Below are 57,671 nucleotides of genomic sequence, written 5' to 3' on the forward strand. Positions count from 1 at the left end.
GAGGATGGCCTGGGCTTCGATGGGGTCGCCGAGGGTGGTGCCGGTGCCGTGGGCCTCGACGGCGTCGACGTCGGCGGGGGTGAGGCCGGCGGCGGCCAGGGCCGCGCGGATGACCCGCTGCTGGGACGGCCCGTTCGGCGCGGTCAGCCCGTTGGAGGCGCCGTCGGAGTTCACCGCGCTGCCGCGGACCACCGCGAGCACGCGGTGACCCAGCCGGCGGGCGTCGGACAACCGCTCGAGCACCACCACGCCGACGCCTTCGGCCCAGGCGGTGCCGTCGGCGGCGGCGGCGAACGGCTTGCACCGCCCGTCCGGGGCCAGCCCGCGCTGGCGGGAGAACTCGGTGAACATGCCCGGCGTCGGCATGACGGTGACGCCGCCCGCCAGGGCCAGGGTGCACTCCCCGCCGCGCAGCGCCTGGGCGGCGAGGTGGATCGAGACCAGCGAGGACGAGCAGGCGGTGTCCACCGTCACCGCCGGGCCCTCCAGCCCCAGGGTGTAGGCGATCCGGCCGGAGACGACCGAGGTCAGGCTGCCGGTGAGCACGTAGCCCCCGTAGCCGTCCGGCGCCTCGACGAGCCGCGGGCCGTAGTCGTGCGGGGTGACGCCCGCGAACACGCCGGTGGCGGTCCCCCGCAGCGTGACCGGGTCGATCCCGGCCCGCTCCAGGGCCTCCCAGGACGTCTCCAGCAGCAGCCGCTGCTGGGGGTCCATCGCGGTCGCCTCCCGCGGGGAGATCCCGAAGAAGTCCGCGTCGAACTCGGCGGCGTCGGGCAGGAACCCGCCGTGGCGGGTGTAGGAGGTGCCCGGCCGGGTGAGGTCCGGATCGTGCAGGGCGGTGAGGTCCCAGCCGCGGTCGGTCGGGAACGGCCCGATCGCGTCCACCCGGGCTTCCAGCAGATCCCAGAGCTGCTCCGGTGAGCGCGCGCCGCCCGGCCAGCGGCCCGCGGCCGCCACGATCGCGATCGGCTCGTCGCCCGATCGGCCCGGACCGTCCGGCCCGGTCGCTCCGACGACCGTGGCCGGCTGGTCGGTGCCGGTCAGCGCCGCGCGCAGGTATCCGGCGAGGCGTCGCGGGGTCGGGTAGTCGAAGGTCAGCGTGGTCGGCAGCGCGACCCCGGTCGCCGCCGCCAGCCGGTCGCGGAACTCCACGGCGCTCACCGAGTCGAACCCGAGGTCGGCGAAGGTCCGGTCCGCCTGCACGCTGCCGGCGGTGTGACCCAGCACGATCGCCAGGCTCGCGCCGATCACGTCGAGCAGCACCCGGTCGGCCTCCGGCGCGGGCAGCCCGGCCAGCCGGCGGGCGAGCGCGGAGCTCGGGGCCGCGCCGCCGGCCGCCGGCGGTGTGCCGGGTCCGGCGTTCGCGTCCGTCGGCCGCGTGCCGGGTCCGGCGTTCGCGTCCGTCGGCCGCTCGGGCACGTCCACCTCGAAGGTCCGACGCTGGAACGGGTAGGTGGGCAACGGGACGCGCCGCGCCCGCGCCGGGTACGCCGCGGCCAGGTCCACCGCGCCCCCGGCGACGTGGACCTCGGCCAGCGAGCGGAGGAACCGGTGCAGCCCACCGTCGTCTCGGCGCAGCGTCCCGACCACCGCGGCCGGTGCCGCGCCGCCGCCCGAGGCCGAACGCGCCGCGTCCTCGACGATCGCCCGGATGCCGCCGGTCAGCACCGGATGCGGGCTGACCTCGACGAACGTCCGGTGGCCGGCGGCCAGCGCGGCGCGCACCGCCGCGTCGAAGCGCACCGTCCCGCGCAGGTTCGCGTACCAGTAGCCNGCGTCGAGCCGAGACGTGTCCACCGCCTCGCCCGTGACCGTCGAGTAGAACGTGACGTCGCCCGATCGCGGCGTGATGCCCGCCAGCAGGTCCAGCAGCGGCGCCTCGACGGCCGCCACCTGCGGCGAGTGCGAGGCATAGTCCACCGGGATGCGCCGCACGTCCACGCCGTCCGCGGCGTAGCCGGCGATGAGTTCGTCCAGCGCGGCCGGGTCGCCGGAGACGACGGTCGACGACGGGCCGTTCACCGCCGCCACCGCCAGCACGGCGTCCGGGCCGCCGAGGCGCTCGAGCACGGCCGCCGCCGGCAGCGGGATCGACGCCATCGCCCCGGTCCCCGCGAGCTCCCCCAGCACCTGGCTGCGCCGGGCCACCACGGCCGCCGCGTCGGCCAGCGTGAGCGCGCCGGCCAGGTGGGCGGCGGCAATCTCGCCCTGGGAGTGCCCGATCACCGCGTCCGGCCGCACCCCGTACGAGCGCCACACCGCCGCCAGCGCCGTCATGACGGCGAACAGCGCCGGCTGCACCACGTCCACCCGGTCCAGCGGCGGCGCGCCCGTGGCCCCGGCGAGCACGTCGGGCAGCGACCAGTCGACGTGGGGGGCGAGCGCCTCGGCGCAGGCGGCGATCCGCTCCGCGAACACCGGCGAGGTGGCGAGCAGCTCGCGGGCCATGCCGGCCCACTGCGACCCCTGCCCGGGCAGGACGAGCACGACCCCGCCGCGGTCGGCGGCGCCGTCGGGCGGGCCCGTGACGAGCGCGGCGTCCTGCTCGCCGTCGCGCAGCCGGCGCAGGGCGGTGAGGAACTCCGCCGGGCTGGTGGCGACCACGACCGCCCGCCGTTCGAAGGCCGTGCGGGTGGTGACCAGGGAGTGGCCGACGTCGACCGGGTCGAACGCCGGCCGCGGCGCGGCGGGGGCGGCACCGTCCGTGCCGTCCACCGGCTCGGACCGGTCGGCCGGCGGCTTGTGGGCGGCTGGCAGTTCGTGGGCGGTCAGCAGGTCGTACAAACGCCCGGCCTGCGCGCGCAGCGCGGCCTCGTCGCGGCCCGACACCGGCCACGGCAGCGCCTGCGCTGCCTCGCCCGGACCCGCCCCGTCCGCGATCTCGGCCGGCGGGGTCTCGGCCGGCGGGGGCTCGGCGACGATGAGGTGGCAGTTCGTCCCGCCCATCCCGAACGAGCTCACGCCGGCGACCAGCGGCCGGTCCCCGGCCGGCCAGGAGCCGTGGTCGGTGTGCACCCGCAGCCGCAGCTCGTCGAACGCGATGTCGGGGTTGGGGGTGGCGAAGTTGAGGCTCGGCGGCAGCTCCCGGTGCGAGATCGCCAGCACCGTCTTGAGCAGGCCGACGATGCCGCTGGCACCTTCGAGATGACCGATGTTCGTCTTTGCCGAGCCGACGTGCAGCGGCGCGTCGGCGGGCCGTCCGGCGCCGAACGCGCGACCCAGCGCGGTGGCCTCGATCGGGTCCCCGACCGGCGTGCCCGTCCCGTGCAGTTCCACGTACTGGATGTCGCGGGGCTCGACGCCCGCCGCCCGCGCGGCCTGGCGCAGGACCCGAGCCTGGCCATCCTCGCTGGGCAGGGTCAGGCCGTCGGTGGCGCCGTCGCTGTTGACCGCGCCGCCGCGGATCACCGCGTGGATCGTGTCACCGTCCGCGAGGGCGGAGGAGAGCCGCTTGAGCAGCACGATGCCGCCGCCCTCGCCGCGCACGTACCCGCTCGCCCGCGCGTCGAAGGTGTAGCAGCGGCCGTCCGGGGACAGCGCACCGAACCGGTCGGCGGCGTCGGTGCTGTCCGGCACGAGGTTGAGCTGTACGCCGCCGGCGAGCGCGAGGTCGCACTCGCCCAGGCGCAGGCTGTCCGCCGCGAGATGCACGGCCACCAGCGACGACGCCTGGGCGGCGTCCACCGTCAGACTCGGGCCGCGCAGGTCCAGGGTGTAGGAGACCCGGTTGGCGATGATCCCCCGGCTCTGCCCGGTGAGGGTGTGCCGGGTGACGGCGCCCGGGCCGGCGCGCAGCACCCGGGTGGCGTAGTCGCTCGTGATCGCGCCGACGAAGACCCCGGTGCGGCTGCCGGCCAGCGTCGCCGGGCGCAGGCCGGCCTCCTCGACCGCCTCCCAGGCGAGCTCCAGCACCAGCCGCTGCTGCGGATCGAGCTGCGCGGCCTCCCGCGGCGCGATGCCGAAGAACTCCGGCTCGAATCCGTAGACGTCGTCGAGGTGAGCGCCGAAGGCGGCGCCGAGCCGGCGGGGAACAGCTGGGCCGCGGTCGACCGCGTCGCCGCCGGCGCGCAGCAGGCGCCAGAACGCCGCCGGGTCGGGCGCCGCGGGCAGTCGGCACGCCAGGCCCACCACCGCAATCGGGTCTCCCGCTCCCCGGGGGGTGTCGTCAGCGTTCGCGGACACGGCTGATCCACTGCTCATCGCTGGGGCGCTCCTCGTCGTGAACGTTCAGNCCCCCGACGCGCCGCCCTCGGACGGCACATTTCTCGGGAACGTCTGCCAGCGTAGGAGCACGGACTAACAACTGACTTTAGATCCGCTAAAGGTAATTTCCGTCGTACGGTTACGGGAATTTTCGGGCTACTGAGGGAACGGCTTCCGCGGTGTCGTGACAATCATTCACGGAAGGACCTGTCGGCCGGTTTTCCGGCGGCTTCACGAATNCCCGCCCGGCCGCCGCGGAATGCGTCCGTTCCCGCCGCGTCCGTCCCCGTCGTGGAATGCGTCCGTTCCCGCTGCGGCCGACCGGTCGCGCGGCTCGTGGTTGCCGCCGGGTGGGGCGGCCGGCGCCGTGCCGACCGCCCCACCCAGGTGGGTCGGGGACCTACTCGCTCAGGGCCCCCACCGTGTCCAGGACGTCACCGCCGGCCGTGCCGCCCAGCACGTACACCCGGCCGTCACCGCCGGTGGTCGCGGCGGCGTCCGCCCGCTTGGCGGCCGCACCCGTGGGGCCGGCGGTCCACTGGTCGTCGTCCGGGGAGTAGACCTGCACCGCGTCGGTGACGTCGCCACCCGCGTCCCGGCCGCCGACGACGTACACCCGTCCGTCCGGCCCGGTGGCGCCGGCGGCCTGGGTCACCCCGGTCGGCAGGTCGGACACCTGGGTCCAGGATCCGCTGCCACCCGTGCCGGGCGTGTAGGCGTACACGCCGGATGAGGCGCGGCCGGTCGGGCCGCCACCCGCCGCGCTGCCACCGGCGGCGAGGATGCGGCCGTCGGGCAGAGCGGTGAGGACCGGTGCCGTGACGGGGGTCGGCGGCGCATCCGCCGTGGTCCAGCTCGCGGCGTCGGGGTCGTAGATCGCCAGCGTGTCGCCGTCGAGGACGTAGATCTTCCCGTCGGTCGCGCGGGTCGCCCGCGGCTCACCCATCGGCTTGGGCAGCGCCGTCCCGCTCGTCCAGGTGCCGCTGGACGGCGTGTAGACCTCGACGGTGTCCGTCGGGTCGTTCCCGGCACCGGATCGGCCACCGATCGCGTAGATCCGGCCGTCGGTGCCGGTCGCCGCGGCGAGATGCGTCCGCGGGGTCGGCAGGCCGGCCGCGTCCGTCCAGGCCTTCTTGCCCGGATCGAAGACCTGGACGGTGCCCACCGGCGCGGCGGCCGCGCCGGGCGCCGCACTCGGCGAGCCGGTGCCGGTCGGCGACCCGCTCGGCGTGGCCGACGACGGGGTGCTCGGCGTCACCGACGACCCGCCGGTGGGCGAGGAGGTGTCGGTGGGCGAGGAGGTGTCGGTGGACGAGGAGGTGGCGGTGGGCGAGTCGGTGGAGGGCGGTGCGCCGTTGCCGCCGGGCGCGTTCGGCGCGTTGGACAACGGGCCGAACGTCGGTTCTCCGGTCAACGCGCCCGGGATGATCGTCGAGGTGGTGGTCGGACCGCCCGCGGGCGCCGTCGGCGACCCCGTCCGGGTCGAGGTCGGCGTTGAGGTCGGCGTCGAGGTCGACCCAGACGAGGTCGAGGTCGAGGTCGGGGAGGGAGTCGAGGTCGGGGAAGCAGAGGCGCTCGACGGGGAGGCGCTCTGGGTGGGCGAGCCGGTGGCCGAACCCGACGCGCCGCCGGCGCCGCCCGCGACCCCGGCGGTCTCCTGGCCGCCGATCGCATAGATCCGCCCGTCGCAGCCGGTGGTGGCGGCGAGGTGGGCGCGGGGAGCGGGCAGGGCGGTGACGGTCTGCCAGCTACCCAGCGGACCGGCCGTCGACGGGTAGGACGGGCAGCCGCCGCCCGCGGGGCTCGAAGCGGCGGAGCTTGAAGCGGCGGAGCTTGAAGCACCGGGGCTCGTGGTGGCGGCGCTCGCGGTGGCGGGGCTGCCCGTCGGCCCCGGGCCGCCCGGGGCGCCGGTCGGTGTCGCGGCGGCGCCCGTGCCGAGCAGGCCGGGCGAGGCGAGCGCCGCCGTCAGGGTGGCGGCCAGGACGAAGGTGCGTGACGGGCACCGACGTGACGTGCGGGACCAACTCATGGGTTCCCCCTCTTCAAGCCCGCGTCCGCGGACCCGACCGGCGGGTGGATCGCGTGGATGGATGGCGTCGCGGGGCCGGACGGCCCGAGCGACCGGCTGACCGGGCTTGTCGTGGCCGTGGGAACCAGCCGGGTGGGCAGGGGCGTCCGTGCACAGAACAGGCTACGGATTGTGTTCCCTCTGTTTCAGAATGTAAGCTGCCCGTCGCGGGTGGTTGTGGTGAGGCCGCCTCGGGCCGCCCGAGGCCCGCCGCCCGCGGCCGCATAGCCTCTCCCCGTGCCCAGCCAGCCGCCGCCCGTCCCGTCGAGAGTGACTGTCCTGCACGCCCGCGTGCTCGCCCGGCTGACCGGCGCGGCCGAGGCCCGGCGCAGCGAGCGCTTCTTCGCCGACCAGGGGCGGGTCGTGGCCGCTCTCGTCGGCCTGTCCGTGCTCGGGTCGGCGGCGGTCGCCGCGGGGCCGTTCATCCTGCGCCACCTCATCGACACCTCGCTGCCGACCGGCCGGGTGCGCGACCTCGCCGTCCCCGTCCTGCTGCTGTGCGCCGTGCTGGTGTTCGAGTCGACCGTGCTGTCCCTGCGGATGGCGCTCATCGCCCGGCTCGGCGGGGTCGTCTCCGTGCGCATCCGCCAGACCGTCAACGCCCACCTGCAGCGGCTGCCGTTCGCCTTCTTCCCCCGCAGCCAGCAGGGCGAGGTGATGACGGTGATGTCCTCGGATGTCCTGGCCGCCCAGAACGCGATCTCCGCGACCGTGCAGGCGGTCATCTGCCGGCTCGCGGACATCGTCGTCGGCACCGCCGTCGTCTTCGCGCTGGACTGGCGGCTCAGCCTCGCGGTAATGGTGTTCGCCCCGGCCACCCTGGTGATCATCCGGTCCGGGCGGCGCCGCCTGGCCGCGCTGTCGCAGCGCCAGCGGGAACTCGACGGCCAGCTCATGGCGCAGGTGTCCGACACCGCGTCGGTATCCGGGGCGCTGCACGTGCGGCTGTTCGACCGGGTCGACTACGAGTTGCAGCGGTTCGACGCGGCCGGCGCCGAGTTGCTCGCCGCCGCCCGGGAACAGGCCCGGCTCACCTCCCGGGTCCGGTTCCTGGTCAATCTCGGCATCGTCGCGACGATGACCGCCGTGGTCACTCTCGGCGCCTGGCTGGTCTCCTCCGAGCGGACGACGCTCGGCACGGTCGCCGCCCTCGGCGGCGCGTTGCTGGTGTCGTTCGGCCCGCTGTCCTCCGCCGTCGACCTGCGCTCCGAGCTGGCCGGCGCCGGGGCCTCCTTCCGTCGGATCTTCGCCCTGCTCGACGTGCCCGAGGACGAGGCCGCAACGATGCTCGCCGGGCCGCCGACCGCCATCGCCGTGCCCCGGCCGCTGGCCCCGGCCCCGAGCTCGGGCGTGGGTGCGGCCGCGGTACCGGTGGGCCTCGACCTGGCGCTCGACGAGGTGTGGTTCGCCTACGACCAGGCCGTGCCGGAGCCCGCGCGGGCGGCGGACGCCGCGGCGCGCGAGCGCCCCGGCCCCGACGACCCGTCCTGGAACCTGCGGGGGGTGACACTGCGGGTCGCGGCTGGGACGACCACGGCCGTCGTCGGCGCCAGCGGCGCGGGCAAGACGACGATCGCCTACCTCGCCAGCGGGGTGCACCGCCCGCAGCGAGGCCGGGTCCTGCTCGGCGGCGTGCCGCTCGACGCGATCCCGCCGGCCCGGCTGCACGCGGCGATCGGCGTGGTCCCGCAGGATCCGCACCTGTTCCACGACACGATCGCGGCGAACNTCCGCTACGGCCGGCTGNACGCGACCGACGACGAGCTGCGGGCCGCCCTCGACGCGGCCAGCCTGTCCGCCCTGCTCGACCGGCTGCCCGAGGGGCTGGCGACCCGGGTCGGCGCGCGGGGCTACCGGCTGTCCGGCGGCGAGCGCCAGCGGCTCGCCATCGCCCGCGTCCTGCTGCAGTCGCCGCAGGTGCTGGTTCTCGACGAGGCGACGTCCGCGCTGGACACCGTCTCCGAGGCCGCGGTCCGCACGGCGCTGGACCGGCTCGCCGTCGGCCGGACCTGCCTGGTGATCGCCCACCGGCTGTCGACGGTGATCGACGCCGACCGCATCTACGTCATGGACCACGGCCGCGTCGTCGAGGACGGCACCCACCGCGACCTGCTTGCCGACGGCGGTGCCTACGCCCGCCTCTACCGGCCGAGCGCCGTGTGACCGGCCGGGCCGGGATCGACGGTGCGGTCNACGCTGCTGTCCCGTGCCGGGTCGTGGGACGGCGGGCCCCGCGCGGGGCAGGATGGCTTGAAGCGTCGTGGGCGGAACGTGGTTCAACGCCCGCGGGAGGAGCATTCCGGTAGTGGATCCGGTGTGGTCGGCGCCGTCGTGGCACCCGTCGACCCGGACCGCGACCGGCAGGTCGAGAGGAGACACCCGCATGACCTCCACTGCCGGGAAAGCCACTGCCGCCGGTGGCATGGATGCCGCCGGTGGCACGGACGCCGCCGGTGGCATCGACGCCGGTGAAACCAACGCCGCCGGGCCCACCGCGCACGGCGGCTACTCGCACCGCCAGATCATGGTCATCCTCTCCGGCCTGCTGCTGGGGATGTTCCTCGCGGCGCTGGACCAGACGGTCGTCTCCACGGCGATCTACCGGATCGGCGAGAGCCTGCACGGGCTGACCGCGCAGGCGTGGGTCACCACCGCCTTCCTGATCACCTCGACGATCGCCACCCCGCTGTACGGCAAGCTGTCCGACCTGTACGGGCNCAAACCGTTCTTCCTGTTCGCGATCGCCGTGTTCATCACCGGCTCGGCGCTGTGTACCTTCGCGACGTCGATGTACATGCTCGCCGCGTTCCGGGCGGTGCAGGGCATCGGGGCCGGCGGCCTGTTCTCGCTCGCCCTGGCGATCGTCGGCGACATCATCCCGCCGCGGGAGCGGGCGAAGTACCAGGGCTACTTCATGGCGGTGTTCGGCACGTCCAGCGTCCTCGGACCCGTCGTCGGCGGCGCGCTGGCCGGCCAGGACACGCTGCTCGGCGTCGCCGGCTGGCGGTGGATCTTCCTGATCAACGTGCCGATCGGCATCGGCGCGCTCGTCGTCGTCGCGCGGGTCCTGCACATCTCCCACGAGCGCCGCGAGCACCGCATCGACTACCCCGGCGCCCTGACGCTCATCGTCGCCCTGGTGCCGCTGCTCATCGTCGCCGAGCAGGGCCGCGAGTGGGGCTGGGGCGCGGGCTCCTCGCTGGCCTGCTACGCGATCGGGCTGGTCGGCATCGCCGCGTTCGTGGTCGCGGAGCGGCGCGCGAAGGACGATGCCCTGCTGCCGCCCCGGCTGTTCCGCAACGGGGTCTTCGCCGTCGGATCAGCCCAGTCGGCGATCATCGGGATCGGCATGTTCGGCGGGATCACCCTGATCCCCCTCTACCTGCAGCTCGTCAAGGGGAACTCGCCGACCAAGGCCGGCCTGCTCACCCTCCCGCTGGTCCTGGGCATCATGCTGCTCTCGCTCGTGGCGGGACAGATCACCGCGCGGACCGGCCGTTACAAGATCCTGCCCGTGATCGGCTCGGCGCTGCTCGTCGTCGGGATGCTGTTGCTGTGGCGGCTGTCGGCCGACAGCAGCCTCGTCTACGTCGATCTGGCGATGTTCGTCGTCGGCGCCGGGCTGGGCCTGAACATGCAGACGATCGTCCTGGCGATGCAGAACGCCGTGCCGCCGCGGGACATCGGGGTGGCGACCTCCTCGACGACGTTCTTCCGGCAGCTCGGCGGCACCCTCGGCGTGGCGGTGTTCCTGTCGATCGTGTACTCGATCGTCGGCTCCCGGATCACCTCCGCGTACGCGGACGCGCGCGGCACGGCGGCGTTCGACGCGGCCGCGCGCAGCCATCCCGACCAGCTCAAGGTGCTCGGGTCGGCGTCCTCGGGTGGCTCGGGCAGCCTCAACGACACCTCGTTCCTCCACGGACTCGACCCGGTGCTGACCCACCCGTTCAAGGCCGGCTTCACCGAGGCGATCACAGTCGCCTTCCTGGTCGGTGCCGCCGTGCTGGTCCTCGCCTTCGTGCTGTCCCTGCTGCTCAAGGAGGTGCCGCTGCGAGAGACCGGCGCGGCCTTCGCCGACCAGCCGGCCGCGCCGGACGGGACCGCCTCCCCGGCCCCGAGCGGCACCGGTCCCGAGGCCGCGGCGGCCGGTCCCGAAGCTGCGGCGGCCGGTCCTGAGGCCGCGGCGGCTGGTCCCGCGCGGTCCGACGGTCCGCGCGTCGGCGGCTAGCCCGCTTACAAGTGGCCGCGGCGGACCATCAGCGCCAGCACGCAGGCCGAGGGTGCCATCGGTAGCCACACGGTGACCAGCCGGTAGCCCAGGACCGCGGCGAGCGCGACGGCGGGGGACTGCCCGGCGGCGATGATCGCCGCGGTGAGGGCCGCGTCCAGCGAGCCGAAGCCGCCCGGCGAGGGGACCAGGGCCGAGGCGGCGCTGGCGGCGAAGTACAGCGCGAAGACCGCCCCGACGCCGAGCGGGAGGTGCAGCGCGCGCATGATCGCCCACAGGGTCGCGGCGTGTAGCAGGGGGATGGCCGCCGAGCCGCCCCACAGCAGGGCCGCCCGGCTCGGCGAGCGGATCGTGGAGCGCATCGACCGTAGCTGGTCGACGACTCGTGCCCACACCCCGTGCGCCACCCGGCGGGCCGCCGGTACCAGCCAGCCCAGCAGCGCGGCGACGGCGACGGCCGCCGCGGCCACCGCGACGCCCAGGGCCACCGGGCCGCCGTCCGGCAGCCGGGTGGAGTCCACCGGCAGGAATCCGCCGGCCAGCAGGACGGCCAGCACGGCGAGATGGGTGGTGACCCCGGCGGTGGCGTCGAGGCCGACCGCCGTCAGGGACTCCCGCAGGGAGAAGCCGTGCCGGTGCAGGAAACGCAGCTTCACCGCGCCGACCCCGAACCCGGCGGGCAGCACGTGATTGGCCACGCTGCCCGCCACTTGGGCGGCGAGCAGCCGGCGGACCGGCAGCGACCGCGGCACCGTCCCCTGCTGGCAGGCCGCGCCCGCGACCCAGGTGAGCTGGGCGACGGCGACCGCGCCCACCAGCCAGAACGGATGGGCGCTGGCCAGCGCGTCGATGCCGGTCCGCACGGTCGACCACGACCGCACCAGCCACACCGCCGCCACCAGCGGCGCCGCGCAGGCCAGCAGCGGGCGAACCAGCCAGAACCGGCCGCGGCGGGGCGCGACGGCCACCGCCACGGCGCCGCTCGGGCCGGCGAGGACGAGGTCCCCGCCCGGCACCACGGGCGCGGCTGCCCCGGTCCGGGCGATGACCGCCGCTGGGGCGGCGTCGAGGGTCGCCAGGGGCAGCGCCCCGCCGCCCACTGCCGCCGCCTCCGGTGCCTGGCGCATCACGGTCCTCCCGTCCTGGCGTCGGCGTGGCTCTGGCCCATGTCGACCCGGTCTGCCCCGGTGCCGTCCGGGATGACGCCATCCGGAGCGATGCTCCCCGACATGTTCTCGTCGAGGGCTCCGCGACGCGCCCGTGACAGTTCACCCGAGTGTCGCGTGACCGCGTCGAGATCGGAACCCGAGCCGCCCGCGAGCAGCCCGGCGAGGCGTCCGGCGAGCCCGCCCCAGCTCCAGGCCTCGCGCATCCATTCCCGCCCGGCCAGGCCCATCCGAGCGGCCCGGTCGGGGTCGTCGAGCAGCTCCACGACGGCCCGGGCCACGGCGGCGGTGTTCCGGCCGTCGACGACCTCGCCCGTGCGGCCGGGCAGGACGACGTCGGGCGCGCCGCCCTGGGCGCCGGTGATGACGGGCAGCCCGCTGGCCGCCCCCTCCAGGGAGGACAGGCCGAGTCCCTCCAGGTCCAGGCCGAGCCAGCGGGTGCGAGACGGCATGGCGAACACGTCGGCGGCGTCGAGGTAGGCGGGCAGCTCCTCCTCACCGACCGCGCCGGCGAAATGCACCTCGTCGGCCACCCCCACCTGTCCGGCGAGGCGGCGCAGCCGGCCCTCGGCGGGTCCCTGCCCGACGAGCAGCAGCCGGGCCCCCGGATGGCGGCGCCGCACGGTGGTCCAGCCGCGGATGAGGGTGTCCTGCCCCTTGCGCGGCACCATTCGGGCCACGCAGATCACGACCGGGCGGTCCGACCAGCCCAGGGCCCGGCGGATGTCGGCCCCGCCGGCGCCCGGCCGGAAGCGGCGGGTGTCGACGCCGCCGGTCAGCCGCGCGAGGGTGGTGCCCGGCGGGGAGACGGCGACCAGCCGGCGCCGGGTGAACGCGGTGAGGTACGTCAACACGTCGGCGCGGGCGGCGACGGTGCGCACGAGCGACCAGCCCACCGGCAGCCGGGACCAGGCGACCTCGTGCCCGTGGCTGGACGCCACCACCCTGGTGACGCCCGCCTCGCGCAGCGTCGGGCCGAGNACCCCGTACGGCGCGGCGGTGGGGAACCAGACGGCGTCACAGCCCTCGCTGCGCACCAGCGAGCGCAGCAGGCGCCGGGACCGCGGCGAGGTGAGGATCCGCTCACCGGCCCGGACCACGGGGAAGGGCAGTGTGCGGTCGAACTCCTCGGCGCCGGGCGCCGCCGGCGCGACGACGACGACCCGGTCGGCGGGCAGGCCGGCGGTCAGGTGACAGGCGAACGTCTGGATGCCGCCGAGGACCGGGGGGAACTTGTCCGCCACCACCAGCGTCCGCGGCAGGTCGACGGCACCCGCGGGGCCGGTCGACCGGGAGCCGGGCGGCGCCGCGGGTGCGGGCACGATGCCCGCCGGCGGCGCGGACTCGTCCGGCCCCGCCGGGCGGGGAGTCCGCCTCACGCGGCGTCCGGCCAGCGCAGTTGTGCGGCATGCGGCGGGGGGTGGCAGGCGTCGTCCCGTTCGACGGGCAACGACGGCAGTCGGCGACCATCCATGAGGGGAGATGATTGCAGGCGGCCGGTGTGAGCTGGATGAGTGCCGCGAATGGGATGCGCCCCGCGGCGGTGGGCTGGCGGGCTGTGGCGTGGCGTGGCAGGTCGGGCGGTGGTGGACGGGCTCGCGTGGACGGGCTCGCTCAGCGCACCGCGAAGCCGGCGTCGATCGGCAGCGCGACGCCGGTGACGTACTTCGCGGCGTCCGAGACCAGCCAGGCCACCGTGTCGGAGATGTCCTCGGGCTGGAGGATCTCGATGGGCAGCGCGTTCTGCATCGCGGCGGTGGCGTTGTCCGACTCGGNGAGCAGCTTCGCCATCGACTCGTTCATCGTCATTCCGGTGGCGACGCCGGTCGGGTGGATGGTGTTCACCCGGATCCAGTGCTTGGCCAGGTCGTTCGCGAGTACCTGCATGAGCCCGACCAGGCCGCGCTTGGCCGCCGTGTACGCCTGCGGGCCCGCGTCCGGACTGCCCGTCCCCTTCAGGCCCGCGCTGGAACTGGTCAGGACGATCGCCCCACCGCGGCCGCCCTCGATCAACGCCGGTAAGGCGGCCCGCACCGTCTTGAAGACGCCGGTGAGATTCGTGTCGATGACGTCCTGCCACTCGGTGAACGGGTCCTTTTCCGGCGACAGCCGGATGATGCCGGCGTTCGCGATGACGATGTCCACCCGGCCGAACTCGGTGAACCCCTCCTGGAAAGCGGCGGAGAGCCCGGCGAAGTCCCGCACGTCCGCCTGGCGGGCGACGATCCGCCCGCCCAGCTTCTCGACGAGCTCCACGGTTTCGGCGAGATCGGCCGCCGAGGCGTTCGGATAGTCCATCGACGCGATGTCGGCGCAGATGTCCACGCCGATGATGTCGGCCCCTTCGCGGGCCAGCCGCACCGCGTGCGCCCGCCCCTGCCCGCGGGCGACTCCGGTGATGAAGGCGGTCCTGCCGTCGAGTGTGCCCATCCGGCACTCCTTCCGGAAACTGAATTCCTGGCATCGGTGTAGCGCAGGTCACAAACGTTATTGCGGACACTGATCGTCCGCAAGGGCTGCCGCCGGCCGCCGCGCGATGATGGACCCCGGACGGCGGGTGACACCGCTGGCGGACGGCGACACCGCTGGCGGACGGCGACACCGCCGGCGGACGGGGACACCGCCGGCGGACGGGGACGAGGAGACCGATGGTGCAGACGACGACGGGGCAGGCCGTGCGCGGGCGGCCCCGGGATCCGGACCTGCAGGCGCGGGTCCTCGACGCGGCGTTGGCCGAGTACGCTCGGTCCGGCTGGGCGGGCTTCACCATGCACGCCGTCGCCGGGCGCGCCGGGGTCGGCAAGTCGTCGATGTACCTGCGGTGGCCGACCAAGGAACAGCTCCTGGTCGACGCGATCGACGCCTACACTCGCCCGCTCGTCGTTGACCACGACACCGGCTCGCTGCGCGGGGACGTGCTCGCCCTGGCGTCGAGCCTGCTGGCCCACTTCCTCGACCCGATGGGTTGGGTGACGGTGCGCATCGCCGTGGACGCCGCCGTCGAGTCCTTCGATCTGGGCGGCTTCCACGAACGGATCGTCACGAAGCACAACGACGCGGCCCAGCGCATCGTCGACCGGGCGATCGGCCGCGGCGAGCTGCCGGCGGGGGTCGACGGCCGGCCGCTGCTCGAGGGCCTGTTCGGTGGCGTGCTCATGCACGCCCTGGCGATGCCGCCCCACGAGCACGCCGCCGCCCGGGGCGCCCTCGCCGCGCACGTCACGCCGCTGGTCGACCTGCTGCTGCGCGGAGTCGGCCCGGCCGCGACCCCCACGGGCGGCTGACCCGGAACGAGGCCGCGGCGCCGCAACGCGGGCACCAGGCCGTCGGCGATCTCGGCGACCACACGGCGGTGCACCGGCGTGGCGAGCAGGAGCCCGTCCCCGCCGACGCTCCGACCTCACCCCCGGCGGGACCACCTGACCCGGACCGGGCGGTGCCGGTTGTACGGCCGCACCGTCCGGGTAGGCACAGAGACAGGGCAGGACAGGGCGGCGCCAGCCGCGGCCCGGGCGCATCGGCTCGTGGGCTGTCGGCCATGCGGCGCGGAAGGAGCACGACGATGGTGGGCACGCTTACCGTCACGGAACGTCGCAGGTGGCTCGACTGGGCGCTGGACATCTTCGACACGCAGGTGCGGGCCGTGNCACCCGGGTCCTGGGCGGCGCCGACACCGTGCGGACAGTGGGACGTGCGGGCGCTGGTCAACCACCTCACCGTCGAACATCTGTGGGTTCCGCCGCTGCTGGCCGGTCTCACCCGGGAGGACATCGGCACCCGGTTCGACGGGGACCAGCTCGGGGACGATCCGGGCGCGCGCTGGACGGTGACGGCCCGCCGCAGCCGGGACGCCTGGGACCGGCCGGAGGCCTGGGCGTCTATCCCGATGTTGTCGTTCGGACCCACCCCGGCGGACGAATACGCCTTCCAGCTCACCGCCGACCTGCTCATTCATGCCTGGGACCTGGCCCGGGCGATCGACGCCTCGGGCCGGCTGCCCGGCGACACCACGTCGGCGCGGACCGTCGGTAACAACCGCGAGCTCGTGCGCTGGGTCCACGACAGCCTGCGCCGCCAGATCGACGCCTGGCGAGTCGTCGGCATCTTCGCCACACCGGTCTCGGTGCCGGACGACGCCGACGAGTGGACCCGGCTGATCGCCCTCACCGGCCGCTCACCGCACTGGCAGCCCGGCCTCGACGCCGGCCAGCCTCTCGACGCCGGGCAGCCTCTCGACGCCGGGCAGCCTCTCGACGCCGGTCAGCACCTCGACGGTGGTCAGCACAGGGGGTAGATGAGGATCGGTGCTCCCGCCCCGCCGGCCGCAGCGGTGGGCGGAGCCGAACAGCTACGCAGCGGGGCCGGGGTCGTCGGCGTGGGGGAGACGCCGCCGCCGGGCACCGGGTGTTTGACGGCCCCGGACGGTGCCGTCGGCGCCGGTTGCGGCGACGCCGCGAGGTCCGACGCCGCGAGGTCCGACGCCGCGAGGTCCGAGGACGGCCGCGTCGCCACCCCCGCGCCGTCGTCCGCGCCGAGGCGACCGATGGCCGCGGACAACGCCCTCGCCGACCCGGCCGAGCCGCCGCCGTCGCGCCCCCAGCTCACCTGCACACCGGACACCGCGATCAGGCCGCCGACCGCGAACGCGGCCACCGCGCTCATCACGACGACCAGCACGACGAGCAGCCGCAGGGTGCCGCGGTCCGGTGAGCCCGCCGCAGCGCTCATCCGCGCCCCCGGCGACCCGAAGCGCGGGCGGCCCGCGCCGCCGGTCCCGCGCCGGCGGGAAGGCGCCGGCATCGGGTGGCGATCTCGGCGTCCCTGCGCATGGGCCGACCGTAGCGGATCGAGCCGGTTGCGGTGGGACGGTGCGGCGCACGCTGCGGATGTCGGGCGAAAGACGATCCGTCGGATCGGTGCCGATTGATGGTTAGTCCGCGAAATTCGGGGAGACAAAGCCGATATCAGCGCCGCTCGTTCCTCGTCCGCTCCCTGCGACTGCCCCTTTCCGGAGGTATCTGATGGGCCTGCGATACACCCGCCGACCGCGGTACGGACCGTTTCACCTCAACGTCAGCGAGCGGGGGGTGTCCTCGGTCACGCTGAAGCTCGGGCGCGTCTCCTGGCGGGTCTGGTCGCGCAACCGCCGCGGCGGCCTGTCCAGCGTCGACCTGCCGGGGCCGTTCTCCTACCGGCGGGAGGGCCGCAGCCGCCGGCGGGCCGAGGGCTGATCCCGGCGGGCGCACCCTCAGTCGGCGGCGACCCGCGCGGTCGGGGCGGTCTTCGCGGTCGGGGCCACGATCGGGACGGGTTGCCGTTCGGCCAGCAGGATCGCGAGGTCGTCGTGCAGGGCCCCGCCGGCATGGGTTCCCACGGCGGCGATGAGCCGATCCAGAGCCTCGTCCTGGCCGCCGCCCCGTAGCAGGTCCAGGCGATCGTCCAGCGGGAAGAAGCGCCTCTGGGCGTCCCTGGCCTCGATCAGCCCGTCGGTGAACAGCAGTAGCCGGTCACCGATCTCCCAGTGCGCCGTCGTGACGGTGAACCGCTCGGCCAGCCCGAGCGGGGGGCTGGGCGAGCGCAGTTCCAGCGTCGCCGATCCGTCCGCCGAGACGAGCCGCGGCGGGTGATGGCCCGCCGAGCACATACCCAGCCGCCCGTCGGGATGGATGTCCAGGACGAGCGCGGTGACGAAGTCCTCGGGCCCGGCTTCGCGCCCCACCGCCCGGGCGCACGCCGCCGCCACCTGCTCGGGATCCAGCCAGGTCACCGCGGCCTCGCGGAAGGCGCCGAGCACCACCGAGGCCAGCCGGACCGCCGGCAGCCCCTTGCCCCGAACATCTCCGATGATCACTCGGATGCCGTTCGCGGTCGGCACGACCTCGTAGAGATCTCCGCCGACGGACGCCTCCTGCGCCGCCGACAGGTAGCGGGCGGCGAAGCCGGCCCCGTCGAGCTGGCCCGGGACCGCCGGCAGCAGCGCCCGCTGCGCGACCTCGGCGACGGCCTGGACGCGGTGCAGCTTGGAGCGCTGCCGGTCCCGGTACACGCAGATGTAGACCGCGATCGCGGACTGGACCAGGACCAGGATGATCGCGGCGATGTGCGGCTGCGTGCCGAAGCGGTGGTCCCAGAGCCCGGAGAGGATCGCCACGATCACCGTCAGTCCGCCGATGCCGGCGGTGATCAACGGTGGGCAGGCGGCGGCGAGGATCAGCGGCCCCAGGCCGAAGTACCCGGTCAGCGCGACGCCGGGTCCCAGGTCGACGACGAGCGCCAGCGTGAGCACGGNCGCCCCGGCGACGATCAGGCGCAGGTTCTCCGGCCCACCCACCGCATCGGCTCCTGCGGGCGCGGCAGGGTTCGTCCGGGCAGTTCGNATGNCTCATTCTCCCGAGCAGACCAGGCGTTCGACCACACACCCTCGCAACCCGGCCGTCGGGTGACGGAAACCTGCCCAGAAGGTCAGGCGGTAGGGACGGCGCGTTCGCCCGGGTGATGCAGGTGCCAGCGTTCGCTGTCCTCGAGCTGCGCGGCCAGGGAGATCAGCAGGGCCTCGCTGCCCGCGGGCCCCATGAGCTGGGCGCCGACCGGCAGACCGGCGGCGGTGCGCCCGGCGGGCACGTTGACGGCCGGCCAGCCCAGCACGTTCCACGGCCAGGCGAACGGGCAGGCCGCCACGATCGCCTGGTCGGTGGCCCAGTTGGTCTCCCGGTTGAGCTCGCCTACGCGCGGCGGGGGGGTCGCCGTCGTCGGCGCGAGCACCACGTCGATCCGGCGGAAGATCCGGCCGATGTTGAGCCGGGCCAGCGGCTCGGCCGCGCGGGTCAACGCCAGGAACGGGCGCAGCGCCCGGCCGGTCCGGGCGTTGGCCACGGTCCGTGGGTCCAGCAGGGACGGGTCCGGGACCCGTCCGGCCCAGTCGCGGATGCCGTCCATGGACCGCGGCAGGAAGATCGTCCCGAGCAGGCCGTAGGGCGGCTCCACCGGGACGACGTCGTGCCCGAGCCGGGCGAGCACCTCGGCCATCCGTTCCACCGCGGCGCGCACCGCCGGATCGAGGCTCGCCGGCATCCCGCTGTAGGGGCGGTGCAGCGACACCCCGATCCGCAGCCGGGGCGGGGGATGCCCGGCCGCGGACCGGAACGGCTCGACCGGCGCCGGCGCGGAGTCCCGGTCGACGGGCAGGCTGCCGGCCAGGACATCGAGCAGCAGGGCGCCGTCGGCGACGGTCCTGGTCAGCGGGCCGTAGACGGTGAGGCCGTTGAACTGCTCGCGCACGGGCGCGCTGGAGATGCGACCGCGCTGTGGCTTGATCCCGACGAGATGCGTCCAGGCGGCCGGGATGCGCACCGATCCGGCGCCGTCCGAACCGATCGCGCCGGGCACCAGGCCCGCGGCCACCGCCGCCNCCGCGCCGCCGGAGGAGCCGCCGGGGGAGTGGTCCAGATCCCACGGGTTGCGGGTCACCCCGAACGCCGGGCCCTCGGTGAACGGCCACTGCCCGAACTCGGGCGTGTTCGTCTTGCCGACGATGACAGCCCCGGCGGCCTTCAACCGCCGCACCATCTCGCTGTCCCGAGCGGCCGGGGGGAACTCGCCCGCGGCACCGAACGCCGTCGGCAGACCGGCGATGTCCGTGTCGTCCTTGATCGCGATCGGCACGCCGAGCAGGGGGCGGTGCCGGTCGGCCGCCGGTCCGCCGGGGCCGTGGGCCGATCCGCCCCGGCCACCGGTCGACCCGGCGGCGAGCTCCACGTCGGCCGCCGCCGCCTCCGCGAGTGCCTCGCGTACCCGTACCCGGCGGAAGGCGTTGAGCGTGGACTGGGTTGCCTCGATCCGGTCCAGCGCGGCCTCGACGAGCTCGTGGGAGGTCACCTCGCCCCGCGCGAGGCGGGCTGCGAGGGCGGCGACGCCGTCCAGCGGGCCGTCCCGCTCCGGATCGACGAGCATCCCAGGCGCGTCCGACATCAGCCACCCCCCTGCCGCATCGGGCCTTGCTGCCCGCACCGTAACCGACCGCGGACCGCTCGCCCCGCCTCTCGCGCGATACCTCCCATTGTCCGCCGTCGTTACCGGTTTGNCAGAGGCATGGGGAAGGGAAGGGTTTAGTGCACGTCACGTGAGATTCGGGTCATATCGCGCGTTGTCGGACACGTGATGCGAGGGACGCCGTATCACGCACGCCACATCGTGTTATCAACATCGGGGACGGGGTACCGCCGACGGGAGAACGGATCGTGAACATCTCGCGGCGCTACCACGGGTATCCCGGTGGCCACCACCGGGTTGTCTCCCGCGGCCGCCGCGGCCCACCCGCCGGACCGCCCGACCGGATGGACCGCCCGACCGGATGGACCGCCCGCCGGTCGGCCGAACCATGGCCCGGTAAGGCGGCTCGACCCCTCTCGGGGCCGGCCGGGCCGCGCGGGCGGCGGCGACGGTGCGTCGACGCGGTAACTCGCCGCGCCGAGACCGCCAGGGCCGCGGGGATCCGCAGGCTGTCGAGATCGGAAGACCTCGAGACGAAGTAAGACGATGAGGGAGGAACCACCCGATGTCAGTGGACCCGAACGCGGCCACGCCGGACCCCGCGCCGATCACGCCGCCGAAAGGCGCGGCGCCGTCAGCCCCTGGCGGGGCCCGGCCGTCCTCGCCCGAGCCGGAACGGCCGACCAGCGCGCCCGCGCTGAACGGTCACAGCCCCGCCGCTGCGCCTTCCGCGGCCGCCACGCCTTCCCCCGCCGCCGCGCCTTCCCCCGCGTCCGATGGGGAGGGAGGATCCGGGCCGGGGGAGGCGTCGAGCACCCGGGAGCGGGTGGCGGTGGGCGCGGCCGAGGTGCGCGAGCGCGTCAGCGGCGCGGCCGCGACCCTCGCTCCGCACGTCGCCGCCGCAACCGAGCGGACCCGTGGCGCGGCGGAGAAGGCTGCTGGGACCGTGCGGGAGAAGGTCGCGGAGAACCCCCGGTTGGCCGCCGCGACGGAGCGGACGATCGGCGCTCGCGACCGGGCCGTCGGAACCGTCCGGGAGCGGCTCGCCCAGCACCCGCAGGTGAACGCCACGGCCGAGAAGACCCTCGCCACCAGCGGTAAGGCGGCCCGTTCCGCCGGGCAGCGGGCCCGGAACAACCCGCGGGCCACCGGTGGCGTGCTGGCCGGCACCGCGCTGGTGCTCCTGGTCCGCCGGGCCCGCCGGNGCCGCCGCCGCAGCGCCGACTGAGCACCGCCTGCCCGGGGTGGCTGGGTCGCCCCGTCCCTGCCCTCTTCCTCCGGTCTGTTCCCTCCGGACCGGAAAAGAGTGCGCATACCGGTGTTTATGCCGATCGGGTGCGGGGACACAGGACTCAACCACCTCGGCAGGGAGAATAAAATGGTCACATTCGTCGTCGTCATGATTCTGCTCGGTCTGGTCGCCGGCGCCGTCGCTCGCGTGGTGCTGCCCGGACCCGATCCGATCGGCATTCTCGGCACCATTGTCGTGGGCATCATCGGTTCTTTCGTCGGCGGTTTCCTGGGCTACGTCCTGTTCAACAAGGATGTCGGTGAGGGCGCGCTCCAGCCGTCCGGGATCATCGGCTCCATCATCGGTGCCATCCTGGTGCTGCTGATCTGGCGCAACGTCGGCGGCCACAGCAACAGCCGGTCGCGTGGTCGTAGCCGCCGCTACGCCCGTCGGTGACCGCACTGACCGTCGGTCACGGCGACACCCATCGGTGATCTCCGGGACTGCCGAGAAGCCGACGACCGCGAGGTCGGCCGGCGCGGGCCCAGCCCGCCCCGCGCCGACCTCGCCCGCCGACCTCGCCCGCCGACCTCGCCCGCCGACCTCGCCCGCCGACCTCGCCCCCGACGTCCCTCCCGCGCCAGTGCACAGCCATCCCGACTTCGCCGCCGGCCCCTNGGTCCCGGCGGCTTTTTGCTGTTCCGGGGCCGGCCGGCGCGGGTGACCCGACGCGCGCCTGGGCGCGTCGCGGGTGGACCGGGCGGGATCATCTCGGGATGGCCGGCGGTTTCACGCGCCCGGCAGGGCGAAGATCGCCGCAAGGTGGACCGGCTCCACGAACCTGCCGTCCGGGGAGGATGTGCGCAGCGCCTCGGTGATCTCCTTCTCGAAGGAAGCTCGCCGGTCTCCCAGGAGCCGCCCGATGGGGAAGGACGTCGAGTACAGATACTGATCTTTAATTCACCGGGTCGGACTGGAGCGGATCCCGCCCGGTTCCGGTTCCGCGGAATCCGAAAATGACCGTACCCCGTGGCCGTGGTGGTGATCACAGATCGTGACGGCGGCTGTGGGGTGTTCAGGGTGGATGCAGGGGAGAGCGCCTACCTGGTCGCTCTGGTGGGTTCCGCGTCCGATCTGTCCCTACACAAGGACCGGATGGCACCGTTCCCCTGCACACCCCTGCCCCCGGCCCCCCTCGCCGGCCACGCGACGTGAGCGTTGACCCGACCCGGACCCGGACCCGGACCGGACCGGACCGGCAAAGAACCGTGCGAACGCGACAGCGGCGACCGTGACGGTCGCGTCCCGGCAGCACACGAGGACAGCACCAGCACCAGCGGAAGCGCAGCCGAACCGTGCGCCCGCCCGGTGACGGAAGCGTGATGACCGTGGCGCGGTTCCGCGGAACACCTCGATCATCAGCCGAGGGCGGGTCGAGGGCGGGTCGAGGGCGGGTCAGGGGCGGGATTGTGCGCCGGCCGGCAGCCGTCCGCGGGCCGGTCTGGCACCATCCTGATCTGCCCGNAGGGCACGTCGCCGTCACCGGATCGACTGCGGAGCCATCATCATGATCCATCCACCGGCACCGCACGTTAAAGATCAGTAGCCGACGATCTGGTCAGCCGTCCACTTTCGCTCGAACTCGAAGACGATCCTTTCCACGTGCCGGAACGGGGATCGGCGCAGGACGCTCTCGTGGGACTCCGCGGGTGGCACGAAGACGCCGCTGCCGGCGCGACGCACGGTCCCGAGAAACCTCGCCTGGACCTCCTCGATCGCCCGCTGCCAGTCGGTGGCGGGCCGGACGAGGCAGTTGTCGTTGACGATGACGAGTCCGCCGCCCGGGGTGACGATGTCGGCGAGCGTTGCCAGAACACGGTCCCGGTCCATCCAGTGGAATGACCGGCCCATGGTGACGAGGCGAAACCGGCCGATTTCCGGGGGAAGGTTCTCTGCGCGCGCTTCCACCCATCTCGCGTTACGGACGTCCGCCAGGCTCGCCGCTCGTGCCGCCTCCGCGAGCATTTCGGGCTCGGGATCGACACCGAAAAGCCTGCGGGTAGCCAGGTCGGTGGCGAGCGTAGTACGCGGCGGTTCCAGTAAAAAGATCGCCGATCAGGCCGCCAACCTAGCGGCCGTCCGCGGGTACGTCTTNCCCTTCCACGAGGTTCCGCGGAAACCGCGCCACCGGCCCCGTGCCCGGCCCTGGCCCCGTGCCCGGGTCCGCGGTCGCCGGTGGTGGTGTCCGGTGGCAGCGGCTTACCGCGAGCAGATCACCGATCGTCTGCGTCCCTCCCGGGGCCGGGGTCGTCGCCGGGGTGGTCCGGGTCGGGCGTGTGGTCGGTGGTCTCACTGAAGTCGCGAGCCCGCTGGGCGGAGTCCGCGCTCGCGCCGGAGAACAGCCGCGCGTCGTCGGCGGCGTCGGCGCGCGGGGGCTGGGGGCCGTCCGGGGCGTCGCCGGCCTCACCCGGGCCGGTCGAGCCGTCGGGGGTGCGGGGCGTCGGGGGGAGATGACTGCCGTCGCCGTCCCTGGTGGACAGGGTGATCGTGGTGATCGGCTCCCAGCCGCGGCGGGCGCCGTCGCGCTTGCGGAGCCGGTCGCGGGGCATCCCGTCGCGGTCCTCCCGCTCGCGCACCAGGGTGCCGATGGCGCCCCCGTCGCGGTCGCCGGCTCCGTTCTGGTGGCTGTTGGCACCGTAAGGGCCGGCACCATTGTGCTGGTCTGCGCTGTACCGGCTGGCGTCGCGGCGGTCGTCGGTGAGGTGGCCAGGGTCGGCGAGGGGGCCGGAGCCTGGACCGGTGAGGTGGGCGGTGGCGTCGAACTCGATGCGGGTTCGCGGCAGTGCCCGGTGATGGTTGCGCTGCAGCCACAGCACGAGGGCCTCCCGCACGTGGCAGCGCAGATCGAAGGTGGTCGGGCCGTCCTTGCCGCTGACCAGCACCCGGATCCGGATGTGGTCGCCGACGGCGTCGGTCACCTGCAGCACGCAGACCCGCTGGTCCCACAGGTCGGTGGCCGCCAGGACCCGGTGCATCTCGGCGCGCATCTCCTCGAGCGGGACCTCCCAGTCGAGATCCAGCTCCACCGCGCCGAGCACGGCGGACTCCTTGCGGGTCCAGTTCTGGAACGGCGTCGTGGTGAAGTACGTCGACGGCAGGATCATCCGCCGGTCGTCCCAGATGTGGACGACGACGTAGGTCAGCGTGATCTCCTCGATCCGGCCCCACTCCTCCTCGACGACGACCACGTCGTCGACCCGGATGGCGTCGGTGAACGCGAGCTGCAGGCCCGCGAAGACGTTGGCCAGCGAGGTCTGGGCCGCCAGGCCCGCGACGATGCCGACGACGCCGGCGCTGGCGAAGATGCTGGCCCCGGCTACGCGCACGCTCGGGATCGTCATGAGCATCGACGCACCGGCGATGATCGAGATGATGGCGACGGTGATCCGCCGCATCAGCGTGACCTGGGTGCGCACCCGCCGGGCGTGCCGGTTGTCGACGACGTCCACCCGGTAGCGGGCGAGCGCGAGCTCCTCGAAGACGAACGCGAGGACGGCGACGCACCAACCGATCCCGGCGATCAGCAGGATGTCGCAGACGTGGATCGCCGGCTGCGTCCAGTCCTGTTCGTGGGTGGCGTTGAGGCCGATGAGCAGCGCGAGCAGGATCAGGGTCAGCCGGACGGGCCGCCGGCCGCGGTGCGCGAGATCGGCGACGATCTGGGAATGCCGGNCGATACGCAGCGCGACCCGGTGCAGCAGTATGGNGGCGGCCGCGGCGACGATGACCGCACCGACCAGGACCGTCANCACGGCGATCGTCGACTGCATGTTGGAGAAGGACAGATCGGGCGCGGCGCTTACACGCACAGGCAGGCTCCTCGTCCCTGGGGGGCATGGTTCCCCGGGTGCCCTGCCCCTGATCCGGCGGCTCATGAAGTGATCCGCGCCATAGTCAGGCGGAGGTGTTAACCGCCCGAGGGCATTCGCGTCGGTCCAGGCACCCCGGGATACCACTTCGAGGTAACGGATCGCGGATCGTGTGCGGCTGTGTGCGCTGCGGACGATGATGGAGGCGGAGCGCACGGATCACACGGATCGTGGACGCGATGGAGCCAGGCCGGCGACCGCGCCGGCGGACGGCGCCGGGCCGCGCCACGCTCACCGGAGGCGGGCATGGGTTCCTTCCCGACCATCATCAGGCAGGTACAGGAAAAGGATCTGGCGGCCCTCGCCGCGCTGGATGAGATGATCTTCGGCCATCTTGCCTATCCCTACTTCGTCCTGAGACAGATCTTCGACGTGCACCGCGGCGAACTGCTCGTGCTGGAACAGGCGGGCGGGATGCGCGGGTACTCCGTCGCGGTCCGCTCGACGACCCGCGGCCTGGCCTGGTTCCTGGGGCTGGGGGTCGAACCGGACAGTCGGGGTCGGGGTTTCGGCCGGCGGCTCGCCGACGCCTCTCTCGACCGCCTGCGTGCGCAGGGTCTCGATCGCGTCCGGCTCACCGTGGACGGCGAGAACGCCGCCGCGGTGCGTCTCTACCGCCGGCTGGGCTTCGTGCGGCTCGGCGAGATCGCCGACTACCTCGGTCCCGACGAACCCCGCCAACTCCTGGAACTGGCGCTCAACCCCGTGGACCGGGACAGGCACACGGCACCCGCGGTGGGAGGTCAACGCGACCCACTCGATCCGCGAGCCGAGAAGTTCCGGAGCAATGCAGAACCGATAGCCGAGTAAGTCGCCCGGCAGATCGCTACCGATAGTCGCGCGGAGCGCGCCCGCCGCCCGCCGTGAGCAGTGCGGCATAGGTGTGGGGTTGACCGGAGCTGGGGGTGGTTGTGGTTGTCGCCCGCGCAATCGGGAAAAATATCCTCCTGATCGGATCCGGGCATCGTGGCCGACCTCGCGTGCTGGTGTGTCGGTCGCCGTCGCGTCCGTTCGGAGTGGGACCGTCCGACCGTGGGATGTGACGGGGAGCAGGTATGTCCGCCACCGGCGCGAACTGGGCGGGTCGCCACCCCGTCAACCTTCGGACCTTTTCGGCCGNGCTCGTTCGGCCGTGCTCGGTATTTGATAGCTTGAATCCAAGAGGTGTATATCATGTCGGAGCCGCAGATGGCCCAGGTCGATTCCCGTCACCGGCTCGGTACTCGGCCGACCGGTCGCGGCGCCGGCGGGGAGGCGCTTGAGCGGCTGCCCGCCTCCGTCGGTGCGCCGCGTAACGCCGACTTCCCCTGGGACGAGTTCGACACGGCCTCCTACCTGCGCCACAACTATCGCAGCCTCCGTTCGGACGACCGGCAGATCCTCGAACTGGTCCGGGACTTCTTCGCGGACTCGCTGCCGGNCGGCGGGGNCCGCGGGCTCGACGTGGGATCCGGACCGAACCTGTACCCGGCGCTGGCCATGCTGCCGTTGTGTCGCACGATCACGCTGTTTGAGCCGTCCGCCAGCAACGTGGCCTGGTTGCGGGACGAGATCGGCGACTACGGGCGCTCGTGGGATCCGTTCTGGGAGTTGCTGTGTGAACGGTCGCGCTACCAGGAGGTGGGCGATCCGCGCCAGGCGCTCGCCGACCGCGTGTCGGTGCAGCAGGGCAGCGTGTTCAAGCTGCCCAGGCGCGGGTGGGACGTCGGCACCATGTTCTTCGTCGCCGAGTCCATCTCGGAGCGACCGGAGGAGTTCGAGGACGCGGTGCGGCGGTTCGTCGGGGCATTGCGGGTAGGCGCCCCGTTCGCCGCGGCCTTCATGGAGAACTCGGACGGATACGACGTCGGCGGACGCCGCTTTCCGGCCGTCGCCGTCGAGGAGGGCTACATCCGGAGGATTCTCGAGACGGCGGCCACCGACCTGCGACTGGAGCGGATCGGCATCGGCAGCGACGTCCTGCGGGCCGGGTACACCGGGATGATCGTAGCCTGCGGCCGGGTGCGTGCCGCATGAGCCGGGGCCGGCGGTCCCGGGACCGGAGGTGAATGGTGCGCATCCGACCTCGGCAGTCGCTTCTCGAGCTGTGGCGGGCGACGGTCGACTATTCCTACCGCGACGGGGTGTGGACACCCGCCGGGCGGGCCGAGCCGAATTCGACCAGTGATGCCGAGCAACTGCTGTGCCTGATGTATCCGGCCTCCCAGATCGCCGCCTTCAAACTCGACCGGCCGGACGAGACGGCCCGGGACCTGCGTGAGGCACTCGCCCAGCTCGGGGACGCGGTCGAGATTCCGCGTCGGCTGATCATGGCGATGCGCGCCTACATGGAGCGGTACACGGCCGGCGCCAACACGCCGGTCTTCGCGGGCGGCAGCTACCTGGAGCCGCGGGTGGAAGGCGAACTACTCACCCCGGAGCAGCGGCGGCTGGATGTCGTCGACTCCTTCTCGATGTCCATCACTCTTTCGCTGGCCACGCTGGGCTTTCTCAACGTGTTCGAGAAGGTCGTGCGGCGCCCGGCGCTGCTGGCCCAGATCGCCGAGCTGGAGGAGATGGCCAGCCGTCGGCTCACGGCGGCGATGGTCGGTCTGCTGCGCAGCTTCACGGTGCACTCGTTCGCGCCGGACTCGCCCGCGGGCCGCGTGCTGTGCCAGACGGTCAACCAGCGCGGACTGCCGCCCAAGAAGATCGTCGCCGAGCTGCACGAGGCGCTCGCCCAGGTCCGCGCGGGCCTCGCCGAGGTCACCCTCGGTTCCGGCGGCGCCGAGGAGCTCGACAACGAGGAGCATCTGTTCGAGTGCGGCTGGTCCTGGGGGATCATCAGGGACGCGCCGGAGGTGCCCACCGCGGAGCCGCTGGACCAGCCGGTCGGTGTCGCCGTCCGGCGACCGTTCCTGTACTTCACGGTCGTCGCGCTCGACGGCATCCTCGATCTGTTCTCCGAACGGACCCGCATCCTCGACCTGCTGACCGAGGAGCAGCAGGGGTTCATGCGCGCCCTGCAGATCCGCTGGGACCTGACCCAGCAGTACTGGTCCATCCTCGCCGGGTTCGGCGGGGAGCGTTGGCCGCTGGAGGACATCCCCTGGCGGACGACCGACGGGCGTGAGTCGGACTACTACAGCCTGCTCGTCACCTCCGTCACGGTCGAGGCGCTCGTCCAACGCCGGGCCGTCGACCTCGACCTGGCCCGGGTGGGCCGGGTGCTCGAGGAGCTGTCGGCCCGGGGCCGCGTCACGCGCCGCGCGCTCGAGGAGGACNCGGCGGTCGAGATGCACGTCCCGGGGGTGCGGCTGAACCTCTACGGCGCCGAGGACCTCCCCTCCGGACAGCGGGGCCCCGAGGTCGTCTGGCCGGTGGCCGACTTCGCCACGGCCCTGCTGAAGCGGACCATCCGCGTCGCCTCGCTCGCGGGCGGGACGGAGCTGCGGGATCGGCTGCTGCGCCTGACGGACGACGTCTGGGACCATCTGCATCTGCGCCGGCTGACCAGCGGCCCCGCGGCCGGGCTCTGGGACGACGCGAGCGCCGCCTTCCCGCAGCTCAAGCCGGAGGATCAGGCACCCTCGTGGTACCTCACCGAGCGGGTGATGGAGTGNCTCGTGGTCGCGGCCACCATGATCAACGAGGCGCCGCTGCGCAACGACCGACTGATGGTCATGGCCCAGGATCTCGCCATCGAGGCCGATCACCTCTACAGCCAGGAACTGCTGCGCGGCGCCACGGACGCGGGCCCCGTGGGCAGGCGGCTCGACCACCTGGGTCGGCGTCTCGAACGGGCCCGCGCCGTCGCCGACAGCAGGCCCGGGACGGCGATCGCGATCCTGTTCGAGGTGCTGGGCGAGCTCGACGAGCTCGTCGCGGCGCGCCGATCCAGGCAGGGCGATCCCGAATGATCCTGTTCGCGACCTCGGACAAGGGCGGCACCGGTCGATCGGTGACGAGCTGCAACGTGGCGCTGCGCTGCGCGTTGCAGGGCAGCGACGTCTGCTATCTCGACTTCGACTTCGGCTCGCCGACCGCGGGCGCGATCCTGCATGTGGACTCGGCCACCCGCGGCATCACCGGCGGCCGCGGCCTGCACAGCTATCTGGAGGGCTCGGTCGCCGCACCGGCCGAGCTCGATCTGTGGCGGCACATCGAACGGGCCGAGCTGCGGCCCCGGCCGGCGGGCGCGGGACGGCTGGTGCTGCTGCCCGGAGACGAGGGCGGCGGCGAGTTCCCGACCGACGACGAGATGACGGACCGATGCCAGCGGCTGCTGCGGCGCCTGGCGGAGGAGTTCGAACTCGTCATCGTCGATCTCAGCGCCGGGCGTTCCTACGCGCTGCAGCTCGTCCTCGAGGTCACCGCACGGCCCGCCCTGCAGGCGGTCGTCACCCGCTGGCTGGTCTTCCACCGCTGGACCCGGCAGCACATCGTCGCGGCTGCGGGCCTCGCCTACGGTGAGCACGGCATCGTGGACACCGGCGCGGCCAAGGGGCATCACCGAGACCGGCTGCACGACTCCGTCCGGTTCGTCCGTACCGCCGTTCCCGACCCTGATTCGTCGCAGTTCGCCGGTCTGCTGCCCACCCAGGCGGCATGGTTGCAGGAGACCGATGCGGAGCTGCAGAAGCTCGCCGCGCGACGACGGATCGGGCGCAGCGTCCTGCTCGGCTCGGTCCCGCTGGATCCCGTCCTGCNGTGGCGTGAACAGCTCATCCTCGACAGTGATGTCTGGACGCTGCGGATCGCGAACCCGGAGACCAGCACGGCCCTCGACGACCTCGCCAAGAACGTCCTGGACGACGAGTCCTGGGAAGGGCTGTGACGGGCGTGGGGCGTGACGGGCGTGGGGCGTGACGGGCGTGGGGGCGTGACGGGCGTGGAGGTTGTCGTCGGGGAGACGAGCGCCACCGATCGGACGGTGGAGATACCCCTGTCCCACCTGTCCGTCGAACTCGGCCACCTGTACATGGAGGAACTGGTCGACGGCAGCGTCGACCTGCCCGCCTACTTCGGCCGGATAGCGACGTGGACCGGCCCGGACCAGTTGGCGGACCTCGCCCGCGTCCCGCGGTCCCGGCTGCGGGCGAGCACCTGCGTCCTCGTCGACGACTACGCCGCCGCGCCGCTCGGGCCCGACGTCGTGGTGCCCCGGCTGATCGCGGCCGCCCNCTGCGCGGGACTGACCATCGACTACATCGCGCGTGAATCGGGCTGCGCCGCGCCGATGGACGGTGCCGCTGCGCTGGCCGGGCCCCGGCCGGCCGCCTCCCTCGCCGATCTGGTCGAGGGTCTGATCGTGGCCGACCCGGCGGCGGGCTTCAACGGCAACCGGCCGCCCGTGCACGAGAACGGCTGGCTGTGCAACGGCGTCCGATCGCCGGCCGGGGGCGCCCGGCAGGCCATGCGGGCACCCGTGGCCTGGCAGCCGCCGGTGGAGAACCGGGCGCACCGGCATTCGATCTTCCTCGACGTGGAGATCTGGCGGGAGCAGGGGGCCGGCCGGCGGTGGTCGTGCCCGTTCCTCGCCACCGTGTGGCAGCTTCTCCGACTCGGCCAGCTACGCGTCCTCGGTCGACCCGCCGCGACCCCGGTCGGCATCGATCCGGACGACCTGCCGGCCACTTGGGCGCAGTTCCCGACGATCGCCNAGTTACCGGGCCACGCGGCCCCGTTTACCGCGTACCGCACCCTGTCCGTGCTCGACGGCCGGTTCCTCCCCGTCGAGCACGCGGTCCGGATGACCCTCGGCCAGGTCGCCGTCGACCCGATCGTGGCCGAACAGACCCTGCGCCGGGCCGGGCGGGAGAACGTGCCGCTGCCGGCGGAGCTGCCCGACCGGGTCGGCCATGTCTTCCTCGGCGGATGAGATGGCGGATGAGAGAGCGGAGGGGGCCATCCCGCCCGCCGGCGTCGCCCACGACGGGTCGCGTGTTCTCGTGGGCGAGGTGCGCACAGGCCTGCTCGCCCAGTCCCGGGCGCTCACGGAGCCGGAGGCCACGGCGGTCGTGGCCCTGCGGCCCGGGTCCCAGGTGCGGGTCTCGGCGCGGCCCGTGCCCCACTGCGTCTCGCCGGACCTGACCCTTGGGGTGCACTGCCCCGTGCCCAGTGCCTCCGGGGCCCGCCGCGACGGCCTCGGCACGGTGCTCAGCCGAGCCTCGGTGACCAGCGGCCGGCTGGTGCAGGCCAGCACCCACGTCCGGATCGTCCTGGGCGGTGCGCGGCCGGCCGGGCGCCGCCGGCCCTGGGCCTACCATCTCGCCCACCCCGGGACGATCGAGGTGGGTGGCCGGCTGTCCGCCGACGACCTGGCCGACGGCTTCCTGCTGACCGAGACCGGCGACGGGCCCGGGACCACCCTCGATCTGGGGGCGGTCTGCGGCCGGCTGCTCGACCAGGTGCAGGAAAGCCCGATTCTCGACCAGAAGCCTCCTTTTCGGGCGCGGCGGACGCGGTTCAGGTTCGCGCTCCTCCCGTGCGGCCATCCCGCGGTCGGCGAATCGGCCTGGAGTTCAGGATCCGCCGCCGCCGACACCACTTCTGGCCGTTCACCGGCGTCCGGTCACGTCTGCCGCATCGGATTCGTCGTCGCGGACGAAACCGTACGCACACTGCGTATTCATGGATCCGGGCTGGACCTTGTGAGCATCGTCGGACTATGCGAGGATCTCGCTCTCCACGATTGGCTTCTCACCACAGTCCAGCATGTCGTCGCCGGCAGCCGGGTTCGGGCAGGCGGAGGAGGTCGGTTGCCATCACAGTTGACGCCGGTAATAGATCATCTGCTGCATGTGTGGATGCCAGGCGCGCGGATCGGCGAGGAGCTGCTTCCGGTCTGGACAGGTCTGGAACAACGGCTCGGCTTCTCCCGTCAGTGGGAAAGTCTGGTCGGCTGGATCCGCGATCAGCTTGCTCTCTCGCTCCTCGCCAGCCTGGGCGATGGAGCCCGCTAGGTTCGGGGGAACCGTGAACGACCAGATCCGGGTCGGTACGACATCCGAGGTGTTGCGGAAGTCGACGATCAGCGTCCTCACCGGCGGTCTCACCTGGGTGATCGCCAATCTGACCGGGCAGCAGAAGGAATGGGCACTGCTGTTCTCCGCCTTCGTCGGGTCCGTCGTCCTCATCGTGCAGTTCCTCGTCGACTTCGAGCGACGCATCAAGCTGGTCGAAACCTCGATCGCGGCGCATCATTCAAGCATGGAATCCATCGTGCAGCGCCGTTTCGCCGAGATCAGCGAGATTACTGAGCTGTTCAGTCTGGTCGAGACGTCGGCGATGCGCACCGATGTCGTCGTCCAGTTCCTTCGAAACGCGGTCGCGATCGGGGAGTCACCGCGGCTGCGCTACGAATTTGCCCATGCGGAGATCCATCGGATGTCCGAGTTCCTGCGGGAACTGGAGAGCGGGACCGCGACCTACTTCGGCGAGGACCGGGACTGGCTGCTCGGCCTGACCCGGGAGGCCAGCACATCCATCGACGCCATCAGCCTGCCCTCGGTCGACGGCGGCGTGCACGGCTTCGCCGACGGTTTCTGGGAGAGCGACCTCGGTCATCGCTACCTGGAATGTCAGCGCGAGGCGGCCGAACGACGTGGCGTGCGGATCCGGCGCATCCTCGTGCTGGAGCGGGAGAACGTGCTGGCCGAGGAGAACCTGCACAGCCTGTGCTCCCGCCATTCCAACCACGGCATCGAGGTGCGCACCCTGCACCCGGAGTCGATCCCGCTGCGTGCCAGCCGCGCCCTGCTCGACTTCATCGTCTTCGACGACGTCATCGGATACGAGGTCACGCCCGGAGCCCATGCGGGCACCGCCATGCCGCCGACGATCGTCAACACCCGACTCGTGCTGCGGGCGGACGTCGTGCAGGCCCACCGGCTCCATTTCGACGAGCTGTGGAAGGTCGCCGAACCGTTCGACCCATCCGCCCCGCGAGCCGCCTGAGCCGGCGTCAGCGCTCGCGCGGAGGCAGGAAGCGGTACATCACGTACAGGTCGACGTTGCCGAGCCAGGGGTGGCGGTACGCGGCGGGCAGCGTGCCGACCTGGCGGAACGCCAGCGACCGCCACAGCGAGACCAGCTTCGGGTTGGCGGCGACGACGTGCACCTGCAGTGCCTGGTAGCCCAGGTCCGTGGCGTAGTCGATCATCTCTTCGGCGGCCTGGCGGCTGACGCTCTCCCAGTGACCGCCGGCACGCCCACGGGTGGGGGATGCCGGGCCACCGTAGGGCCCGTGATCCTCGTACGGACCGGCGCCGGCGCGAGGCCCCCCCTGGTCGACCCGCTTCGGATCGACCAGCAGCATCGCCTGCGCCACGTGGTTGCCGAGGCCCGGCAGGCTCGGCGTCAGCAGCGCGGTCGCCACGACGGCCACCGCGCCCGGGAGCCCGTCCGCCGCCTCGTCCGCCTCGGCCTCTTCCTCGATCTCCTCCATGACCAGCACCTCGGCCGGCGGCGGGAGCATCCAGACGGCTCGAGCGGTCTCCTCACCGGTGTCCGGCTCCCAGGGGCAGGTTTCGCCCTCGATCACGACGGCCCGCCAGATTGGCCAGATCCTGTCCCAGTCCTCCTCGGACGCCCGCCGTATGCGCACCTGTCCGATCCTGCCCGTTCACCGCATCGCGCGGGTAACGGCGTTGCGACACTGACGGGCGGGTCAGCCGCGAGGGACGTCCCGCCAGGGCTTGCCGGTGTCGACGCGGACGTCGCCGGGCAGCCGGAGCACCCNTTCGCCCAGCACGTTGCGCAGGATCTGCGATGTCCCGCCCTCGATCGTGTTGGCCCGGGCCCGCAGGAATCGGCGCTGCAGGCTGTCGGCGGGGTCGTCGTAGGAGTCGTAGAGGGTGCCCTCCGGGCCGAGCACGTCCATGCAGAAGTCGTAGATCTTCTGGTTGAGTTCGGCGCCGACGAGCTTGCCGATGGACGCCTCCGGTCCGGGCGGTCCGGCGGTGCGGGCGACCCGGGCACGCTCCCCGGTGAGCCGGTAGGCCTCGGCCTGCGTCCACAGATCGGCCAGCCGCAGCCGCAGCGCCGGGCTGTGCAGGTCGGGCCGGTCCCGCCACAGCTCCAGCGCGTCGGCGATCGTGCCGGAGCCGCGGCCGAGCGCGGAGTCGCCGATCGCGGAGCGCTCGTTCATCAGCGTGGTCATCGCGACGTTCCAGCCCTGGCCGACGTCGCCCAGGCGGTGGGCGTCCGGGACGCGCACGCCGGTCAGGTAGACCTCGTTGAACTCGGCCTGGCCGGTGGCCTGCCGCAGCGGCCGGACCTCGACGCCGGGGGCGTGCATGTCGACGATGAAGTACGTCAGCCCGCGGTGCTTGGGCAGGTCCGGGTCGGTCCGGGCCAGCAGCAGCGCCCAGCTCGCCAGGTGCGCGAGGCTCGTCCACACCTTCTGCCCGTCGACGACCCAGTCGTCGCCGTCGCGCACCGCGCGGGTCGACAGTCCGGCGAGGTCGGAGCCTGCGCCCGGCTCGCTGAACAACTGGGCCCACATCTGCTCGCCGGTGTACAGCGGGCGCAGCAGCCTCGCCCGGAGTTCCTCGTCGGCGTGGCCGTGCAGGGTCGGGCCGGCCATGCCGACGCCGATCGGGTTGTTCAGGAACGGGTCGGGCCGCCCGCCGGCGGCCAGGATCGCGTCGGCGACCGCCTGCAGCCCGGCGGGCAGGCCGAGGCCGCCGAAGCCGACGGGGAAGTGCACCCAGGCCAGGCCCGCGTCGTAGCAGGCGCCGAGGTACTCCGCCGTCGTCGCGGTGGCCGGGTCGAGGCCGGCGACCACCCCGTGGGCGGCCCGCTCGACGCGCGTCCGGTCGTCCTGCGAAGCCCCCGCCGCAGCCAGGGCGTCGGCCGTCTCGGCGCTCATCGCCGTCTCCCGCCTGTCGTCGTCACGTCGTGCCGTAGGTCGCTGGTGCCTGCGTGGATTGCCGGTGCCTGCGTGGGCCGTGGGTTGCGCCGGCCGGGCTAGTGGCCGTCGGCGTCGTCAAGGACGAGCTGGGCCAGCCGCTCCTGGTGCGCCTCGGCGCCACCGAACAGGGCCGCGTCGGTATAGGCGCGCTTGANGTACAGGTGCGCGGGATGCTCCCAGGTGAAGCCGATCCCGCCGTGCACCTGCACGGCCATCGCCGCGACCTGCGTGAACGCCGTCGAGCACACCGACTGCGCGAGGCTCGCCGCGATCCGCGGGTCGTCGGTGCCCTCGTCGAGCGCCCATGCCCCGTGGTAGGCCACCGAACGGGCCTGCTCGACCAGCACCAGCATGTCGGCACACAGGTGCTTGACCGCCTGGAACGACCCGATCGGCCGGCCGAACTGCAGCCGGGTCCTGGCGTACTCGACGGAGAGATCAAGCAGGTACTGGGCGGCGCCGACCTGCTCGGCGGCCAGCAGCACGGCGGCGGTCTCCGCGGTGGTGGCGAGGACGGCCGCGGCCTCCGGCGCCGCGGCGAGCAGCCGGGCCGGGACGTCGTTGAAGCTGACGGTGGCCTGCCGGCGGGTGAGGTCCATCGTCGCCGCGGACTGCCGGACCAGGCCGGTGGCGTCGGCGCTCACCGCGAACAGCCCGACGGCGTCCCCGTCTCCGTCGCCGTCCCCGTCGGTGCCCGCGCCCGCGCCGCCGATCGTCGCGGCGACCAGCAGCAGGTCCGCCGCGGCGCCGTCCAGCACGTGCGCGACCGAACCACGCAGCGTGTACCCGGCGGTCGCGGTGCCGCCCGGCGAGGGGGTTCCGTCCGGCGAGGGGGTGCCGTCCGAGGCGGAGGCGCCGCTGTGGCGGGCGGTGGCGGTCACGGTGACGGCGGCCGGGTCGAACCCGCCCCGGTGCAGCGGCGCCGCCAGCGCGGCAGTGGTTCGGCCCGCGACGAGCCCCGGCAGCAGTTCCGCTCGGGCCGCCTTGTCGCTCAGGCCCCCCAGCACCGTGGCACCGAGGATGATCGAACCGAGCAGCGGCCCGCACACGAGCGCCCGGCCCAACTCCTCGATCACCACCGCCTGGGAGACCAGCCCGTCGCCGACGCCGTCGTACTCCTCGTCCGTGGCGAGGCCGAGCACACCGAGTTCCTCGCCGAGCCGGGACCAGACGGCGGGATCGTGGCCGAGCGGCGACGCCATCAGCCGCCGGACCTCCTCCTGCGGACTGACCTGCGCGGCGAACGCGCGTACCGTCCGGCGCAGCTCGACCTGCTCAGCGGACCAGGCGAACTCCGAGCTCATGGGCCACTCCCCGCATGGACGACAGGACACCTCGGATGCCGACGCGACCCCGCCACCGATCCTGCGATCGCCTCCGCGCCCACCGTGCACCCGACCGGCCCCCGACCCTTCGGCGGGGCCCGGAGCCGACGGACGGTCGGGCACCAGGATGACGTGCGGAGTGTGAGCTATGCCGCATCTCGCCATCCGACCTAAACAGGTCGTCCAGACCGCAGTCAACAAGTGCGCGAGATCATCGACTGGGTCCGGTCACCTGTGGATTGATCCTCCGTTGAGGAGAGGTGTCGCCCCGCGGCCGCCGCACCCCGTGGCAGTTACCCGGATGACGCGCTCGACCACGGAATGCTGTCGGAGGTCCAGGCTGTCGGGCCGGATCGACGGTAGGACGACCGACTCGCCCGTTCTACGGCGCCGTTGTCGGTGGGCTGACTGCCGGCCCGTACGCTGCAGTCTGACCGTCGGCCNCGCGGGTCGTCGAACGGGACGGGAGCGAGCAGCGCATGATCGACCGGGACGAGGCGTTCGAGTCGGCTCTGCCCGATCTGTCCGAGATCGATCTTGCCGATCTCGCCGATCTCGGTGATTTCGGCGACCTCGGCGACCGCTCCCATCCGCGGCTGCGCGACGCCCTGGCGAGGCTCCGCCAGGAGGCCGTGCGCCCCGCCGACGCCATGTCCGGCTTCACCTCGAGCATCCGGCCCGGCAGCGGTCCCTGACCGTACGGGCTCGTTCCGCTACGGTGGGGGCGGATCGATCTCAAGGTCCACCCGCTCGCCGTCGCGTGCTCGAACACTGACCGGATGGTTGGCGCCGAGTCCCGCCTCAAGATTTTCGAGAATGTCCACCTGCAGACCCCGGGTCAAGGTCGCCGGGTCGGTTCTCGAGAGGCTGGTGGCATGGTTGAGGGACGCAATCATGGTGAGGGGATGGCTGTCGCCGAGCTTCGCCCGCAGGCCGGCCTCGACCTCCTGATCGAGTCCTTGGGCGAGGATGAAGTTGTTCGTGTCGTAGTAGCAGTTGGCCAGATTTTCCAGGCAGTAGAAGATGAACGGGTGATCCTGGGGTAGTGACGTCCTCAGCAATTCGACGGTCTGTTTCGCGAGTTGGGTGGCGGCGGCCGCGCTCCCTTCCGACCGGAGGGCCGTGATCAACGCGTTCGCGGCGGCGAGAGTGTAGAGACTGTCCGGTCCGAGCCGACCGCGGGCGCGCCGGAATGTAGCCTCCGCCAGGCTGCGGGCCGCTGAGGTCTCCCTGGCCAGGCACAGGTCGAAGACCAGGCTGACGGCCGTCGCCAGCGCCTCCGGATGGTCCTGTCCTACCAGGTTGTCAATCTTGCCGAGCGTGTAGGCCGACTCCTGACGAGCGCGGTCGCTCTGGCCGCACCACCGCATGGAGATCGCGCGGTTCCGCAACGATCTGAGGGTGTCGGCATGACCCTCGCCCAGGTCCTCGCGGCAGCGTTCCACGGTTTCCTCCAGGAGCGTGAGCGATTCCTGGTAGTGGCCGCACTCGCGGAGATCGCGGGCATGGTTGTCCGCGAGCTGCAGGGTGTAGACGGCTTTCTTGCTGTTCAGCCGAAGCGCCCGTTCATAGATGTCTCGGCTCATGTCGAGGGCGGTGGCAAAATCACCCACGAAGCGNAGGGAAACCGCGAGATTGTTGGCACTCAGGATCCCGTCGGGGTGATCGAGCCAGCCGCGCATCCGGCACCGCTCGTAGGTCTCCTCGTCGAGCGTGCGGGCATCCTGGTACCTGCGGATCCGGCGGAGGTCGCCGCCCAGCGCCATCGCCGCCCGCAGCGTGAGGGGAGCATCCGGCCCGAGAACGCGTTGTAGCCGTTCCCGGGCCGACTGGTCCAGCTGGCGGGCCCGTTCCGGCTCGTCCAGGTCCCGCAGGCTGTCAGCGAGATTCAGGGTGAGTTCCAAGGTCCGCTGGTCGTTCTCGCCCAGGCTGNCGTTCCAGGCGCGCAACGTGTCGTCGGCGAGGTCCCGGCAGCCGCTGTGGTCACGCTGCATGTACAGGCTGCGGACGATGTTGAGGACCAGCTTGGAGACGTCCCGTGAGGTGGAATCGGCGGCTCCCGCCGGCCCGAGATGGGGGCGTAGCAAGGCATAGCGAGGCCAGGTATGCGGCTCGTCGGGATCGCCGGGATCCGCCGCCGCCAGCAACGCCTGCACCCGCTGACGGACGCCCGCCTGCTGGTCCGGAGAGAAGTCGTCGCGGATCGCCGCCTGCACGAGCCGGTGCATCTCCAGGCTCTGATCCCGCTCGTCGACCCGGGCCAGCGCGTGCTCGGTCATGTTTCGGACGGCGGTGGCCAGCGTGAGTGGATCCCGGAACTCCTGGTCCCGGGGGTCCTCCAGGCCGCGCAGTTGCTCACCGGCGAAGAGCCGCAGGCTGATCGGTTCCGGGCCGAAGAAGGCACACAGCTCGGCGAGCCGCGCCGCGAGGGGGGCCTGCGTGCGTAGCCGGTCGACGGACAGCAGCCAGGTCCGGGCGATGGGGCCCGGATAGCTGGGAATCTCGCCCTTCAGCAGCAGTGGACCGGGACTGCTGTCGAGGAGCTGCAGGTAGCTCTCGGCGCTCATCCCGGTCTCGGCATGCCAGGCGGCCGCATGCTCGAGGGCCAGCGGCAGGTGGCCCAGCGCGTCGGCGAGCCTGGTCGCGACCTCCACCGCCAGCGTCGGAGCTCGACGGCGCAGCAGGGCGACGCTCTCTTCCTGACCAAAAACCCCGATCTCCATCCGTTCCTGACGGCCCTGCCAGCGCTGGTTACGGGAGGTGATAAGCACATGCCCCGGCCCGAGGGGAATCAGCGGGGTGATGTCGTCCGGGCTGTCGGCGTTGTCGAAGACGAGCAGCCATCGCCGGTACGGATCGCCGCGGCGCAGGGCGTTCAACACGTCGTCGACCGGCTCGTGCCGCGGGCGGGCCGGCAACCCGAGCTGCCGGGCGAGGGCCGCCAGCCCACTGCGCAGCAGCGTGGACTGGTCACAGCGGATCCAGCAGACCAGATCGTACGAAGTCGCGAAGCGGTGTACGTACTCCGTGGCGAGCTGGGTCTTGCCCACGCCGCCGAGGCCCTGCAACACCTGGGTGTGGGCCGGGACGGTGCCGACGCCGACGAAACGGTTCCGAAGCTCGGTGAGGAGCTCCTTCCGGCCCACGAACGCGAGGTTGCGGGCGGGCACTCCCGCCCAGACCTGCGGTGGGTCGCCGGGGAAGCGGACCGCGGTGTCCGCGCCGGTCNTGGTGCGCAGGGGTGCGGTACGGCGGTCGGGCCGCCCCACCGCGGCGAGCAGCGCCCGCCGCGCGGTGGTCTCGCTCAGGCCGGCGAGGTCGGTGTAGTCCTGCTCGCCGAACTGGGCGGGGAGCGGAAACTCCTCGATACGTACGGGCAGGAACAGGCGGGCGAGGCCATTCGGATCGCGGGCGGTCGCCTGACGCCAGCGCTCCTGCCCGGAGGAGCGGAGATAGGCCCGGGACAGGACGGCCACCGTCCGGGAGCCTCCGCCGGGTGCGGTTGCGGCCGGGCCATCGCCGGTCCAGCCTGGTGGCACGCCGGTGGTCGTCTCCAGTGTCACGGCGAAGCCGACCGCCGCCAGCTCCACGGCGATCCAGTCGGCCCAGGTGCGATCCTCGGCGGCATAGTTGACGAGGATCTCCGTCGGGATGGGGATCTGGGTGCGTTCGAACAGCGCGAGAATGCGTCGGCGCTCCCGCTCGTCCTGCGGGGCAAGAGCGCTTACCTTGCCGTCGGAAAGACAGGACGCGAGCCGCTCGTACGCCGCCAGCAACGTCCCCTCCTGCTGGGGGCGGTCACCGAAGACGGCCAGGATCTCCTCGTACGCGTAGTAGGGCTTGTACGGTATCTCGACATCACCCCAGTAGCGTTCCCGCCCGCGGCCGTCCATNCCGTGCAGGAAGGTGTCGAAGGTCGCTCGGGCGAGGTCGCGGCCCAGCTCCAGCTTCTTCTGTTCGCCGTCCTCGACCCGCATCGGAACCGGGAGGATACGGATTCTATGGGCATCGTCCGCCCCGTCGATCGATNGAGCGGCGGCAGCCGCCCCCTCGATGCTCTGCGTGCTGAGGGTGAAGCAGTTGACGACGATGTCGGGTAGCTGGACGGTGCAGATCCCGGCGGTGTCACTCAGCCCGGTCCGGCTGTCGACGAGTATCCACTCATAGGACGCGCGCATGTTCCTGGCAACGGCGTCGATGAAGTCTGCGCCGCCGTGCGCATCGTAGAAGGTGCTCCAGTCGAAGGTGCTCAGGCGCTGGGAGTACNCCGGATCGTGGCGGCCGGAACAGACGAAGTCGATCGTTCCGTCGTCCGGAAATATCGTGTCCAGTGATTCCGCGTAGGGTGTGATCGCGGTGGCGCGCTCGAACCAGTCCTCGTCACCGGGGACCGGTGGGGACATCACCGTTGCGGTGAAATCCCAGATCATGTCCATCACGCCACGGGTCGAGCGCAGCTCGGGGTCGTGGAGAAAAGGGTGAAAGTATCGCTGCAGACCGGGCGCCTCCAGATCCCAGTCCACGACGAGGACGCGCCGGCCGTTGCTGGCGAGCAACCAGGCGATGTTGGCCAGCGCCATCGAGCGGCCCGTTCCGCCCTTGTACGAGTAGAACGTGACGATGGTGCCCGGCGGTGTTCCTGCCACCGAACCTCCTACGGGCTCTGGAGGAACGGTCGGCGGCGGGGCTGGGCGTCACGGGTACGCAACGATGCATGAGAGGAGAAGATGCGAGCCTGCAGGTCTGCGAGCACCTGGACGAGGGTCCTCCCGAACTCGTCGTGTGAGCTGACGTTCATGCGAAGGAAGTCGTCCTGCCGAAGCACGTTGTTGCGCAGTGCCTGGGCCAGGCTGGCCCTCAGCTCGGCGGCGTTCTCGATCGTCTCGGCATCGTGCGGATTCCAGGGTACCAGGACACCCGTGGTGGGCTCGTTTCGTCCGTCATACTCGATGAGCGCGGTATGAAAGGGCTCCAGCATCGCGGTCCACACATCGATGATGAAGACGACGACCTCGTTGCGTTCCTTGGAGGTCTCGAGCAACCCGCCGATGCCGGTGTGCAGCTTGACGATGTTCGAGACCATGTCCTGGCTCGCGGCGACGGACTGCGCCAGAACGCAGACCCGCTGGCGGAAGTGCGGGTGAAACGGCGTCCACTCATCGAACTGACCGCCGTAGTAGTCCAGCCGCCGGCGCAGTGCCGCCAGCTCGTTCGCCGAGGTCACGGCGAGGACGAAGGTAACCCGTTTGGGACCGCCGCCGGGATCGCCGACGGCCGCGCGGGCCGCCGACGCGGCCATCCGGTGGGGAGCGCCGGGCTTCTGGGAAGCCCAGGCGTTGCCGGCCGATCCGTCGGCCGTGGATGCGGGTGCGGTGAACTCCTGCGCGCGCGGCGAGTCCGGCTCCTGTGGGGTGGCCAGCTCGGTGCCGCGAGCCAGGCCCGGTGACGGTTCCCGCCCTGCGGGCGGCTCACGTCCCGGTGATGGCTCACGTCCCGGTGATGGTTCAGGCCCTGAGGACGGTTGAGGTCGTGGGGGTGGCTCGGCTCGACCTTCCGTCGGTGGCGCCGTACTCGTCCGCTCGCGGCCGGTCAGGATGACCACACCGTTGCCTTCGGTGGGCCGGGGTGCGGAGGCGGACGAGTGGGCCGCGATCTCCGCCGGCTCGAAAGCGTTGCGGACCGCATCGAAGTCGGGGACGGCTGCCATGGACGGGAGGGGGGACTCTTCGGCCAGAAATATGATCCGGTTGGCCAGCGCCACCAGGAACTCCTGGTACTCGTCATAGTTCCGCTTCAGTTGCAGGAGATATCGCAGGCCGTGTGTGGCGTAGCCCTCCCCGAGATCCCTATGACTGTACTGCAACCCGGAGAGGATTGCGGGCGTTGGCCGCAATGGCGTCCAGATCACGGGGAGCAACGCCGGCGGGCGGATCGCCCCGTTGGCTTCCTGTGCCCGGAGCCGGTCGTCGAAGACCTGCCACTCCCGGCCACAGTTTTCGCTGGCGAAGAGGCTGCGTGAGCAGATCGCCACGAAGGTCCGGCATCGCCGGAGGGCGTCGCTCAGCTCATTCGGCCAGGCCGCACCCGGCCGGATGTTCGAGGTGTCGAGAAAGCCGACGTCATCCAGGCTGGGATGGCCGCAGCGGGCCCGGACCTCCCGTCGAAGATCCAGAAAGAATCTGTTGAGAAACGGGCCGTCCTTGATGTCAAGCCGCGCGTAACTGAGGAAGAAGTACAACGGAAGCGCAGTCATCGGGCCGGGGGACGTCCGAAGCGGCGGGCGCTGGCGTGGGCCTGGGTCGCCCACCGGATTCGGGCCGCGATGNGGCCCGGTGCGGGTGGGCGTTCTCGGCCGGCTATCTGGCACTGTGTCGACTGGCTGACCCATGACCCACGGACGATCTCCCCCGGTTCCACTGGTCCCCTCGTTTCCTACCTGACCGGCACCGCACCCGCCGGTCCAGCCGGTGTCGGGTATCGATGAGTGAGAAGAGAGTCTACGTCGTGGGAGGTGGCAGGAGACCTGGCACCGGTACGCCGGAAACCAGGTAAGTACGGTTTCCGAAGGGCCCGGCGGCGGTATACGGCCCGTCGGCCGCGCGCCGTCGGCTTGTCGCCGCGACGCCGGTTCCCGCCGGCCGGCGCCTACTGTGTTGCTTTACAGGCGCCGGCTCGCCGGTCAGGCTAGATTGGAAGACCGGGGCCCCTTGAGGAGGGCGCGGATGGATCGGTCGTTGACAGATTTCGAGTCATGGCTACCCGACATGACCGGGGTGGCGCTTGACACGATCGGGGCGGTGGACAGCCCTGGACTCCGGCGGGCACTGGCGCGCCTGGATCGCGAGGCGGCGCAGGTCTCCGCACCGCCGACCGGCTTCAACTCGAGTCTGGCTTTCACCTCTGCCCTGTCGGCGCTTTAGACAGGGGCAGGGTGCAGATCTCTGACGCCGACGCGAGGCGACCGCGGCGGATGGAGTGGCCGTATGGCTCGCTTCCCGACAAAGAGCTGGAAGGCTCGGGTTGGCGACCCGAGCCCTTCTCGCAGTTCGTTCTCAAGGTGCACAGCCGCTGCAACCTTTCGTGCACCTATTGTTACGTCTACCATCAGGTTGATCAGAGCTGGCGCAGTCAGCCCGCGGCGATGAGCCACCGGACGGTTGCCGCGACGGCCGGGCGAGTGGCGCAGCATGCTCGGCGGCACGCTCTGAGCGCCGTCCACGTCGTCCTGCACGGCGGCGAGCCGCTCCTGGCCGGGGCCGACCTGCTCGACCACGTGGTCACGGCTTTTCGGGATGCGGTGCCCGCCGGAACGCGCGTCGTGTTCAGCCTCCAGACGAACGCCGTGCTGCTGACCGAGCGCATGCTCGATCTCTGCCTGGGCCACGNCATCCGCGTGGGCGTCAGCGTGGACGGCGGCGTCGACCACCACAACCGACGGCGGATCCGACGGGACGGGTCGGAAAGNCTCGCGGACACGCAGGCCGGACTCGCCCGGCTGACCGGGCAGNGGTTCCGTGACATCTTCGGCGGTCTGCTCTGCGTCATAGATCTGGCAAGCGACCCGGTGGAGGTGTATGAAAGCCTGCTCGCCTGGGACCCGCCGGCGGTCGACTTTCTGCTGCCTCATGGAAACTGGCTGGTCCGACCGCCCGGGCGGGGGGCGGACGAGCGGGACACGCCGTACGCGGACTGGCTCGAGTCGTTGTTCGACCGCTGGTATTCCGCCTCGGAACACGAGACGGAACTCCGCCTCTTCGACGAGATCATCGCTCTGCTGCTCGGCGGCCGCAGCCGGGTCGAGACCGTGGGGCTGACCCCGTCGACGGTGGTCGTGGTCGAGACAGACGGCTCGATCGAGCAGGTTGACGCGCTGAAGTCCGCCTACCAGGGAGCCGCGTCAACCGGGTTGCACGTCGACCGGGACGACTTCGATGCCGCTCTGCGGCATCCGGGCATCGTCGCCAGACAGATCGGTGCCGCGGCGCTCGGCGAGGAATGCGCCGGTTGCCCGATCCATCGGGTCTGCGGTGGTGGGTACTACCCCCATCGATACCGGCCGGGTACCGGCTTCCGGAACCGCTCGGTGTACTGTCCGGATCTGTTCCACCTGATCTCGCATATCGGAACCCGGATCGGCGCGGATCTCGAGCGCGCCCGACGCCGCACAGAGTGAGCGTGAAACTTCATCGGCTGGCCGCCGCTGATTTCGATGAGCTGGCGGTGGGGGGCGGCGGGGCGGAGGTTGTCCACCGCCTCCGGGCGACGCAGCTCAGCAAGCGGCTGTTGACTCTGCGTGCGGTCATGGACGACGCCGCCCGCCTGGCGCCGACGGCCGGCGGCCGGCTCGCACGCAGCTTCGAGGTGCTTGTCGCCGCGCAGCGCGCCGCGCCGGACATGGTGGACGAGCTGTTGCTCTCGCCGGGCTTCGGGCTGTGGGCGATGCACTGCCTGCGGCGGATGCGCGGCGCCGTGTCCTCACCCATCCCGCTCGAGGACGATCTGGCCGGGCTCGGTGCGCTGGCCGTCGCCGCGGCCCTGCGGGCCGGGCTGGAGGCCGAGGTCCCGGTACTGATCCGAGACGACGAGCTGGTTCTGCCCACCCTTGGCCGTTACCGTGGCGCGTCTTCCGGCTGGGCCCAGGCGCGGACCGCCGGTGGCACACTGACGTTGCGCACAGCCGGCTCACCGCAGGAGCACCCGGTCCTGATCGCCCGGGCAGCGGGGGCGGCCGAGCGCAACCTGATCCGCGACGCCGGTTCCGACTGGGAGCCGATTCCCACTCTCGACGCGCAGGCGGCGGGCGAGCGGATCGAGCTGCGCCTGGACTTCGTCGATCCCGCCCGCCTGCTGCTCGACCTGCCCATGACGTCCGAGATCGTCCCGGAGGCGCTCGACCTGTGGCGCCAGCGGCTTGCCGAGGGCTGGCGGATCCTGTGCCGGTGCGACCCACGCGCGGCGCGGGCGATCGCCGCCGGGCTCACGACGGTCTTCCCGTTGCGGCCGACGAGCGGCGCGACCGAGCTCAGCGCCTCCGTCGGCGAGGCGTTCGGGGCGGTCGCGATGACGCTGCCCAAGGACGGCCTGTCGTGCGCGGCCGCCCTCGTCCACGAGTTTCAGCACAACAAGCTGTCCGCACTGCTCGATCTCGTCACCCTGGTCGAGCCCGTCGAGGGACGGCTGCTCTACGCGCCCTGGCGCGCCGATCCCCGCCCCCTGCCCGGCCTCCTCCAGGGTGCCTACGCCTACCTCGGCCTCACCGGATTCTGGGACTTCCAGCGGCGGGTGCTCCCCGAGCCGGCCTACGCGCATTTCGAGTTCGCCCGGTGGCGGGAGGAGGTGTGGCGGGTCCTCGTCGCGATCCGACTGTCCGGTGCGCTGACCCCGCCTGGACTGCGTTTCCTCGACGGCATGCGGACGGTGGTCTGGCGCCACCGGCAGGCCGCGGTGCCAGCGGAGCCGCGGATGCTGGCCCGGCGGATCAGCGCCGACACCTGGACGGCCTGGCGGCTGCGCAACGCCGAACCCGCCGCCGACCGGGTGGCGGCCCTCGTCCGGGCCTGGGCCGCCGGCCGCCCGGCGCCGACCGGGATGCGGGTGCCCACAAGCATCCGGGCCGGCAACCGCGGCCTGGTCGACAGCACCCGGCTCAGTCTGGCGCATCTCCGGCTGCATGAGCCGAAGCTCTTCGCAGCCGTGCGTGAGGGCGTTCCCGGTGTGCTCGAGGAGAACTTCTCGTTGGCCGATCGGGCGTATGCCTGCGGCGACTTCCCGGCCGCCGCGGCCGCCTACAAGCAGCAGATCGCCGACGATCCGGATCACCTCGGGGCCTGGGCCGGTCTCGCGCTGTGCCGCCGGGAGACCGGCCGACACGGCAGCCGGGTGCTCATCGCCCACCCCGAGCTCGTCCGCGCGGTGCACCGGGGGGTCGAGGAGCTGAGCGGGGACCGCGTCGACCCGGATGATCTCGCGGCCTGGCTACCCGAGCCGGCCCCCGACGGGACCCCTGGGGGAACGGGGTTATAGCGGCGGCGGCTCGAAGTCGAAGTCCAGCCGCTCGCCGCGCAGGCCGGCCCGCACGTCCGGATGCTCTTCACCGAGGACCCGCCGGTAGCGGCGCACCGTGTCCTCGGTGAGGGCCTGGCCCTCCTCCGTCCGGCCGACGGTGGCGAGGTCCAGCGCGACGTTGGTCGCGCAGACGAGCGTGTGCGGATGATCACGACCGAGGAGTTCCCGGAACCGGGGGAGGGCCGCCTCTCCCATCTTCACCGCCTCGTCGGTCCGCCCCAGCGCGGAACGTGCCGTCGCCAGGTTCGCCACACAGGTCAGGGTGAAGTGGTGGTNGGCGCCCAGCCTGGCCTCCAGACCAGCGAGCGACTCGGCCAGCAGGGTCTCGGCCTCCTCGATCCGGCCGAGCTGCCGGTGGACGAGGGCGAGGTTCAGGCCGCAGCCGTAGGTGTAGGGATGGTCGGGGCCGAGCACGTCGCGGTAGCGACGGACGGTCTTCTCGATCCGGACGGTCGCCTCGTCCGGATCGCCCGCCACTCGCTGCGCGTTGCCGAGGTTGATCCCGGCGGCGAGGGTGTCCGGGTGCTCGGAGCCGTACTGCGGGCTGTTGGTGTACCGGGCGTGCACCTCCCGTGCCAACTCCAGCGCGGCGGCGAAGTCTCCGGCCTTGCGGCGCGCAACCGAGAGCTCCTTGGCGTGCTGGAGCACGTGCCAGTGCCCGGCCGGCAGGATCCGACGCTGCACCAGGTCGAGGTAGATCAGGTACGCCTGCTCGGCCAGCTCCCGGGCCTCCAGGTACTGCCCGGCATGGCGGAGATCGCGGGCGAGGGCTGCCATGGAGAACACCACCCACACCGCGTCGTCGCGGGTGTACGCGGCGCGCCGGTCGGCGAGGTTGCGCTGATCTGCTTCGAGGGCCCGGACATACGAGCTGGTGAGGGTGTAGTCGACGGNGAGGTTGTTGGCGGCGAACAGGGTGGCCTGGTGTTCCTCGCCGAAGACCGCCCGGTGCCGGGCGAGGGAGTCCTCGTCGAGCTCGCGGGCGGCCTGGAACTCGCCGAGGGAACGCAGGTCCGCACCGTAACCGTTCAGGACGAGCAGCGTCTCCTCGTGCTCCGCCCCGAGCACGTCCGTGATCGCCTCCAGGGTGGGGCGCCGCAGCTCGTAGGCCTCGCGATACCGGCCGAGTGCCCACAGGATGTCGGCCTTGATCCCCTGCAGGATAAGGACGTCGGGATCACGATCGCCGGAGTCGGTGACCCAGCCGGCCAGCGCCCGATCCGCCTCGACGAGGCCGGTGGAGAAGTCACCGATCTGGTAGAGGTACCGCACGACGTGTTCGATCAGCTGACGCGCCGGCGGCTGCGGGGCCCGGTAGACCTCGGAGGGCACGATGTGCGGCAGCAGCCGGCTGAACAGCGGCCAGTTGTCCTCCTCCGCCTCGCCCGGGTCCGCCCCGATGAGCAGCTGGTGCACCTCGTCGCGCACCCGACGCTGGTCCTCGGCCGGCAGATCGTCGCGGATGAGCTTCTGGACGAGCCGGTGGACCTGCAGCGTCTTGTTGGTGGTGTCGAGGCGGGCCAGGGCGTAGCGGCCGAGCTCCCGGATCNCGCGGCTGACGACCAGCCGATCCTGCATGGCAACGCCGAACTCGGACTTCAGGATGTACTTGCCGCGGTCGAGGATCTCCAACGAGATCGGTTCCGGGCTGAAGAACGCGCAGCGGCGGAGCAGCTCCAGGGCGAACGGCGCCTGCTCCTGCAACTTGCTCACCGACAGACTCCAGGCCGCGGCGACCGGCCGGGAGTAGTCGGCGGGCGCGTTCTCGGCGAGCAGCCGGCCGCCGGCCTCGCGCAGCAGCTCCAGGTACTCCTGGGCGCCCATGCCCGTCTCGGCCTGCAGGGCGCCCGCCTGCTCCAGGGCGAGTGGCAGGTCACCGAGCGCGTCGGCGAGTTCGTCGGCGTCGGCTCGTGAAATACCCTCAACCCGGCGGGTGAGGAACTCCAGGCTTTCCCGGCGGTCGAAGACGTTCACCTCGAGCGTGTCGACGTGACTGAGCCAACTCCGGTTGCGCGAGGTCACGATGACATGGCCTGGACCGTGCGGAATGCTGGGACGGATCAGTTCTGGCTGCTCAGCGTTGTCGAAGATCAGCAGCCAGCGGCGGTAGGGTTCCCCGCGGCGCAGCGCGTCCAGCACCTGGGTGACGGCGTCGTCGACCCGCAACGGGGCGGTGTCCGCCAGCCCCAACCGGGGTGCGAGGGTGGCGAGGGTGGACCGGACCAGCGAGGGCTGGTCGGCGGGCACCCACCACACGAGGTCGTAGTCGGTCTGGAAACGGTGGGCGTACTCGATCGCCAGATGGGTCTTGCCCNCCCCGCCGAGCCCCTGTAGCGCGTGNGGCAGGACCGCGGTGACGTCGCGTGTGTCCGAGGTGATGCGGGCGCGCAGATCGGCGAGCAGNCCTTCCCGGCCGGTGAAGTTCTTGTTCCGTTGCGGCACGTTGCCCCACACGGCCGGCACTCGCCGACCGGTGTCCTGCACCGGAACCGACTTCACCACCGAATCCACCATTCCCCCGCGTTGTTCGACGCGAGGTGGTTCGTTTGTCGACGTCATACCTCGCCCATACAAACAATCTTCAGCTTACCGAGCGCCTGGATCTTACCTCTGGAAGGGGCTGGGCGGGCACCCCTGGCCGGGCTGCGTGTCGCTCCGCGCACTCCCCGAACTTTTCTACCATATAGTGATGAAAAAGACGGTTGTCCGGTTCTTGCCAGGCGACATCTGGACGACTGGGGAAAGTCCAGGTCAAGGGCCGGCTGCCGGTGTGCGTTGCGGCGGGAGCCGCCCTGGCGATGCTGGCTGCGCTGTCTGAGCGATGTCCAGGGTGTGTGCCTGGGGTGAGTGTTCGGGGTGAGTGTCCGGGGGGTGAACGTCGAAGCGGGCGGATGCGGAGCCCCGGGGGCGACTGCCGCGGCGGCGGCCCTGGTCGCCGCGGTGTCAGCCTGGCCGCAGCCCAGGCCGCCACAGCGCGGGTGCCCGCGCCGGAGGGCCCTATTCCCGGCAGGCGGCGAATATGGCCGGTGTGGTCCACCGGGCCGTTGTCCACCGCCGCCGATCCGGGGTCGGATAGTATTCACCGAGGTCACCGGGTTGGCAGCGAGGGGCTCTACCACATTGGCTACTGAAGCGGTCGCNGCGGGCGGCGTAAATGCGATTTTCTCGGGCGAGCTCGTCGCGGGGACGGTTCGCCCTTTGCTGGGCGGAGCTGCCAGGGCCGGGCGGAGTTCATGGCTGCCGGCCGAATCTTCTGTGTGCAGTGCGTCGTCCCGGCCGAACGAGGCGCGCAGCTCCCGGCGCTGTAGTGGACGAGTCGCGCGATGACGGTTGTCCCGGGCGCCTCGCCGTTTCCCGGTCTGNGGCCTTTCACGGAGATCGACTCCGCCCGGTTCTTCGGGCGGACCGCCGCCGCCCACGCCCTGTTGGCGAAATGGCTTGAGAACCGCCTGGTGGTCGTGTACGGACCACCAGGCGTGGGAAAAAGCTCGCTGTTGCGGGCGGGAGTGCTTCCACACCTTTCGCCGGAGGTCGCCCACGTGCTGCCGGTGGGTCGGATCACCCCGCTGCCGGGCGCCACCGGCGCCGGTGTTCCCTCGCTCGGCCGGGTGGCCAACCCGTTCGCCGAGACGTTGTTGCGGACCTGGTCCGGCCCGCGGGGGACGTCGACGCTGCCGCCCGCCCTGCGCGACCGGCTGGGCGGAGATGGGCCGAGCCTGCAGGGCCGTCGGCGGCCCGCCGACCCGGACCGGCCGATCCTCGCTGCGGTGGATCAGTTCGAGGATTTCTTCGCGCCGTGCACCCCCTACCTTGATCCGTTGCGGGAGCAGTTCATCACGCTGCTGGGCGAGGCGGTCGCGGCGCTGCCCAACCTGCGCCTGCTCCTGGTGATCCGGCACAATGCCCGGTCCCGTCTCGCCCCCTACGAGACGACGCTCGCCGGCGGCGAGGATGCCGCCGGAGTCCGGGTCGGGGGGCTGGACCGGCACTCCGCGATCGCCGCGTGCGCCGAGCCGATGCGGCGGGCCGGTCGGCCGCTGCCGCCGGAGGTCGTGGCGGCCTGTATCGACGAACTCCTCAACAGCCGGGTGGTGGACGCCGCCGGAACCGTGTCGGTCCTGACCGCGGACGCCGTCCCGCCGGCCTACCTCCAGCTCGTGGCCGCGTCGCTGTGGCGGGACACGGCCGACCGCGGCGCCTCGCTCGGGCCGGACCTCATGGAATCCGCCGCTCGGGTCGACGCGGTCCTGGGGGCCCACCTCACGCAGGTCATCGTGACGGAGGCGGGGCGGCACCACCTCGACGCCGGGGACGTGCGCCGGTGGCTGATCCGTACCTTCGTCACCGAACGCGGGCGTCGGGCGACGGTCGACGAGGGCCTCGTCGCGACCGCCGGGATGCCCAACGCGCTGCTGGCGGCGCTGGCCGAGCGGTACGTCCTGGCCAGCGAGTGGCGTTCGGGCTCCCGCCGGTTCGAGCTCTTCGACGACCGGCTCATCCCCCCGCTGCAGGCAGCGGTGCCGGACTGGCCGGCGGCCGACGCGCCGGCGGCGGAGATCGGTGCGATCGACTACCTTCAGGCGGCCCTGATCAGCCTCGCGGACGGCGATCTTGCGGCCGCCCGGGTACATGCCGACGAGGTGCTGCGGCGCGACGCCGAGGATCCGCGCATCCGGGCACAGGCAGTGATGCTGCGCGCCGATCTCGACGAGGCCCAGGGGCGGATCGAGCAGGCCGAGCGCGGCTACCGGGAGGCCGCGCAGCTCTACGAGTCGCTGCCGGACGCCGAATCGTCGGGCCGGGCGCTGGCCGCGGCCGGGCGGCTGCTGCTGCGGGCCGGGCGGCTCGGCTCCGCGGTCGAGGATCTTCAGTCGGCGTCGGCCCGGCTGCCGGCCGAACTCGACGTGCAGATCGATCTTGCTCGGGCCCTGTGGTACTCGGGCCAGCGCTGGGCCGCCGCCGCGATCTTCTCGACGGTGCTGACCATCGCGCCGCTGACGCCGGCGGCCCTGGCTGGGCGCGGTCAGCTACGGGTCGAGCTGGGGGACGACGCGGCGGCCCTGGACGACCTCGACCGAGCGGTCCGGCTGGGCCCGGGCGGCCCGGACACCGCCGACACCGCCGACCTCGCAGGCCCTGCCGGTGCTGGGGACTCCGCCGAGACCCGGGCCGCTCGTGCGCTGGCGCTGGCGCGGCTCGGACGCTCGGCCACCGCGGCCACGGAGACGTCGGCGGTGCTCGACGACGCCCCGGACAGCGGGCCGGTCCTCTGGCGTGCGGCGGGTGTGCTCCAGACCATCGGAGACGACTCGCGGGCGGCCGACCTCCTCGAGCGGGCTCTGCAGGCGCGCGCGCCGGCGTTGCTCGCCCACCAGCGGGAGCAGGTTCACCGGATGCTGCGCCGCCCGGGAGCGATGGCCTGACCGACCGGCTTCCCGGGTGTCGGGCGGTCGGGCGCCGGGCGGTCGGGTGTTTACCGGGAGCGTGTAGACGGAGACGTCGGCGGCAGGTGACGGGAGGTGGACCTGGATGGCGCTGCACGGGAAGGCGAGTGGGTCGCAGGCGGAGCAGACGGTCGACGTGCGGCCGCAGCTGGTCCGGTCGGGGGAGGACGTCGCCGTCCCGCGGTTCCGGATCCCGCGGGAGTCGATCTCGCCCGAGACCGCCTATCAGATCGTCCATGACGAGCTGATGCTCGACGGCAACGCGCGGCTGAACCTGGCGACGTTCGTNACCACCTGGATGGACCCCCAGGCCGATCGGCTGATGGCCGAGTGCGCGCCGAAGAACATGATCGACAAGGACGAGTACCCGCAGACGGCGGAGCTGGAAAAGCGTTGCGTCAACATCCTCGCGGACCTGTGGCACGCCCCCGACTCGGAGCATGCGGTCGGCTGCTCGACCACCGGCTCCTCCGAGGCGGGCATGCTCGCCGGCCTGGCGCTGCTGCGGCGCTGGCGGGCCCGGCGGCGGACGGCGGGTGCCCCGGCCGACCGGCCCAACCTCGTCATGGGCGTCAACGTCCAGGTGTGCTGGGACAAGTTCGCCCGCTACTGGGACGTGGAACCACGCCTGGTTCCGATGGCGCCGGGCCGCACGCACCTGACCGCCGACGAGGCCGCCGCGCGCTGCGACGAGAACACGATCGGCGTCGTGGCGATCCTCGGCTCGACGTTCGACGGCAGCTACGAGCCGGTCGCCGAGATCGCCGCCGGGCTCGACCGCCTGGCCGCCGGAGGTGGCCCGGACGTGCCGGTGCACGTCGACGGCGCGTCCGGAGGGTTCATCGCCCCGTTCTGCGACCCCGAACTGGTCTGGGACTTCCAGCTCGACCGGGTCGTGTCGATCAACGCGTCGGGGCACAAGTACGGGCTGGTCTACCCGGGGGTCGGCTGGGTGGTGTGGCGCGACCGCGCCCACCTGCCGGACGAGCTCGTGTTCGAGGTGGACTACCTCGGCGGGAAGATGCCGACGTTCTCGCTGAACTTCTCCCGCCCGGGGGCTCAGGTCGTCGCGCAGTACTACACGCTGCTCCAGTTGGGCTTCGCCGGCTACCGCCGGGTGGCCCAGGCGTGCCGGGACAATGCCCGCTGGCTCGCCGACGAGGTGGCCCGGATGGGTCCCTTCGAACTCGTCTCGGACGGCAGCGGGATCCCCGCGTTCGCGTTCCGGCTGCGCGACGAGATCACCGACTACACCGTCTTTGACGTCTCCGAGCTGCTGCGCNCCCGCGGCTGGTTGGTGCCCGCCTACCGGTTCCCGCCGGACCTGACCGACCTCGCCGTGCTGCGGATCGTGGTGCGTCACGAGTTCAGCCGCGATCTCGCCGGGCTGCTCGTCGCCGACCTGCGCCGGGTCGTGGACAGGCTGTCCGGCGCCGCGCGGCGCCTCCCGCCGCCCCCACCGGACGGCGAGGNGGCGTCCTTCCACCACTGACCCCGCCCGGCTCGCCGGGCGGGGTCGGGGTCAGTGGGAGGCGGTGAGGACCGGGCGCAGCGCGTCGAGGACGGTGGCGTCCTCGATGGTCGGCGGGACGGCGGGGGAGCGGCCGTCGGCGATCTCGCGCATGGTCCGGCGAAGGATCTTGCCGGACCGGGTCTTGGGCAGGGCCGCCACCACGTCGACCCGCTGGAACGCCGCCACCGGCCCGATCTCCGCGCGGACGCGGGCGACGAGTTCCGCGGCGAGCGTGTCCGGCCCGATCTCGACGCCGGTCTTCACCACCACCAGCCCGCGCGGTACCTGGCCCTTCAACGCGTCCGCGACGCCGACGACGGCACACTCGGCCACGGCCGGGTGGGCGGCGAGGACGGCCTCCATCGACCCGGTGGACAGCCGGTGCCCGGCCACGTTGATCACGTCGTCGGTGCGGCCCAGCACGAACAGGTACCCATCGGCGTCGAGGTAGCCGCCGTCGCCGGTCAGGTAGTACCCGTCGAAGGCGGACAGGTAGGACGCGGCGTACCGGTCGTCGTCCTCCCACAGGGTCGGCAGAGCGCCGGGCGGCAGCGGCAGGCGCAGGCAGATCGCGCCCTCCGTGCCGGTGGGGACGGGTTGGCCCGCCGGGTCCAGCACTCGCACGTCGTAGCCCGGCATCGGCACGGTGGGGGAGCCCGCACGGGCGGGCAGCGACTCCAGACCGATCGGATTTGCGCAGATGGGCCAACCCGTTTCGGTCTGCCAGTAGTTGTCGACCACCGGGATGCCCAGGGTGGTGACGGCCCAGTCGTAGGTGGCCGGGTCGAGGCGCTCGCCGGCCAGGAACAGCGCGCGCAGCGACGAGCGGTCGTACTCGCGTACCAGGGCGCCCGCCGGGTCCTCTTTCTTGATCGCCCGGATCGCCGTCGGCGCGGTGAACAGCACGTTCACCCCGTGCTCGGTGACCACCCGCCAGAAGGCGCCGGCGTCCGGCGTGCCCACCGGCTTGCCCTCGTAGAGCACGGTCGTCGCGCCGGCGAGCAACGGGGCGTAGACCGTGTACGAGTGCCCGACCGCCNAGCCCACGTCGGAGGCCGCCCACATGACGTCCCCCGCCCGGATCCCGTAGATGTTGCCCATCGACCAGGTCAGGGCGACGGCGTGGCCGCCGTTGTCGCGCACGATCCCCTTCGGCCGGCCGGTGGTGCCCGACGTGTAGAGGATGTAGAGCGGGTCGGTGGCGGCGACCGGCACCGGTGACAGCGGCGCGGCCGCGGCCAGCGCGGCGTCCCAGTCATGGTCCCGGCCGGCGATCATCGAGCAGCGCTGCCGGTCCCGCTGGACGATGAGGGTCGCGGCGGGAGCATGCGCGGCCAGCGCGATCGCCTCGTCGAGGATCGGCTTGTACGGGACCAGCCGCGTCGGCTCGATGCCGCAGGAGGCGCTGACGACGACCTTCGCCCGGGCGTCGTCCATCCGGGCGGCGAGTTCGGCCGCGGCGAACCCGCCGAACACCACGGAGTGCACCGCGCCGAGACGGGCGCAGGCGAGCATGCTCACCACCGCCGCGGGGATCATGGGCAGGTAGATGATGACCCGGTCGCCGCGGCCGACCCCGAGCGCGGCCAGTGCCCCGGCGGCGCGCGCCACCTCGTCGGTCAGCTCGGCGAAGGTGAAGCGGCGGACCGTGCCGGTGACCGGCGAGTCGTAGATCAGCGCGAGCGCGTCGCCCCGACCGGCGGCGACGTGCCGGTCGAGGGCGTTGGCGCAGGTGTTGAGCGCGGCGTCGGGGAACCAGCGGGTGAACGGCGCCTGGTCGGCGTCGAGTATCCGCCGCGGCGGCCGGGTCCAGTCGAGGGCCTGAGCGGCGGCCGCCCAGAATTCCTCGGGATCGTTCGCGGCCCGTTCGTACTCCCGCTGGTATGCGCCCATAGCCGTCATCCTCCCGCGCCCGGCGACCGCCGGGGCGCATTCCCGCCCCCCGAGCGCTGCCGTGCGTGGCACCACCGGACGGGTCACCGCGGTCTGGCCTGACGCCGCTGACCACGACTTCGACCCGGGCCGTGGTGTTACGTTCCGCGCCAAAGTGCATCGAGACAGGGAGAGCAGCCATGACCAGACCGTTGGAGGGCGTCCGGGTCCTCGACTTCTCCGAGCACGGCTTCGTGCCGTCGGCCGCCGCGGCGCTGGGCGACTTCGGCGCCGACGTGGTCAAGATCGAGCGGCTGGCCGGCGACGCCATGCGCCGGATCATCGCCAGCGGCCTGGTGGCCACGAAGGACGGCTACGACTTCCAGTTCGAGCTGTTCAACCGCAACAAGCGCGGCATCGCGTTAGACGTCGAGCAGCCCGCGGGCCGCGAGATCTTCGAGAAACTCGTGCGCTGGGCCGAGGTGTACATCACCAACCAGCTTCCCCGGGTCCGGCGCAAGCTGCGCACGGAGCCGGCCGACGTCTTCGCGCTCAACCCGACCATCGTGTACGCGCGTGGGCACGGCCAGGGGCAGCGCGGACCCGACGCCGAGGCCGGCGGTTTCGACGGGGTCTCGTACTGGGCGCGCGGGGGCGTGGCCCACGTCCTGACCGACGCGGACGCGACGCGTCCGACCAGGCAGCGCCCGGCCCTCGGCGACGGCCCCAGCGGAATGTTCCTGGCCGGCGGCATCTGCGCCGGGCTCGTCCACGTGGGGCGGACCGGTAAGGGCATCGTGGTCGACACCTCCCTGCTCGGCTCGGCGGCGTGGACACTCGGGCCCGACCTGGCCTACACCACCCTGGCCGGCGAGCAGATGCCGATGGCGGCCGACGAGCAGGTGTCGCCGCTCGTGCGCCAGTACCGGACGGTCGACGGCCGGTGGGTGTCCCTGATGATGATCGACGAGGCTCGCTACTGGGAGCAGGCCTGCCGGGCGCTCGGCCTGGACGATCTCGTCACCCGTTACCCCGACCCGGCCGCGCGCCGGGCCGGCTGGCCGGTGATCCATGAGCGGATCAACGCGGTCATCACCACGCTCGACCACGCCGAGCTGGAGGCGAAGCTGCGCGCCCAGGGCTGCATCTTCTCGTTCTTCGCGACCCCGATGGAGGTCGTCGCCGATCCGGCGGTGGTCGAGAACGGCTACCTCATGCAGCACCCCGAGCATCCCGACGTCCGGCTCGCGGCCGCTCCGGTGCAGTTCGACGACGAACTGCCGTCGGCCCGGCGCCCGGGACCGACCCTGGGCCAGCACTCCCGCGAGGTCCTCACCGAACTCGGCTACGGCGAGACGGAGATCCTCCGCCTGCTCGACGACAAGGTCATCGCCGAGCCCTGAGCGCGGAATCCTCAGCGTCGAATCCTCAGCGCGGAATCCTGCGTGCCGGGACGTGATCGGCGGCCNCCACCGGCGATCGGTGCCGCGTGGCCCATGCCGGGATGCGCCGATCCGGGCGTGGGTACGCCCAGGTCACAGGCGTTCCGTGCCACCGGTGCCGTCCGGGTCGGCAAGTCCGTCCCGGGTCCGCATCGTGTCTCCGTCGTGGCCTCCGGATGGCGTCCCGCCAGGCGACGACGAAAAACTGTCGGTGGTGGGGTCCAGGGTGGTGGCACGGTTCGCAGCACTCGAAGGAGTCACCATGCCCACGCGAGACACCATCCCGGCCGGCGCCCCCTGTTGGGTCGACCTGATGACCTCCGACGCCGCCGGCGCCAAGGCGTTCTACGGCGAGCTGTTCGGTTGGGGGGCCGAGGAGCCCGCCGCCGAGTTCGGCGGCTACACCAACCTCACGAAGGACGGCGTCCGCGTCGGCGGTCTCATGCCCAAGCAGCCGGGGATGGACGCCCCCGACGGCTGGTCGATCTACCTGTCCACGCCCGACGCGGAGAAGACCGTCACCGCCGCGACCGAGCACGGGGGCGGAGTGATCGTCGGGTCGATGGCCGTGGCCGACCTCGGTGTCATGGCCGTGGTGACCGACCCGGGCGGCGCGGCCGTCGGCCTGTGGCAGCCCGGCCTGCACACCGGCTTCGGCGTCACCGCCGAGCCGGGCGCGCCGGCCTGGTTCGAGCTGCTGACCCGGGACTACAACGCCGCGGTCCCCTTCTACCGCGACGTCTTCGGCTGGGACGTCCACGTCGCCGCCGACACCCCGGAGTTCCGCTACTCGACCTACGGGCCGGGCGACGCCGCGCACGCCGGGATCATGGACGCGAGCGGTTTCCTGCCGGACGGCGTGCCGGCGCACTGGTCGGTGTACTTCGCCACGGCGGACACGGACGCGACGCTGGAGCGGGTCGCCGCGCTCGGCGGCTCGGTCGTCCTGCCGGCGGAGGACACCCCGTACGGCCGCCTCGCCGCGGCCGCCGACCCCACCGGCGCCGTGTTCAAGCTGGTCGGGCCGAACGTCTCCACGCCCGCGGCGAGCTGAGCCTGTTCCGAGCTGGGCCCGCTGCGAGCTGGGTTCCCGGGTTCGGCGTCCCCCGGGGCCGGTCGGTTCTAGGCGGTGGCCGGCTCGGCGCGCAGCAGGCCGGCGAGGACCGAGCCGGCGTGGCGGATGCCCGCGTCGTCGACGTCGAGGTGGGTGACGATCCGCAGGGTGGTCGGGCTGATCGCGCCGATCAGGACGCCCTGCTCCGCTGCGCTGCGGGAGAACCGCCCGGCGTCGGCGACCT

The 57,671-nt window shown here is 72.5% G+C and carries 35 protein-coding genes and 35 pseudogenes (1 of these 70 only partly in view); 36 read left to right on the plus strand and 34 right to left on the minus strand.

Translation table 11 applies throughout. From position 1 onward, the window contains the following. The 3 genes and pseudogenes from FF86_RS50445 to FF86_RS64160 all read right to left on the minus strand — a co-directional run. On the minus strand, positions 1–1,773 hold a 1,773-nt coding region (locus FF86_RS50445; RefSeq protein WP_242418908.1), incomplete at both ends, for a type I polyketide synthase. A 1-nt stretch (position 1,774) separates the two neighbouring features. Next, a pseudogene (locus FF86_RS50450) lies at positions 1,775–4,200 on the minus strand (type I polyketide synthase); the annotation flags it as partial. A 403-nt stretch (positions 4,201–4,603) separates the two neighbouring features. Next, positions 4,604–5,368, minus strand: a complete 765-nt coding sequence (locus FF86_RS64160; RefSeq protein ID WP_313949839.1) for a kelch repeat-containing protein — start codon at positions 5,366–5,368, stop codon at positions 4,604–4,606. Between FF86_RS64160 and FF86_RS64165 the strand changes: the two genes are divergently transcribed. The 5 genes and pseudogenes from FF86_RS64165 to FF86_RS16810 form a co-directional block, all read left to right on the plus strand. Beyond that, a complete protein-coding gene (locus tag FF86_RS64165; RefSeq protein WP_313954349.1) occupies positions 5,361–5,879 on the plus strand; it encodes a hypothetical protein in 519 nt (172 codons plus the stop codon). The genes FF86_RS64160 and FF86_RS64165 overlap by 8 nt on opposite strands. 629 nt (positions 5,880–6,508) lie before the next feature. Continuing rightward, the coding region (locus tag FF86_RS16805; RefSeq protein ID WP_242418909.1) for an ABC transporter ATP-binding protein at positions 6,509–7,999 on the plus strand (1,491 nt) is incomplete at its 3' end. Positions 8,000–8,018: 19 nt separating this feature from the next. Further along, positions 8,019–8,434, plus strand: a pseudogene (locus FF86_RS50455) (ATP-binding cassette domain-containing protein); the annotation flags it as partial. A 259-nt stretch (positions 8,435–8,693) separates the two neighbouring features. Then, positions 8,694–8,988, plus strand: a pseudogene (locus FF86_RS50460) (MFS transporter); the annotation flags it as partial. A gap of 1 nt (position 8,989) precedes the next feature. Next, a pseudogene (locus tag FF86_RS16810) lies at positions 8,990–10,502 on the plus strand (MFS transporter); the annotation flags it as partial. Between the two features lie 5 nt (positions 10,503–10,507). On the opposite strand, the gene FF86_RS16815 reads toward FF86_RS16810, so the two are convergent. From FF86_RS16815 to FF86_RS16825, 5 genes and pseudogenes are all read right to left on the minus strand, one after another. Then, positions 10,508–11,629, minus strand: a complete 1,122-nt coding sequence (locus tag FF86_RS16815; RefSeq protein WP_236706441.1) for a lysylphosphatidylglycerol synthase transmembrane domain-containing protein — start codon at positions 11,627–11,629, stop codon at positions 10,508–10,510. Next, positions 11,629–12,648: glycosyltransferase family 4 protein (locus FF86_RS16820; protein ID WP_242418910.1), on the minus strand; the 1,020-nt coding region annotated here is incomplete at its 5' end. The genes FF86_RS16815 and FF86_RS16820, both read right to left, overlap by 1 nt. A 1-nt stretch (position 12,649) precedes the next feature. Next, positions 12,650–12,990, minus strand: a pseudogene (locus tag FF86_RS50465) (glycosyltransferase family 1 protein); the annotation flags it as partial. A gap of 292 nt (positions 12,991–13,282) precedes the next feature. Then, positions 13,283–13,443, minus strand: a 161-nt coding sequence (locus FF86_RS50470) for an SDR family oxidoreductase (protein WP_242418930.1), incomplete at its 5' end; no start/stop codon positions are given. A 1-nt stretch (position 13,444) separates the two neighbouring features. Further along, positions 13,445–14,098 (minus strand): annotated as a pseudogene (locus tag FF86_RS16825) (mycofactocin-coupled SDR family oxidoreductase); the annotation flags it as partial. A 218-nt stretch (positions 14,099–14,316) separates the two neighbouring features. On the opposite strand from FF86_RS16825, the gene FF86_RS16830 reads away from it, so the two are divergent. From FF86_RS16830 to FF86_RS50475, 3 genes and pseudogenes are all read left to right on the plus strand, one after another. After that, the gene (locus FF86_RS16830) at positions 14,317–14,952 is read left to right on the plus strand and encodes a TetR/AcrR family transcriptional regulator (RefSeq protein ID WP_044885686.1); all 636 of its coding nucleotides are present in this window, start codon (positions 14,317–14,319) and stop codon (positions 14,950–14,952) included. A 278-nt stretch (positions 14,953–15,230) separates the two neighbouring features. Further along, positions 15,231–15,314, plus strand: a pseudogene (locus tag FF86_RS62595) (TIGR03086 family protein); the annotation flags it as partial. Between the two features lies 1 nt (position 15,315). Further along, positions 15,316–15,962 (plus strand): annotated as a pseudogene (locus tag FF86_RS50475) (TIGR03086 family metal-binding protein); the annotation flags it as partial. Here the strand turns inward: FF86_RS50475 and FF86_RS16840 are convergent. Then, entirely contained in the window at positions 15,947–16,396 is a 450-nt protein-coding gene (locus FF86_RS16840; protein ID WP_044885688.1) for a hypothetical protein, read from the minus strand. The pseudogene FF86_RS50475 and the gene FF86_RS16840 sit on opposite strands and share 16 nt — an antisense overlap. Before the next feature lie 293 nt (positions 16,397–16,689). Here FF86_RS16840 and FF86_RS16845 point away from each other — a divergent pair, with 293 nt between their 5' ends. After that, positions 16,690–16,899: a DUF4236 domain-containing protein gene (locus FF86_RS16845; protein WP_044885689.1), complete on the plus strand. Its 210-nt coding sequence runs from the start codon at positions 16,690–16,692 to the stop codon at positions 16,897–16,899. A 17-nt stretch (positions 16,900–16,916) separates the two neighbouring features. Here the strand turns inward: FF86_RS16845 and FF86_RS16850 are convergent. From FF86_RS16850 to FF86_RS50485, 3 genes and pseudogenes are all read right to left on the minus strand, one after another. Continuing rightward, a partial coding sequence (locus FF86_RS16850; protein ID WP_242418911.1) for a PP2C family protein-serine/threonine phosphatase occupies positions 16,917–17,956 on the minus strand: 1,040 nt, incomplete at its 5' end. A gap of 174 nt (positions 17,957–18,130) precedes the next feature. Then, a partial coding sequence (locus FF86_RS50480; protein WP_242418912.1) for an amidase family protein occupies positions 18,131–19,076 on the minus strand: 946 nt, incomplete at its 5' end. Position 19,077: 1 nt separating this feature from the next. Then, a pseudogene (locus tag FF86_RS50485) lies at positions 19,078–19,636 on the minus strand (amidase family protein); the annotation flags it as partial. A 586-nt stretch (positions 19,637–20,222) separates the two neighbouring features. Here FF86_RS50485 and FF86_RS16860 point away from each other — a divergent pair. The 3 genes from FF86_RS16860 to FF86_RS62600 form a co-directional block, all read left to right on the plus strand. Then, positions 20,223–20,861: hypothetical protein (locus FF86_RS16860; protein ID WP_242418913.1), on the plus strand; the 639-nt coding region annotated here is incomplete at its 3' end. A 174-nt stretch (positions 20,862–21,035) separates the two neighbouring features. Then, positions 21,036–21,344, plus strand: a complete 309-nt coding sequence (locus tag FF86_RS16865; protein ID WP_044885693.1) for a GlsB/YeaQ/YmgE family stress response membrane protein — start codon at positions 21,036–21,038, stop codon at positions 21,342–21,344. Positions 21,345–21,968: 624 nt separating this feature from the next. Continuing rightward, complete coding sequence (locus FF86_RS62600) at positions 21,969–22,103, plus strand: hypothetical protein (RefSeq protein WP_255355822.1); 135 nt, start codon at positions 21,969–21,971, stop codon at positions 22,101–22,103. A 384-nt stretch (positions 22,104–22,487) separates the two neighbouring features. On the opposite strand, the gene FF86_RS32110 is transcribed toward FF86_RS62600, so the two are convergent. Continuing rightward, entirely contained in the window at positions 22,488–22,913 is a 426-nt protein-coding gene (locus FF86_RS32110; RefSeq protein WP_236706443.1) for a trans-aconitate 2-methyltransferase, read from the minus strand. Between the two features lie 248 nt (positions 22,914–23,161). Beyond that, a partial coding sequence (locus FF86_RS16875; protein WP_242418914.1) for a mechanosensitive ion channel family protein occupies positions 23,162–24,620 on the minus strand: 1,459 nt, incomplete at its 5' end. Between the two features lie 443 nt (positions 24,621–25,063). Here FF86_RS16875 and FF86_RS16880 point away from each other — a divergent pair. From FF86_RS16880 to FF86_RS16910, 13 genes and pseudogenes are all read left to right on the plus strand, one after another. Beyond that, positions 25,064–25,627: an N-acetyltransferase gene (locus FF86_RS16880; RefSeq protein ID WP_242418915.1), complete on the plus strand. Its 564-nt coding sequence runs from the start codon at positions 25,064–25,066 to the stop codon at positions 25,625–25,627. Between the two features lie 378 nt (positions 25,628–26,005). After that, positions 26,006–26,237: pseudogene (locus FF86_RS50490) on the plus strand (hypothetical protein); the annotation flags it as partial. Between the two features lie 10 nt (positions 26,238–26,247). Beyond that, the coding region (locus FF86_RS16885; protein WP_242418916.1) for an SCO2525 family SAM-dependent methyltransferase at positions 26,248–26,833 on the plus strand (586 nt) is incomplete at its 5' end. Positions 26,834–26,868: 35 nt separating this feature from the next. Continuing rightward, positions 26,869–28,080 (plus strand): SCO2524 family protein (locus FF86_RS16890; RefSeq protein WP_242418917.1); only part of this gene is annotated, 1,212 nt, incomplete at its 3' end. A gap of 1 nt (position 28,081) precedes the next feature. Next, positions 28,082–28,418: pseudogene (locus FF86_RS50495) on the plus strand (hypothetical protein); the annotation flags it as partial. A 1-nt stretch (position 28,419) separates the two neighbouring features. After that, positions 28,420–28,716 (plus strand): annotated as a pseudogene (locus FF86_RS50500) (hypothetical protein); the annotation flags it as partial. Next, on the plus strand, positions 28,713–29,505 hold a 793-nt coding region (locus FF86_RS50505; protein ID WP_242418918.1), incomplete at its 3' end, for an SCO2523 family variant P-loop protein. The pseudogene FF86_RS50500 and the gene FF86_RS50505, both read left to right, overlap by 4 nt. 1 nt (position 29,506) lies before the next feature. Continuing rightward, positions 29,507–29,633 (plus strand): annotated as a pseudogene (locus FF86_RS50510) (ParA family protein); the annotation flags it as partial. Positions 29,634–29,687: 54 nt separating this feature from the next. Further along, positions 29,688–29,979: pseudogene (locus tag FF86_RS50515) on the plus strand (hypothetical protein); the annotation flags it as partial. A gap of 1 nt (position 29,980) precedes the next feature. Then, positions 29,981–30,458: pseudogene (locus tag FF86_RS50520) on the plus strand (SCO2522 family protein); the annotation flags it as partial. Position 30,459: 1 nt separating this feature from the next. Further along, a pseudogene (locus FF86_RS50525) lies at positions 30,460–30,677 on the plus strand (hypothetical protein); the annotation flags it as partial. A 1-nt stretch (position 30,678) separates the two neighbouring features. Beyond that, a complete protein-coding gene (locus tag FF86_RS16905; protein WP_044885696.1) occupies positions 30,679–31,761 on the plus strand; it encodes an SCO2521 family protein in 1,083 nt (360 codons plus the stop codon). Positions 31,762–31,774: 13 nt separating this feature from the next. Continuing rightward, the gene (locus tag FF86_RS16910; protein WP_052681136.1) at positions 31,775–32,755 is read left to right on the plus strand and encodes a hypothetical protein; all 981 of its coding nucleotides are present in this window, start codon (positions 31,775–31,777) and stop codon (positions 32,753–32,755) included. 7 nt (positions 32,756–32,762) lie between these two features. On the opposite strand, the gene FF86_RS16915 is transcribed toward FF86_RS16910, so the two are convergent. The 11 genes and pseudogenes from FF86_RS16915 to FF86_RS16940 all read right to left on the minus strand — a co-directional run bounded on the left by FF86_RS16915 (position 32,763) and on the right by FF86_RS16940 (position 42,290). After that, positions 32,763–33,404, minus strand: coding sequence for a GNAT family N-acetyltransferase (locus tag FF86_RS16915; protein WP_044885698.1), 642 nt, complete (start codon positions 33,402–33,404; stop codon positions 32,763–32,765). A 135-nt stretch (positions 33,405–33,539) separates the two neighbouring features. Beyond that, a pseudogene (locus FF86_RS16920) lies at positions 33,540–34,670 on the minus strand (acyl-CoA dehydrogenase family protein); the annotation flags it as partial. 98 nt (positions 34,671–34,768) lie between these two features. Beyond that, positions 34,769–34,866, minus strand: a 98-nt coding sequence (locus FF86_RS62605; protein WP_255355825.1) for a hypothetical protein, incomplete at its 5' end; no start/stop codon positions are given. A 1-nt stretch (position 34,867) separates the two neighbouring features. Further along, positions 34,868–36,202: pseudogene (locus FF86_RS16925) on the minus strand (acyl-CoA dehydrogenase family protein); the annotation flags it as partial. 548 nt (positions 36,203–36,750) lie between these two features. Beyond that, positions 36,751–37,656, minus strand: a 906-nt coding sequence (locus FF86_RS50530; RefSeq protein ID WP_242418919.1) for a tetratricopeptide repeat protein, incomplete at its 5' end; no start/stop codon positions are given. Between the two features lies 1 nt (position 37,657). After that, positions 37,658–37,969 (minus strand): annotated as a pseudogene (locus FF86_RS50535) (tetratricopeptide repeat protein); the annotation flags it as partial. 1 nt (position 37,970) lies between these two features. Next, positions 37,971–39,207 (minus strand): annotated as a pseudogene (gene fxsT / locus FF86_RS50540) (FxSxx-COOH system tetratricopeptide repeat protein); the annotation flags it as partial. A 59-nt stretch (positions 39,208–39,266) separates the two neighbouring features. Beyond that, positions 39,267–39,930: pseudogene (locus FF86_RS50545) on the minus strand (toll/interleukin-1 receptor domain-containing protein); the annotation flags it as partial. Between the two features lie 137 nt (positions 39,931–40,067). Next, positions 40,068–40,303 (minus strand): annotated as a pseudogene (locus FF86_RS66765) (hypothetical protein); the annotation flags it as partial. A gap of 1 nt (position 40,304) precedes the next feature. Beyond that, positions 40,305–40,683, minus strand: a pseudogene (locus FF86_RS50550) (AAA family ATPase); the annotation flags it as partial. Positions 40,684–40,691: 8 nt separating this feature from the next. Then, positions 40,692–42,290 carry a TIR-like protein FxsC gene (locus FF86_RS16940; protein WP_052681138.1) on the minus strand — a complete coding sequence of 533 codons (1,599 nt, stop codon included), beginning with the start codon at positions 42,288–42,290 and terminating at the stop codon, positions 40,692–40,694. A gap of 469 nt (positions 42,291–42,759) precedes the next feature. Between FF86_RS16940 and fxsA the strand changes: the two genes are divergently transcribed. The 5 genes and pseudogenes from fxsA to FF86_RS16950 all read left to right on the plus strand — a co-directional run bounded on the left by fxsA (position 42,760) and on the right by FF86_RS16950 (position 46,060). Beyond that, the gene (gene fxsA, locus FF86_RS31175; RefSeq protein WP_110431453.1) at positions 42,760–42,957 is read left to right on the plus strand and encodes an FxSxx-COOH cyclophane-containing RiPP peptide; all 198 of its coding nucleotides are present in this window, start codon (positions 42,760–42,762) and stop codon (positions 42,955–42,957) included. A gap of 50 nt (positions 42,958–43,007) precedes the next feature. Further along, positions 43,008–43,422 (plus strand): radical SAM protein (locus FF86_RS50555; RefSeq protein WP_242418920.1); only part of this gene is annotated, 415 nt, incomplete at its 3' end. A 1-nt stretch (position 43,423) separates the two neighbouring features. Then, a pseudogene (locus FF86_RS50560) lies at positions 43,424–43,501 on the plus strand (hypothetical protein); the annotation flags it as partial. A 44-nt stretch (positions 43,502–43,545) separates the two neighbouring features. After that, a pseudogene (locus FF86_RS50570) lies at positions 43,546–44,210 on the plus strand (radical SAM protein); the annotation flags it as partial. Between the two features lie 2 nt (positions 44,211–44,212). Further along, positions 44,213–46,060 carry an HEXXH motif domain-containing protein gene (locus tag FF86_RS16950; protein ID WP_242418921.1) on the plus strand — a complete coding sequence of 616 codons (1,848 nt, stop codon included), beginning with the start codon at positions 44,213–44,215 and terminating at the stop codon, positions 46,058–46,060. On the opposite strand, the gene FF86_RS50575 is transcribed toward FF86_RS16950, so the two are convergent. The 6 genes and pseudogenes from FF86_RS50575 to FF86_RS62610 form a co-directional block, all read right to left on the minus strand. Beyond that, a partial coding sequence (locus tag FF86_RS50575; RefSeq protein WP_242418922.1) for a tetratricopeptide repeat protein occupies positions 46,055–46,377 on the minus strand: 323 nt, incomplete at its 5' end. The two genes, FF86_RS16950 and FF86_RS50575, sit on opposite strands and share 6 nt — an antisense overlap. Position 46,378: 1 nt before the next feature. Then, positions 46,379–46,995, minus strand: a pseudogene (locus tag FF86_RS50580) (tetratricopeptide repeat protein); the annotation flags it as partial. 1 nt (position 46,996) lies between these two features. Further along, positions 46,997–47,651, minus strand: a pseudogene (locus FF86_RS50585) (tetratricopeptide repeat protein); the annotation flags it as partial. A gap of 1 nt (position 47,652) precedes the next feature. Next, positions 47,653–48,416 (minus strand): annotated as a pseudogene (gene fxsT, locus FF86_RS50590) (FxSxx-COOH system tetratricopeptide repeat protein); the annotation flags it as partial. A gap of 27 nt (positions 48,417–48,443) precedes the next feature. Then, positions 48,444–48,505: pseudogene (locus FF86_RS50600) on the minus strand (hypothetical protein); the annotation flags it as partial. 1 nt (position 48,506) lies between these two features. Further along, positions 48,507–48,661, minus strand: a pseudogene (locus FF86_RS62610) (hypothetical protein); the annotation flags it as partial. Between the two features lie 804 nt (positions 48,662–49,465). On the opposite strand from FF86_RS62610, the pseudogene FF86_RS66770 reads away from it, so the two are divergent. From FF86_RS66770 to FF86_RS50610, 4 pseudogenes are all read left to right on the plus strand, one after another. Beyond that, positions 49,466–51,525: pseudogene (locus FF86_RS66770) on the plus strand (hypothetical protein); the annotation flags it as partial. Positions 51,526–51,631: 106 nt separating this feature from the next. Next, positions 51,632–51,834: pseudogene (locus tag FF86_RS50605) on the plus strand (glutamate decarboxylase); the annotation flags it as partial. Between the two features lies 1 nt (position 51,835). After that, positions 51,836–52,828 (plus strand): annotated as a pseudogene (locus tag FF86_RS16965) (glutamate decarboxylase); the annotation flags it as partial. Position 52,829: 1 nt separating this feature from the next. Further along, positions 52,830–53,018 (plus strand): annotated as a pseudogene (locus FF86_RS50610) (glutamate decarboxylase); the annotation flags it as partial. Positions 53,019–53,068: 50 nt separating this feature from the next. Here the strand turns inward: FF86_RS50610 and FF86_RS50615 are convergent. Together FF86_RS50615 and FF86_RS50620 are read right to left on the minus strand one after the other, a co-directional pair. Next, on the minus strand, positions 53,069–54,098 hold a 1,030-nt coding region (locus tag FF86_RS50615; RefSeq protein ID WP_242418923.1), incomplete at its 5' end, for an AMP-binding protein. Between the two features lies 1 nt (position 54,099). Next, positions 54,100–54,952: pseudogene (locus FF86_RS50620) on the minus strand (AMP-binding protein); the annotation flags it as partial. Positions 54,953–55,131: 179 nt separating this feature from the next. Between FF86_RS50620 and FF86_RS16975 the strand changes: the two are divergent. Next, entirely contained in the window at positions 55,132–56,334 is a 1,203-nt protein-coding gene (locus FF86_RS16975) for a CaiB/BaiF CoA-transferase family protein (RefSeq protein WP_044885709.1), read from the plus strand. A 301-nt stretch (positions 56,335–56,635) separates the two neighbouring features. Beyond that, a complete protein-coding gene (locus FF86_RS16980) occupies positions 56,636–57,427 on the plus strand; it encodes a VOC family protein (RefSeq protein WP_044885710.1) in 792 nt (263 codons plus the stop codon). A 68-nt stretch (positions 57,428–57,495) separates the two neighbouring features. Here the strand turns inward: FF86_RS16980 and FF86_RS16985 are convergent, their stop codons facing one another. Beyond that, positions 57,496–57,671, minus strand: the final stretch of a protein-coding gene (locus FF86_RS16985) for a GntG family PLP-dependent aldolase (RefSeq protein WP_370657236.1). It continues 859 nt past the right edge of the window; only the last 176 of its 1,035 coding nucleotides appear in the window; the start codon falls outside the window, past its right edge; its stop codon occupies positions 57,496–57,498.

Source organism: Frankia sp. CpI1-P (assembly GCF_001421075.1).
In the GTDB taxonomy this organism is placed as follows: domain Bacteria; phylum Actinomycetota; class Actinomycetes; order Frankiales; family Frankiaceae; genus Frankia; species Frankia torreyi.

Excerpts from the sequence above, each read along its gene's own strand:
- FF86_RS16830 (WP_044885686.1), top strand. The coding sequence starts at position 14,317 with ATGGTGCAGACGACGACGGGGCAGGCCGTGCGCGGGCGGCCCCGGGAT.
- FF86_RS16980 (WP_044885710.1), top strand. The coding sequence starts at position 56,636 with ATGCCCACGCGAGACACCATCCCGGCCGGCGCCCCCTGTTGGGTCGAC.
- fxsA (WP_110431453.1), top strand. The coding sequence starts at position 42,760 with ATGGATCGGTCGTTGACAGATTTCGAGTCATGGCTACCCGACATGACC.
- FF86_RS32110 (WP_236706443.1), bottom strand. The coding sequence starts at position 22,913 with ATGCTCGCGGAGGCGGCACGAGCGGCGAGCCTGGCGGACGTCCGTAAC.
- FF86_RS16940 (WP_052681138.1), bottom strand. The coding sequence starts at position 42,290 with ATGACTGCGCTTCCGTTGTACTTCTTCCTCAGTTACGCGCGGCTTGAC.
- FF86_RS16975 (WP_044885709.1), top strand. The coding sequence starts at position 55,132 with ATGACCAGACCGTTGGAGGGCGTCCGGGTCCTCGACTTCTCCGAGCAC.
- FF86_RS16815 (WP_236706441.1), bottom strand. The coding sequence starts at position 11,629 with ATGCGCCAGGCACCGGAGGCGGCGGCAGTGGGCGGCGGGGCGCTGCCC.
- FF86_RS16880 (WP_242418915.1), top strand. The coding sequence starts at position 25,064 with ATGGGTTCCTTCCCGACCATCATCAGGCAGGTACAGGAAAAGGATCTG.
- FF86_RS16845 (WP_044885689.1), top strand. The coding sequence starts at position 16,690 with ATGGGCCTGCGATACACCCGCCGACCGCGGTACGGACCGTTTCACCTC.
- FF86_RS16865 (WP_044885693.1), top strand. The coding sequence starts at position 21,036 with ATGGTCACATTCGTCGTCGTCATGATTCTGCTCGGTCTGGTCGCCGGC.
- FF86_RS16840 (WP_044885688.1), bottom strand. The coding sequence starts at position 16,396 with ATGAGCGCTGCGGCGGGCTCACCGGACCGCGGCACCCTGCGGCTGCTC.
- FF86_RS16905 (WP_044885696.1), top strand. The coding sequence starts at position 30,679 with ATGGCGGATGAGAGAGCGGAGGGGGCCATCCCGCCCGCCGGCGTCGCC.